Origin of the sequence: Mesorhizobium sp. B2-6-1 (assembly GCF_006440475.1) — a bacterium.
Taxonomy (GTDB): domain Bacteria; phylum Pseudomonadota; class Alphaproteobacteria; order Rhizobiales; family Rhizobiaceae; genus Mesorhizobium.
Window position 1 is genome coordinate 113,090 of sequence record NZ_VFUH01000006.1, and the last position, 55,850, is coordinate 168,939.

The 55,850-nt window shown below is 64.1% G+C and carries 55 protein-coding genes, 1 tRNA gene and 3 pseudogenes (2 of these 59 running past the window's edge); 25 read left to right on the forward strand and 34 right to left on the reverse strand.

From position 1 onward, the window contains the following. The 5 genes and pseudogenes from FJ443_RS14725 to FJ443_RS14745 form a co-directional block, all read left to right on the forward strand. Window positions 1-2,430, forward strand: the 3' portion of a protein-coding gene (locus FJ443_RS14725; RefSeq protein WP_140664630.1) for a cobaltochelatase subunit CobN. It extends 1,314 nt beyond the left edge of the window; only the last 2,430 of its 3,744 coding nucleotides appear in the window; the start codon falls outside the window, past its left edge; its stop codon occupies window positions 2,428-2,430. Beyond that, window positions 2,427-3,987, forward strand: a pseudogene (cobG, locus tag FJ443_RS14730) (precorrin-3B synthase). Before FJ443_RS14725 ends, cobG begins: the two are co-directional and overlap by 4 nt. Then, window positions 3,911-4,543, forward strand: coding sequence for a precorrin-8X methylmutase (locus FJ443_RS14735; protein ID WP_140495569.1), 633 nt, complete (start codon window positions 3,911-3,913; stop codon window positions 4,541-4,543). The pseudogene cobG and the gene FJ443_RS14735 overlap by 77 nt, the downstream one beginning before the upstream one ends. Further along, window positions 4,540-5,310: a precorrin-2 C(20)-methyltransferase gene (locus FJ443_RS14740; RefSeq protein ID WP_140521148.1), complete on the forward strand. Its 771-nt coding sequence runs from the start codon at window positions 4,540-4,542 to the stop codon at window positions 5,308-5,310. Before FJ443_RS14735 ends, FJ443_RS14740 begins: the two co-directional genes overlap by 4 nt. After that, a complete protein-coding gene (locus tag FJ443_RS14745) occupies window positions 5,307-6,071 on the forward strand; it encodes a precorrin-3B C(17)-methyltransferase (protein WP_140521149.1) in 765 nt (254 codons plus the stop codon). The genes FJ443_RS14740 and FJ443_RS14745 overlap by 4 nt, the downstream gene beginning before the upstream one ends. Here the strand turns inward: FJ443_RS14745 and FJ443_RS14750 are convergent. Further along, window positions 6,035-6,796, reverse strand: a complete 762-nt coding sequence (locus FJ443_RS14750) for a cobalt-precorrin-6A reductase (protein ID WP_140648767.1) — start codon at window positions 6,794-6,796, stop codon at window positions 6,035-6,037. The genes FJ443_RS14745 and FJ443_RS14750 overlap by 37 nt on opposite strands. A 1-nt stretch (window position 6,797) precedes the next feature. Here FJ443_RS14750 and cbiE point away from each other — a divergent pair, with 1 nt between their 5' ends. From cbiE to FJ443_RS14790, 8 genes are read left to right on the forward strand one after another with little or no spacing between them, the layout of a single operon-like run. Then, window positions 6,798-8,033 (forward strand): precorrin-6y C5,15-methyltransferase (decarboxylating) subunit CbiE, encoded by a 1,236-nt coding sequence (gene cbiE, locus FJ443_RS14755; RefSeq protein WP_140664635.1) that lies wholly within the window; start codon window positions 6,798-6,800, stop codon window positions 8,031-8,033. Further along, a complete protein-coding gene (locus tag FJ443_RS14760; protein WP_140623188.1) occupies window positions 8,030-8,416 on the forward strand; it encodes a cobalamin biosynthesis protein in 387 nt (128 codons plus the stop codon). Before cbiE ends, FJ443_RS14760 begins: the two co-directional genes overlap by 4 nt. After that, window positions 8,413-9,177: a precorrin-4 C(11)-methyltransferase gene (gene cobM, locus FJ443_RS14765; protein WP_140623186.1), complete on the forward strand. Its 765-nt coding sequence runs from the start codon at window positions 8,413-8,415 to the stop codon at window positions 9,175-9,177. Before FJ443_RS14760 ends, cobM begins: the two co-directional genes overlap by 4 nt. Next, window positions 9,174-9,992, forward strand: coding sequence for a uroporphyrinogen-III C-methyltransferase (cobA, locus tag FJ443_RS14770; RefSeq protein WP_140664638.1), 819 nt, complete (start codon window positions 9,174-9,176; stop codon window positions 9,990-9,992). Before cobM ends, cobA begins: the two co-directional genes overlap by 4 nt. Beyond that, complete coding sequence (locus FJ443_RS14775; protein WP_140664641.1) at window positions 9,989-11,302, forward strand: cobyrinate a,c-diamide synthase; 1,314 nt, start codon at window positions 9,989-9,991, stop codon at window positions 11,300-11,302. Before cobA ends, FJ443_RS14775 begins: the two co-directional genes overlap by 4 nt. A 3-nt stretch (window positions 11,303-11,305) precedes the next feature. Then, a complete protein-coding gene (gene cobS / locus FJ443_RS14780; protein ID WP_140664644.1) occupies window positions 11,306-12,082 on the forward strand; it encodes an adenosylcobinamide-GDP ribazoletransferase in 777 nt (258 codons plus the stop codon). Window positions 12,083-12,106: 24 nt separating this feature from the next. Next, a complete protein-coding gene (cobT, locus tag FJ443_RS14785) occupies window positions 12,107-13,117 on the forward strand; it encodes a nicotinate-nucleotide--dimethylbenzimidazole phosphoribosyltransferase (protein WP_140664646.1) in 1,011 nt (336 codons plus the stop codon). 39 nt (window positions 13,118-13,156) lie between these two features. Continuing rightward, window positions 13,157-13,420, forward strand: coding sequence for a hypothetical protein (locus tag FJ443_RS14790; RefSeq protein ID WP_140516441.1), 264 nt, complete (start codon window positions 13,157-13,159; stop codon window positions 13,418-13,420). A gap of 137 nt (window positions 13,421-13,557) precedes the next feature. Here FJ443_RS14790 and FJ443_RS14795 read toward each other — a convergent pair. Continuing rightward, a tRNA-Lys gene (locus FJ443_RS14795) sits at window positions 13,558-13,633 on the reverse strand. A 107-nt stretch (window positions 13,634-13,740) separates the two neighbouring features. Then, window positions 13,741-14,673 (reverse strand): PhzF family phenazine biosynthesis protein, encoded by a 933-nt coding sequence (locus FJ443_RS14800; RefSeq protein WP_140554991.1) that lies wholly within the window; start codon window positions 14,671-14,673, stop codon window positions 13,741-13,743. Window positions 14,674-14,803: 130 nt separating this feature from the next. Between FJ443_RS14800 and FJ443_RS14805 the strand changes: the two genes are divergently transcribed. The 3 genes from FJ443_RS14805 to FJ443_RS14815 are packed head-to-tail and all read left to right on the forward strand — an operon-like array spanning window position 14,804 to window position 18,027. Then, the gene (locus FJ443_RS14805; protein WP_140516443.1) at window positions 14,804-16,096 is read left to right on the forward strand and encodes an efflux RND transporter periplasmic adaptor subunit; all 1,293 of its coding nucleotides are present in this window, start codon (window positions 14,804-14,806) and stop codon (window positions 16,094-16,096) included. 4 nt (window positions 16,097-16,100) lie between these two features. Next, the gene (locus FJ443_RS14810; RefSeq protein ID WP_140516445.1) at window positions 16,101-16,808 is read left to right on the forward strand and encodes an ABC transporter ATP-binding protein; all 708 of its coding nucleotides are present in this window, start codon (window positions 16,101-16,103) and stop codon (window positions 16,806-16,808) included. Window position 16,809: 1 nt separating this feature from the next. Further along, window positions 16,810-18,027 (forward strand): ABC transporter permease, encoded by a 1,218-nt coding sequence (locus FJ443_RS14815; protein WP_140521160.1) that lies wholly within the window; start codon window positions 16,810-16,812, stop codon window positions 18,025-18,027. Between the two features lie 24 nt (window positions 18,028-18,051). Here the strand turns inward: FJ443_RS14815 and FJ443_RS14820 are convergent. The 3 genes and pseudogenes from FJ443_RS14820 to FJ443_RS14830 form a co-directional block, all read right to left on the reverse strand. Next, window positions 18,052-18,300, reverse strand: a pseudogene (locus FJ443_RS14820) (PIN domain-containing protein); the annotation flags it as partial. Window positions 18,301-18,385: 85 nt separating this feature from the next. Beyond that, window positions 18,386-19,102, reverse strand: coding sequence for a hypothetical protein (locus FJ443_RS14825; RefSeq protein WP_140495404.1), 717 nt, complete (start codon window positions 19,100-19,102; stop codon window positions 18,386-18,388). Window positions 19,103-19,105: 3 nt separating this feature from the next. After that, window positions 19,106-20,218, reverse strand: a complete 1,113-nt coding sequence (locus FJ443_RS14830) for an endonuclease/exonuclease/phosphatase family protein (RefSeq protein ID WP_140554989.1) — start codon at window positions 20,216-20,218, stop codon at window positions 19,106-19,108. Between the two features lie 188 nt (window positions 20,219-20,406). Here FJ443_RS14830 and FJ443_RS14835 point away from each other — a divergent pair, with 188 nt between their 5' ends. Continuing rightward, window positions 20,407-20,976 (forward strand): BA14K family protein, encoded by a 570-nt coding sequence (locus tag FJ443_RS14835; protein ID WP_140495400.1) that lies wholly within the window; start codon window positions 20,407-20,409, stop codon window positions 20,974-20,976. A 69-nt stretch (window positions 20,977-21,045) separates the two neighbouring features. Here the strand turns inward: FJ443_RS14835 and ilvC are convergent, their stop codons facing one another. From ilvC to FJ443_RS14850, 3 genes are all read right to left on the reverse strand, one after another. Then, on the reverse strand, window positions 21,046-22,065 hold the full coding sequence (gene ilvC / locus FJ443_RS14840; RefSeq protein WP_140495398.1) for a ketol-acid reductoisomerase: 1,020 nt from the start codon (window positions 22,063-22,065) through the stop codon (window positions 21,046-21,048). 25 nt (window positions 22,066-22,090) lie between these two features. Next, a complete protein-coding gene (locus FJ443_RS14845) occupies window positions 22,091-22,744 on the reverse strand; it encodes a TetR/AcrR family transcriptional regulator (RefSeq protein ID WP_140516455.1) in 654 nt (217 codons plus the stop codon). 150 nt (window positions 22,745-22,894) lie between these two features. Further along, complete coding sequence (locus FJ443_RS14850) at window positions 22,895-23,353, reverse strand: MarR family winged helix-turn-helix transcriptional regulator (RefSeq protein WP_140516702.1); 459 nt, start codon at window positions 23,351-23,353, stop codon at window positions 22,895-22,897. Window positions 23,354-23,453: 100 nt separating this feature from the next. Between FJ443_RS14850 and FJ443_RS14855 the strand changes: the two genes are divergently transcribed. Beyond that, window positions 23,454-24,191 (forward strand): glutathione S-transferase family protein, encoded by a 738-nt coding sequence (locus FJ443_RS14855; protein ID WP_140554986.1) that lies wholly within the window; start codon window positions 23,454-23,456, stop codon window positions 24,189-24,191. Window positions 24,192-24,270: 79 nt separating this feature from the next. Here the strand turns inward: FJ443_RS14855 and FJ443_RS14860 are convergent, their stop codons facing one another. Then, the gene (locus FJ443_RS14860) at window positions 24,271-24,681 is read right to left on the reverse strand and encodes a helix-turn-helix domain-containing protein (RefSeq protein WP_140495388.1); all 411 of its coding nucleotides are present in this window, start codon (window positions 24,679-24,681) and stop codon (window positions 24,271-24,273) included. A gap of 134 nt (window positions 24,682-24,815) precedes the next feature. Between FJ443_RS14860 and FJ443_RS14865 the strand changes: the two genes are divergently transcribed. Then, complete coding sequence (locus tag FJ443_RS14865; protein WP_140564197.1) at window positions 24,816-25,709, forward strand: SDR family oxidoreductase; 894 nt, start codon at window positions 24,816-24,818, stop codon at window positions 25,707-25,709. A 39-nt stretch (window positions 25,710-25,748) separates the two neighbouring features. On the opposite strand, the gene FJ443_RS14870 is transcribed toward FJ443_RS14865, so the two are convergent. The 3 genes from FJ443_RS14870 to FJ443_RS14880 form a co-directional block, all read right to left on the reverse strand. Beyond that, window positions 25,749-26,789 carry an aldehyde reductase gene (locus FJ443_RS14870; protein ID WP_140664649.1) on the reverse strand — a complete coding sequence of 347 codons (1,041 nt, stop codon included), beginning with the start codon at window positions 26,787-26,789 and terminating at the stop codon, window positions 25,749-25,751. 40 nt (window positions 26,790-26,829) lie between these two features. Further along, the gene (locus FJ443_RS14875) at window positions 26,830-28,749 is read right to left on the reverse strand and encodes a potassium transporter Kup (RefSeq protein WP_140495382.1); all 1,920 of its coding nucleotides are present in this window, start codon (window positions 28,747-28,749) and stop codon (window positions 26,830-26,832) included. Window positions 28,750-28,852: 103 nt separating this feature from the next. Then, window positions 28,853-29,593, reverse strand: coding sequence for a pyridoxine 5'-phosphate synthase (locus FJ443_RS14880; RefSeq protein WP_140564199.1), 741 nt, complete (start codon window positions 29,591-29,593; stop codon window positions 28,853-28,855). 112 nt (window positions 29,594-29,705) lie between these two features. Here FJ443_RS14880 and FJ443_RS14885 point away from each other — a divergent pair, with 112 nt between their 5' ends. Then, the gene (locus tag FJ443_RS14885; protein ID WP_140521265.1) at window positions 29,706-30,107 is read left to right on the forward strand and encodes an STAS/SEC14 domain-containing protein; all 402 of its coding nucleotides are present in this window, start codon (window positions 29,706-29,708) and stop codon (window positions 30,105-30,107) included. Here FJ443_RS14885 and FJ443_RS14890 read toward each other — a convergent pair. From FJ443_RS14890 to FJ443_RS14930, 9 genes are all read right to left on the reverse strand, one after another. Continuing rightward, window positions 30,100-31,227, reverse strand: coding sequence for an ATP-dependent RecD-like DNA helicase (locus FJ443_RS14890; protein ID WP_140516474.1), 1,128 nt, complete (start codon window positions 31,225-31,227; stop codon window positions 30,100-30,102). The genes FJ443_RS14885 and FJ443_RS14890 overlap by 8 nt on opposite strands. A gap of 139 nt (window positions 31,228-31,366) precedes the next feature. Beyond that, window positions 31,367-31,729, reverse strand: a complete 363-nt coding sequence (locus tag FJ443_RS14895) for a nitrile hydratase accessory protein (protein ID WP_181167329.1) — start codon at window positions 31,727-31,729, stop codon at window positions 31,367-31,369. Then, window positions 31,716-32,375, reverse strand: a complete 660-nt coding sequence (gene nthB, locus FJ443_RS14900; protein WP_140559565.1) for a nitrile hydratase subunit beta — start codon at window positions 32,373-32,375, stop codon at window positions 31,716-31,718. The genes FJ443_RS14895 and nthB overlap by 14 nt, the downstream gene beginning before the upstream one ends. After that, window positions 32,372-32,995 (reverse strand): nitrile hydratase subunit alpha, encoded by a 624-nt coding sequence (nthA, locus tag FJ443_RS14905; protein ID WP_140559564.1) that lies wholly within the window; start codon window positions 32,993-32,995, stop codon window positions 32,372-32,374. Before nthA ends, nthB begins: the two co-directional genes overlap by 4 nt. Before the next feature lie 73 nt (window positions 32,996-33,068). Further along, the gene (locus FJ443_RS14910; RefSeq protein WP_140664652.1) at window positions 33,069-36,230 is read right to left on the reverse strand and encodes an efflux RND transporter permease subunit; all 3,162 of its coding nucleotides are present in this window, start codon (window positions 36,228-36,230) and stop codon (window positions 33,069-33,071) included. After that, a complete protein-coding gene (locus FJ443_RS14915) occupies window positions 36,227-37,513 on the reverse strand; it encodes an efflux RND transporter periplasmic adaptor subunit (RefSeq protein WP_140648748.1) in 1,287 nt (428 codons plus the stop codon). Before FJ443_RS14915 ends, FJ443_RS14910 begins: the two co-directional genes overlap by 4 nt. A 216-nt stretch (window positions 37,514-37,729) precedes the next feature. Continuing rightward, window positions 37,730-38,326, reverse strand: a complete 597-nt coding sequence (locus tag FJ443_RS14920; protein ID WP_140516483.1) for a LysE family translocator — start codon at window positions 38,324-38,326, stop codon at window positions 37,730-37,732. Between the two features lie 109 nt (window positions 38,327-38,435). Then, a complete protein-coding gene (ilvN, locus tag FJ443_RS14925; protein WP_023676680.1) occupies window positions 38,436-39,008 on the reverse strand; it encodes an acetolactate synthase small subunit in 573 nt (190 codons plus the stop codon). 82 nt (window positions 39,009-39,090) lie between these two features. After that, a complete protein-coding gene (locus FJ443_RS14930; RefSeq protein ID WP_140664654.1) occupies window positions 39,091-40,872 on the reverse strand; it encodes an acetolactate synthase 3 large subunit in 1,782 nt (593 codons plus the stop codon). Window positions 40,873-41,317: 445 nt separating this feature from the next. Between FJ443_RS14930 and FJ443_RS14935 the strand changes: the two genes are divergently transcribed. Next, window positions 41,318-43,120: an NAD(P)/FAD-dependent oxidoreductase gene (locus FJ443_RS14935; RefSeq protein ID WP_140664657.1), complete on the forward strand. Its 1,803-nt coding sequence runs from the start codon at window positions 41,318-41,320 to the stop codon at window positions 43,118-43,120. A 73-nt stretch (window positions 43,121-43,193) separates the two neighbouring features. On the opposite strand, the gene FJ443_RS14940 is transcribed toward FJ443_RS14935, so the two are convergent. Both FJ443_RS14940 and FJ443_RS14945 read right to left on the reverse strand, forming a co-directional pair. Then, window positions 43,194-43,784 carry an HD domain-containing protein gene (locus tag FJ443_RS14940; protein ID WP_140495362.1) on the reverse strand — a complete coding sequence of 197 codons (591 nt, stop codon included), beginning with the start codon at window positions 43,782-43,784 and terminating at the stop codon, window positions 43,194-43,196. Further along, on the reverse strand, window positions 43,781-44,932 hold the full coding sequence (locus FJ443_RS14945) for a gamma-butyrobetaine dioxygenase (protein ID WP_140664660.1): 1,152 nt from the start codon (window positions 44,930-44,932) through the stop codon (window positions 43,781-43,783). Before FJ443_RS14945 ends, FJ443_RS14940 begins: the two co-directional genes overlap by 4 nt. Window positions 44,933-45,050: 118 nt before the next feature. Here FJ443_RS14945 and FJ443_RS14950 point away from each other — a divergent pair, with 118 nt between their 5' ends. Further along, window positions 45,051-45,938 carry a LysR family transcriptional regulator gene (locus FJ443_RS14950; RefSeq protein WP_140664663.1) on the forward strand — a complete coding sequence of 296 codons (888 nt, stop codon included), beginning with the start codon at window positions 45,051-45,053 and terminating at the stop codon, window positions 45,936-45,938. A gap of 3 nt (window positions 45,939-45,941) precedes the next feature. Here FJ443_RS14950 and FJ443_RS14955 read toward each other — a convergent pair. The 3 genes and pseudogenes from FJ443_RS14955 to FJ443_RS14965 form a co-directional block, all read right to left on the reverse strand. Continuing rightward, window positions 45,942-46,467, reverse strand: a pseudogene (locus tag FJ443_RS14955) (GNAT family N-acetyltransferase). Window positions 46,468-46,516: 49 nt separating this feature from the next. Further along, window positions 46,517-46,825 (reverse strand): hypothetical protein, encoded by a 309-nt coding sequence (locus FJ443_RS14960; RefSeq protein ID WP_140516495.1) that lies wholly within the window; start codon window positions 46,823-46,825, stop codon window positions 46,517-46,519. Between the two features lie 4 nt (window positions 46,826-46,829). Next, window positions 46,830-47,393 (reverse strand): XRE family transcriptional regulator, encoded by a 564-nt coding sequence (locus tag FJ443_RS14965; protein WP_140579979.1) that lies wholly within the window; start codon window positions 47,391-47,393, stop codon window positions 46,830-46,832. A gap of 153 nt (window positions 47,394-47,546) precedes the next feature. On the opposite strand from FJ443_RS14965, the gene FJ443_RS14970 reads away from it, so the two are divergent. After that, window positions 47,547-49,379, forward strand: coding sequence for an ATP-binding protein (locus FJ443_RS14970; RefSeq protein WP_140516706.1), 1,833 nt, complete (start codon window positions 47,547-47,549; stop codon window positions 49,377-49,379). A gap of 221 nt (window positions 49,380-49,600) precedes the next feature. On the opposite strand, the gene FJ443_RS14975 is transcribed toward FJ443_RS14970, so the two are convergent. Together FJ443_RS14975 and miaA are read right to left on the reverse strand one after the other, a co-directional pair. Then, window positions 49,601-50,392 (reverse strand): GGDEF domain-containing protein, encoded by a 792-nt coding sequence (locus FJ443_RS14975; protein WP_140495351.1) that lies wholly within the window; start codon window positions 50,390-50,392, stop codon window positions 49,601-49,603. A 106-nt stretch (window positions 50,393-50,498) separates the two neighbouring features. Continuing rightward, window positions 50,499-51,464, reverse strand: a complete 966-nt coding sequence (gene miaA / locus FJ443_RS14980; RefSeq protein WP_140516708.1) for a tRNA (adenosine(37)-N6)-dimethylallyltransferase MiaA — start codon at window positions 51,462-51,464, stop codon at window positions 50,499-50,501. On the opposite strand from miaA, the gene serB reads away from it, so the two are divergent. After that, window positions 51,454-52,341 (forward strand): phosphoserine phosphatase SerB, encoded by an 888-nt coding sequence (gene serB, locus FJ443_RS14985; RefSeq protein WP_140557584.1) that lies wholly within the window; start codon window positions 51,454-51,456, stop codon window positions 52,339-52,341. The genes miaA and serB overlap by 11 nt on opposite strands. Then, window positions 52,338-52,901, forward strand: coding sequence for a GNAT family N-acetyltransferase (locus FJ443_RS14990; protein WP_140664666.1), 564 nt, complete (start codon window positions 52,338-52,340; stop codon window positions 52,899-52,901). The genes serB and FJ443_RS14990 overlap by 4 nt, the downstream gene beginning before the upstream one ends. On the opposite strand, the gene FJ443_RS14995 is transcribed toward FJ443_RS14990, so the two are convergent. The 5 genes from FJ443_RS14995 to FJ443_RS15015 all read right to left on the reverse strand — a co-directional run. Then, window positions 52,902-53,162, reverse strand: coding sequence for a toxin-antitoxin system HicB family antitoxin (locus tag FJ443_RS14995; protein ID WP_140495345.1), 261 nt, complete (start codon window positions 53,160-53,162; stop codon window positions 52,902-52,904). It abuts the gene before it with no gap. Next, entirely contained in the window at window positions 53,159-53,584 is a 426-nt protein-coding gene (locus tag FJ443_RS15000) for a putative toxin-antitoxin system toxin component, PIN family (RefSeq protein ID WP_140664669.1), read from the reverse strand. The genes FJ443_RS14995 and FJ443_RS15000 overlap by 4 nt, the downstream gene beginning before the upstream one ends. 53 nt (window positions 53,585-53,637) lie before the next feature. Then, window positions 53,638-55,152: a DegQ family serine endoprotease gene (locus tag FJ443_RS15005; RefSeq protein ID WP_140664672.1), complete on the reverse strand. Its 1,515-nt coding sequence runs from the start codon at window positions 55,150-55,152 to the stop codon at window positions 53,638-53,640. Window positions 55,153-55,289: 137 nt separating this feature from the next. Next, window positions 55,290-55,478, reverse strand: coding sequence for a DUF2065 domain-containing protein (locus FJ443_RS15010; protein WP_140664674.1), 189 nt, complete (start codon window positions 55,476-55,478; stop codon window positions 55,290-55,292). Between the two features lie 6 nt (window positions 55,479-55,484). Further along, a protein-coding gene (locus tag FJ443_RS15015) for a protease modulator HflC (protein WP_140521174.1) crosses the window boundary here: on the reverse strand, window positions 55,485-55,850 show its final stretch. 603 nt of this gene lie beyond the right edge of the window; the window shows 366 of its 969 coding nt (coding positions 604-969); its start codon lies beyond the right edge, outside the window — the gene reads right to left on this strand; its stop codon occupies window positions 55,485-55,487.

Genomic DNA, 55,850 nt, shown 5'->3' on the forward strand with positions numbered 1-55,850 from the left:
ATCAGGCTTCGGGAGACGCCCCGCGCGGAGCGCAAGCTCGCTATCCTGATCCCTGATTACCCAAGCGCTCCCGGCCGCACCGGCTATGCGGTCGGGTTGGACGTGCCGTCCAGCGTGCTGGCGATGCTGCACGACCTCAAGGAACAGGGCTATGCGGTTGAAGGGATCCCGCAATCGCCGCGTGCGTTGCTGGATTTGCTGAAGTCCGGCAAGGCCGGGCTGGGGCTGGATGAGTACCTTGCCCTCTCAACGGAATTGCCGGGCGCAGCAATTGCTGCCGTAGAAGCAGCTTGGGGCAAAGCCGAAGGCGAGACAGGTTTGCGCGAGGCACCCCCCTCTGTCCTGCCGGACATCTTCCCCGCAAGGGGGGAGATTACGCCGTCATCTCTGTCTTCGCCAATCTCCAACGTTGCAAGAGTAGCTCCAGCGTCGAAACTGCCAATCTCCCCCCTTGCGGGGAAGATGTCCGGCAGGACAGAGGGGGGTGTTCAAGCGCTGCCCGCCGCCAAATTCCCCTTCCGCGCCGCGACCTTCGGCAATATCACCGTGGCGCTGGCTCCAGACCGCGGCCGCTCGGCCGACCGCCGCGCCGACTACCACGACCCGACGCTGCCGCCGCGCCATGCGTTGCTCGCCTTCGGCCTGTGGCTGCGCAAATTGCTCGGCGTCCATGCGCTCATCCATGTTGGCGCGCATGGCACGCTGGAATGGCTGCCGGGCAAGACGGTTGCGCTTTCGCAAAGCTGCTTCCCCGAGATCGTCACCGGTCCCCTGCCCGTCATCTATCCCTTTATCGTCTCCAATCCCGGCGAGGCGGCGCAGGCGAAGCGGCGGATCGCCGCCGTCACGCTCGGCCATCTGCCGCCGCCGCTCACCGGCGCCGGATTGGACAAGAACCAGCACAGGCTCGAACGGCTGGTCGACGAATACGCCCAGGCTGACGGTCTCGACCGCCGCCGCCGCGACCGTCTGGCCAGTCTGATCGTCGAAACCGCGCAGACGACGGGCCTCGCCGCGGAGGCCGGCGTTGCCCGCACCGACGCGCCGGACGAGGCCCTGCGCCGCATCGATGCCTGGCTCTGCGACCTGAAGGATTTCGCTATCAAGGATGGGCTGCATGTCTACGGCCGCGCGCCCGACGAAGAGCCCGACCTTATGCGCCGGCAAAGCGCCGAGGCCGAAAAGGCCGCCCTTCTTGCCGCGCTCGACGGTCGTCATGTCACCGCGGGCCCGGCCGGCGCGCCCGCGCGCGGGCGTTCCGACGTTCTGCCCACCGGCCGCAACCTGTTCACGTCGGACCCGCGCGCCATGCCGACGCCGACGGCTTACGACATCGGCAAGGCTGCCGCCGAGGAAGTGGTGCGCACCTATATGCAATCGCATGGCGACTGGCCGCGCTCGCTGATCATCGACCTTTGGGGTTCGGCGTCTTTGCGCACCGGCGGCGAGGAGATCGCGCAGGGGCTTTCGCTGATGGGCTGCCGCCCGCAATGGGATGCCGCCACAGGTCGCGTCACCGGCATCGAGGTGTTGGCACCGGCAGCGCTTGGCCGCCCGCGCGTCGACGTCACCTGGCGCATATCGGGCCTGTTCCGCGACATGTTCCCGACCCAGATCGCGCTGATCGATGCCGCTGCCAACGCCGTTGCCGCGCGCGACGAGGACGATTCGGAAAATCCGCTCGCCGCAAGGACCCGCGCCGAGGGCAAGATCAGCCCGCGCATCTTTGGCACCTCGCCTGGCACTTACGGCGCTGGCGTCGAGGAAATCCTGTCGAGCGGCGACTGGGCGGCGCGCGAGGAAATCGGCCGCGCCTATCTCGATGCCACATCGCATGCCTATGGCGGCGCCGGCGGTGAAGGGATCGCCGCGCCCGGCGCTTTCGAGAACCGCATCGCCGAGGCCGATCTTCTCGTCCACACCGGCGACGATCCCGGCCGCGACATCCTCGAAGGCTCCGCCGATGTCGCCTTTATCGGCGGCTTTTCGGCCGCCCTTGCAGCGCTTGGCAGGAATGCCGACGTTATCGTGCTGGACACGACGGACCCGCAGAGGCCGAAGCCGCGTTCACTTAGTGAGGCTGTGACGCGCGTCGTGCGCGCCCGCGCTGTCAACGCCCGCTTCATAGCGGGCCAGATGCGCCACGGCCCTCGCGGCGCCTCGGAATTCGCCGAAACCGTCGACCGGCTGGTTGGCTTCGCCGAAACCACGCAGGCCATACCGGGCGCGCTGATAGACGCCGTGCACGATGCCTATCTCGGCGATGCGGACGTCCGCGCCTTCATCCTGCGCGAAAACCCGGCCGCCGCGAAAGCCATTGCCGAACGCCTCCTGTCGGCGCGACGGCGGGGCCTCTGGCATCCCTTGCGCAATTCGATCGACGACGACCTCGCGGCACTGATTGCCGAGGCACGGGAGTTGGCGGCATGAACGCCTACTCCCGCCGCGGCGCCTGCCCGGCCCTTTCGGCGCCGATGCAGACCGGCGACGGCCTGCTGGTGCGGCTCAACCCGGTCGCCGGAGGCCCATCTTCTGGCGGATTGTCGCCGAAGCTTCTGATCGGGCTGGCAGAATCCGCCCTGCGGCACGGCAACGGCATCATGGAAGTGACAGCGCGCGGCAGCTTGCAAATACGCGGATTGACCACGCAAAGTGCAACCCTGCTGGCGAAGGAAGTCGATGCGCTGGGCATTGTGGTCCGCACTGGCGTACCAGTGGAGACCGGACCACTGGCCGGCATCGATCCGCAGGAGATCGCCGACCCCAGGCCGCTGGCTGATCGGATCAGGGAAGCGGTCGAGGACGCCGGGCTGACGCAGCGGCTCGGGCCGAAGGTTTCGGTCGTTGTCGACGGTGGCGGGCAACTCACGATGGATGCTGTGACGGCCGACGTGCGGCTGAAGGCGGCGAGCACCGAGGCGGGAATCCGCTGGCGGGTGTCGGTTGCCGGTGACGGGCGGAATGCGAAAGTGTTGGCAAAGGTCAACGCGCATGCCGCTAGAGACATAGCCGTCGCAGCGCTTAGGATGGTGGCTGAAAAAGGCCGCGAAGCGCACACACGGGATTTATCGGAGAGGCAAATAGCGTCTCTCGCAAGTTGGCATTCTACGGCGCCCCCCTCTGTCCTGCCGGACATCTCCCCCACAAGGGGGGAGATTGCTCATTCACGCTCGCCTTTGCCAATTTCCTGGGATGCAGAAGGAGAGCCGGCGCCCGAACCGCCAATCTCCCCCCTTGTGGGGGAGATGTCCGGCAGGACAGAGGGGGGCGCCGTAGAGCACCCTCGCTCGCCGATTGGCGTTTTCGACTTGAACACTGGCCACGCCCTCGGCATCGGTCTCCCCTACGGCAGCATGCCCACCGAAAGGCTCATCGCCCTCGCTCAAAGCGCCGTCACTCTCGGCACGTCAGAAATCCGCCTCGCCCCGGGCCGCGCCCTGCTCTTCCTCGGCCAGCCACCAGCCGCCAATCCTTCCCTCCAGCAAACAGCCGCCACCCTCGGCTTCGTCACCGCCCCCACCGACCCGCGCACGCGCATCGCTGCTTGTCCCGGCGCGCCGGCTTGCGCCTCGGGTCGCATCGCCACGCGCGACATTGCCGAGGCGATCGCCACCGAAAACGCCGATAGTCTTGACTTCACCTTGCATGTTTCTGGCTGCGCCAAGGGTTGCGCGCATCCCGGCCCAGCGGCGCTGACCGTGGTCGGCGGCGAAAATGGAGCCGGACTTGTCGTGAACGCGACGGCAAAGGCCCTTCCTGCCGGTTACAGGCCGGGCTATGACGCCGCGCGCGGCATCGGCCGCGTCGCGGCGGCAATCCGCAGCGCACGCTATCAGGGCGAGACCGCCGCCGCCTGCCTGACGAGGCTGGGGCCGGCCGGCATCGCAGAGGCTTATCGACAGGAATGACAATGGTCGCCTACGACTACATCCACGACGGCACGGCGATCTACGAACGCTCCTTTGCCATCATCCGCGCCGAGGCTGATCTCGCGCGCTTTTCCGAAGCAGAGGCCGATGTCGCGGTCCGCATGATCCATGCCTGCGGCCAAGTGGAAGCCGCCAAGAATTTTGTCTTCTCCAGCGATTTCGTTTCCGCCGCACGGGCCGCGCTTGCCGCCGGCGCGCCGATCTTCTGCGACGCCGAAATGGTCTCGCACGGCGTCACCCGCGCCCGTCTGCCTGCCGGCAACGAGGTGATCTGCACCTTGCGCGACCCGCGCACGCATGAAATCGCCAGGACGATCGGCAACACACGTTCTGCCGCCGCGATCGACCTGTGGGGCGAGCGCATCGCCGGTTCGGTGGTGGCCATCGGCAATGCGCCGACCGCACTCTTCTATCTTCTGGAGAAGCTGCGCGACGGTGCGCCGAAACCGGCCGCCATCATCGGCATGCCGGTGGGCTTCGTTGGTGCCGCCGAATCGAAGGACGCGCTGGCGCAGAATTCCTACGGCGTACCCTATGCAATCGTGCGCGGCAGGCTTGGCGGCAGCGCCATGACCGCGGCAGCCCTCAATTCTCTCGCGAGGCCCGGCCTGTGAACGCGCTCCCCAAAACCGGCTCGAGGGGCCGCCTGGTCGGCGTCGGTACCGGTCCCGGCGACCCGGAACTGTTGACGCTGAAGGCCGCGCGTGCGCTGGCCGAGGCCGATGTGGTGGCGTATTTCGCCAAGCGCGGCAACAACAGCAATGCGCGCGCCATCGTCGAAACGCGCTTCCGGCCCGACATGCTGGAACTGCCGTTGCTCTATCCCGTGACCACGGAGATCGACAAGGATCACGACGATTACCGCGCGCAGATATCGGCCTTCTACGAGGAGTCCGCCGAGACCGTTGCCGGTCATCTGGATGCCGGTAGGATGGTCGCCGTGCTGTCGGAAGGCGATCCGCTCTTCTATGGCTCCTACATGCATCTGCATGTGCGCCTCGCCCATCGTTTTCCGACCGAGGTCATTCCCGGCGTTACCGCCATGTCGGGCTGCTGGTCGGCGACCGGCCTGCCGATCGTCCAGGGCGACGACGTGCTGACCGTGCTGCCGGGCACGATGAGCGAGTTCGAACTGACCCGGCGCCTCGCCGACACCGATGCCGCCGTTATCATGAAGGTCGGCCGCAACCTGCCCAAAATCCGGCGGGCGCTGGAGGCCACCGGCAAGCTGACACGCGCCGTCTATGTCGAGCGCGGCACCATGCCGGGCAGCGTCTCGATGCGGCTCACCGACAAGCCGGACGACAAGGCGCCCTATTTCGCCATTGTGCTCGTTGCCGGCTGGTCCGGACGCCCTGTCGCGTCGGCGGGTGGCGCATGAGCGGCCGCCTCACTGTCATCGGGCTCGGACCTGGCAACGCCGATCAGGTGACGCCGCAGGCGAGCCACGCCGTCGCCGAGGCAAGCTTCTTCTACGGCTACAAGCCCTATCTCGACCGGCTGGAATTGCGCCCGGACCAGACCCGCATCGCCTCCGACAATCGCGAAGAGCTTGCCCGCTCCAACGAGGCGCTGGCGAAGGCGGCCGAAGGTCACAATGTCGCCGTCGTCTCCGGGGGCGATCCAGGCGTCTTCGCCATGGCGGCGGCCGTCTGCGAGGCGATCGAAGCCGGCCCCTCCGAATGGCGCGCCATCGACCTCGCAATCGTGCCTGGCGTCACCGCCATGCTCGCTGTCGCTGCCCGCATCGGGGCACCGCTCGGCCATGATTTCTGCGCCATCTCGCTGTCCGACAATCTGAAGCCATGGGACCTGATCGAACTGCGCCTGCTGGCGGCCGCCGGCGCCGGCTTCGTCATCGCGCTTTACAATCCCATCAGCAAGGCGCGCCCCTGGCAGCTTGGCCGCGCCTTCGAATGTCTGAAAGCCATTCTGCCGGGCACCACGCCCGTCATCTTCGGCCGCGCCGCAGGCCGGCCTGACGAGCGCATCGAGGTGTTCCTGCTGGCGGATGCCGATGCCGACAAGGCGGACATGGCAACCTGCATCATCATCGGTTCGCCGGAAACCCGGATCATTAGGCGCGGTAACAGGCCGGCGCTGGTCTACACGCCGCGCTCCGCGGCAGGCTCGACAAGATGATCGACCATGTCGGCAAGCTGATCAACGGTCGCAGCCGAAGGAACCTCCGGCAGCACAGGCCTGCGCACCATGACGACGTCGAGGCCAAGCGCCCGCGCCGCGGCGATCTTGCCATAAGTCGCCGCGCCGCCGCTGTTCTTGGATACGACGATGTCGATGCCGTGCCGCTGGAGCAGCGTGTGTTCCTCCGCCTCGCGAAACGGCCCGCGCGCCAGGAGATAGGTGGCATCGGGCACTGCCAGCTTCGGCTCGACCGGATCGACGCTGCGGATGAGATAGTGGTGCTGGGGCGCGGCTTCGAAAGCCGCGACCTCCTGCCGGCCGAGAGCCAGGAATACACGGCGCGGCGCCGGTCCAAGCGCCTGCACGGCATCGCCTGTCGTATAGACCTGCGTCCAGCGATCGCCCTCGACAGGCTCCCAGCCGGGACGGCGCAGAGCGACGATCGGCACCCCAGCCATGCGCGCGGCCTGCGCCGCATTGGCGGAAATTCGCGCCGCGTAGGGATGCGTGGCGTCGATCAGCAGCTCGATGCTTGTCTCCTTGAGATAGGCGGCCAGACCATCGGCGCCGCCAAACCCTCCACTGCGTACCGGCACGCCCTGCGTCACCGGGCTTTCGGTGCGGCCCGCCAGCGACAGCATCACCGAGTAACCGGCTGCCAGTTTTCCAGCCAGTTGCCGGGCTTCGGTGGTTCCGCCGAGGATCAGAATGCGGTGGGTCATCATGCCTGCTAAGAGTCTACGCGGCGCCAACCAAAAATGGCTCACCATCGTTGGCATAGGCGAGGACGGTGTAGCCGGTCTCGGCGACGAGGCCAAGCAGCGGATCGCCGACGCTGAAATCATCTTTGGCGGCAAGCGGCATCTGGCGCTCGTCTCATCATTCGCCAAGGGCGATCCGCGCCCATGGCCGGTTCCCTTCGATGCCAAGATGCACGACGTGCTGTCGCTCGCCGGCAAGCGCGTTTGCGTTCTTGCCTCCGGCGATCCCTTTTTCCACGGCGTCGGCGTCACCCTCGCCCGCAAGGTTAAGCCGCGGGAGATGCATGTCATTCCCGCGCCCTCGGCCATTTCGCTGGCGGCCGCTCGCCTCGGCTGGGCGCTGCAGGACATCGAAACCGTCTCGCTGCATGGCCGCCCCATCGACCTGATCCGGCCATTGCTGCAGCCCAACGCGCGTATCTTGGCGTTGACATCCGACGGCGATGCACCGGCGGCAATCGCCCGCCTGCTCACCGAGCTTGATTTCGGCGCCTCGCGGTTGACGATCCTGGAGGCATTGGGCGGGCCGAACGAGAACCTGCGCACGGCCCGGGCCGATGCCTTCAACCTCGAAACCATCAATCCGCTCAATGTGCTGGCGCTCGAAATTCAATCTGGTCCGGATGCGCGTATCCTGCCTTTGACATCAGGCCTCGCCGATCATCTGTTCGACCATGACGGCCAGATCACCAAGCATGACATCCGCGCCATCACGCTGTCGGCGCTGGCGCCGAGGCGCGGCGAATTGCTGTGGGATGTTGGCGCCGGCTCCGGTTCCATCGGCATCGAATGGATGCTCGCCCATTCCTCGATGCGCGCTGTTGCCATCGAAGCCGACCCGATCCGCGCCGCCCGCATCGGCCACAACGCTGCTGCCTGCGGCGTTCCCGGACTCATCGTAGTCGAAGGCAGCGCACCCAAGGCGCTTGCAAGGCTCGATACGCCAGACGCGATTTTCATTGGCGGCGGCGGCAGCGACGCCGGCGTGCTGGCCGCCGCCATCAAGGCGCTGCGCACCGGCGGCCGCCTCGTTGCCAATGCGGTGACGCTGGAAATGGAGACGCTGCTTCTTGCCCGTCATACCGAGCTCGGGGGCGATCTGACCCGCATCGCCATATCCCGCGCCGTGCCTGTCGGTTCGATGCAGGCCTGGCGGCCGGCGATGCCGGTTACCCAATGGAGTTGGATCAAGCCATGATGGTCGCGGGCATCGGCAGCCGAAAGGGTGTAAGCGTCGAGGACGTGCTTGCCGCGATAGAAACCGCGCTCGAAGCGCACGGGCTGGCGATGACGGCGCTCTCGTCGCTCGCCACCGCCATGCTCAAGAAAGATGAACAGGCGATCGCTGCCGCAGGTCGCACACTCAACCTTCCCGTCATCGTTGTCGATGAGGCAGCGCTTAAAGCAGCGTCGACGAAGGCGCTCAGCAACTCCAGCCTCTCGCAGGATCTGGCCGGCACAGCATCGGTGTCCGAAGCATCGGCGCTGGCCGTCGCCGGCGAAGGCGCCAGGCTGCTGGGACCACGCATCGTACTCGGCCCGGTCACCTGCGCCATCGCCATCAGCGGAGACGCGGCATGACCGTGCATTTCATCGGCGCCGGTCCGGGCGCCGCCGACCTCATTACCCTGCGCGGCGCGCGGCTGCTGGCAAGCTGCCCGGTCTGCCTCCATGCCGGCTCGATCGTGGCGCCCGAATTGCTGCAGCATTGCGCCCCGGGAACGACGCTGATCGACACCGCGCCGATGTCGCTCGACGAGATCGAGGCCGAATATCTGGCCGCCCACAAGGCCGGCCATGATGTCGCGCGGCTGCATTCCGGTGACCTGTCGGTATGGAGCGCGGTTGCCGAACAGATCCGCCGGCTGGAAAGGCACGGCATTCCCTACACGCTGACGCCGGGCGTTCCCTCTTTCGCTGCCGCGGCGGCTGCTCTGCGGCGCGAACTGACCATCCCTGAAGTTGCGCAGAGCCTGGTGCTGACCCGCGTCTCCGGCCGCGCTTCAAAAATGCCGCCTGGCGAAACGCTGGCCGGCTTCGGCCGCACCGGCGCCACGCTTGCCATTCATCTTGCCATCCACGCCATCGATCGCATCGTCGCCGAGCTGACGCCGCTCTATGGCCGCGATTGCCCGGTGGCGGTCGTCTTCCGTGCCTCCTGGCCGGACGAGCGCGTGCTGACCGGCACGCTGGAAACCATCGAGGCACAACTGGCCGCCGACCCGATGGAGCGTACGGCCATCATCTTCGTCGGCCGCTCGCTGGCGGCGGAAGGCTTTGGCGAGAGTTCATTGTACGACGCGCATTACCAGCGGCGTTTTCGCGGACGGGACGGATTGTGAGCGACAGCACCAAAAATAAGAGCGAGAACGCCGCGCTCCAACAGGCGCTTGCCCGGCTGAACTTCAAGCCGCGGACGCTTGAGCCCGGCCATGTCTGGCTCGCCGGCGCCGGCCCCGGCGATCCCGGCTGCCTGACGCTGGAAGTGCTGGCGGCGCTGAGTGAGGCGGATGCGCTGGTCTACGATGCGCTGGTCTCCCCGGACGTCGTCGCGGTTGCCGAAAACGCCGAGCTTTTCTTTGCCGGCAAGCGCGGCGGAAAACCCTCGATGAAACAGGACGACATAACCGCCCTGCTGGTCCGGCTGGCGCGCCAGGGCCGCCGCGTCGTCAGGCTGAAGGGCGGCGACCCCTATATTTTCGGCCGTGGCGGCGAAGAGGCGCTGGCGCTGGCGCGGGAAAACATCCCGTTCCGCGTCCTGCCCGGCCTCACCTCGGGCCTCAGCGCGCTGGCCGCCACCGGCATCCCCGCGACCATGCGCGGCATCAACAAGGCGGTAATCCTGGCGACCGGCCATGCCGCCGGCACCGATGACGATCTCGACTGGGCCGCGATCGCGCGCACCGGCCAGCCTGTTGTGGTCTACATGGGCATGGCCAATCTGCCTGTGATATCGGCCGCATTGCTCGACGGCGGGCTGGCGCCATCGACGCCGGCGGCGGTGATCGTCGCCGCGACGACGCCGCAGGAGCGCATCGTCGTCGCCACGCTGGCCACCATCGCCGAGGAAGCCGCCGCCGCCGGCCTGTCCGCACCGGCGCTGATCGTCGTCGGCGGCATCGTCGCCATGCGCGCGGCGCTGGCGGGTGCATCGTGAGCGCCCGCGCGATCATCGTCGGCGCGCCGCGCTCCGGCTCGGGCAAGACCAGCGTCACCATCGGCATTTTACGCGCACTCACTCGGCGCGGCCTGAAAGTACGCGGCGCCAAGTCCGGCCCCGATTACATCGACCCCGGCTTCCACACCGCCGCCACCGGCCTGTCCGGCGTCAATCTTGACAGCTGGGCGATGTCGCCGTCGCTGCTCAACGCACTGGCCGTAAATGCCGCCGACGACGCCGATTTTGTCATCCTCGAAAGCGCCATGGGCCTGTTCGACGGCATTCCGGCCGCGCCGGGCCGCAGCGGTTCGGCGGCCGATCTCGCGCGGCTCTACGGCCTGCCGGTGCTGCTGGTGCTGGACGTTTCCGGCCAGTCGACCACGGCAGCGGCCGTCGCCAAGGGGTTCGCCATCTATGATCCGGAGGTTCGCATGGCGGGCGTCGTGCTCAACCGGCTGGGCAGCGAGCGCCACCGCCGGCTGTCCGGCGACGCCATCGAGGCGATCGGCCTGCCGGTCGTCGGCGCCATCCTGCGCGATCCCACGCTCAACTTGCCCGAGCGCCATCTCGGCCTCGTCCAGGCCGGTGAATATGATGACCTGATGGCGCATCTCGACCGGTTGGCCGACATGGCGGAAAAGTCGCTCGACCTCGACGCCGTCATGGCGCTGGCAACACCTCTCGCCCCGGAGCCCGGCAGCTTCGACGATGCGCTGCAGCCGCCCGGCCAGCGCATCGCACTTGCCGAGGATGCCGCCTTCACCTTTCTCTATCCGCACGTCGCGGCCTACTGGCGCAAGGCCGGCGCGGAGATCGTTCCGTTCTCGCCGCTCGCGGACGAGGCGCCTGACGACAGCTGCGACGTCTGCTGGCTGCCCGGCGGCTATCCCGAGCTTCACGCCGGCCGTCTCGCCGCCGCTGCGAATTTTCGGAAAGGAACGGCAAGGTTCGCCGGGACGAAGCCCATCCATGGTGAGTGCGGTGGCTTCATGGTGCTTGGCGAAGCCCTGGAAGATGCATCTGGCGAAACGCACAAAATGCTCGGCCTGCTCGGCCATTCAACCAGCTTCGCCAAGCGCAAGATGAACCTCGGCTATCGCGAAGCGCGGCTGCGCGCCGACTGTCCGCTCGGCCCGCGGGGCGCGTTGATCCGCGGGCACGAATTCCATTATGCGCAGATGACGGCTACCGGCGATGACGAGCCCCTGGCCGACCTCGCTGACGGGCAAGGCAATCCGATCGGCGCCTCGGGCTACCGGCGCGGCCAGGTCAGCGGCACCTTCTTCCATGCCATCGCAAGGGGCTGAGGCATGAAGTTCCCGAAGGTCACCCTTTCGCTCCGGCAAATCCCCAGCGATGTTGCCCTCTGCCTGGTCTTCTTCACCAGGCTGCCCTTGCCCGTCATCGACTTTCGCGGCCGCAGCCTTGCCGCCGCGATCTGGGCCGCCCCGGTCGCCGGCCTCGTCGTCGGCCTGATCGGCGCCATCGTCTTTGCCACGGCGGAACGGTTTGGCCTTGCCATCGGGTCGGCGGCAGCCCTTGCCCTGGTTGCAACCGCGGTTACCACCGGCTGCCTGCACGAGGACGGGCTGTCCGATGTCGCCGACGGTTTTGGCGGCGGCAACACGCGCGGTCGAAAGCTGGAGATCATGCGCGACAGCCGAATCGGCGCCTACGGCGCCATGGCGCTGGCGCTGTCGCTGCTCATCCGCTGGAGCGCGCTGTCGGAATTCGTCGATCCCACACAAGCTCTCTTCGCGCTCCTGGCCGCCCATGCGGCCTCGCGCGGCGTATTCGGCGCCTTCATGCATCTCTTGCCCCCGGCGCGCGACGATGGCCTCTCGGCCGGCGCCGGCACCGTCTCGCGGGAAATTGCCCTCGCCGGCGCCGTGCTCGGCGCCATCCCGCTCCTCCTGCTCGGGCTTGGCGGCGCCATCGCGGCGCTTATCCTGCTCGGACTGCTGTTTGCCGCCTTCCACGCGCTTTGCCTCAACCAGATCGGTGGCCAGACCGGCGACACGATCGGCGCTATGCAACAGGTGAGCGAAATCGCGGTGCTGCTCGTCGCTTCCGTAGCCCTTTCCTGACTCTGTTTCGGAGAATTTCCTTCCATGCCTTTCAAATCCCTAGATGAATTGCGCGCTGCTTGCCTCGACCTGCCTGATGGCGATGACGCCGCCGCGAGCGCGGTCGCTCGCCGCCAGGACATGTTGACCAAGCCGCAGGGCAGCCTCGGCCGGCTTGAGTCCATCGCCGCGTGGCTGGCGCGCTGGCAGGGCCGCGACATGCCTAGGCTCGAGCGGGTGAAAGTTTTCGTCTTCGCCGGCAACCACGGCGTTACCGCGCAAGGCGTGTCGGCTTATCCTTCGGAAGTCACGGTGCAGATGGTGGCGAATTTCGCCGGCGGCGGTGCGGCCATCAACCAGCTCGCCCGCATCGCAGGCGCCGAACTCGATGTCATTCCGCTCGATCTTGACCATCCGACCGGCGATTTCACGCAAACGCCGGCGATGGACGACAAGACGTTTCTTGCCGCGGTCTCGGCCGGCTACGATGCGGTGACTGATGATCTCGATCTCGTCTGCTTCGGCGAGATGGGCATCGGCAACACCACGCCAGCCGCCGCGATCTCGGCGGCGCTGTTCGGCGGCGGTGCGGAAAAATGGACCGGACGCGGCACCGGCGTCGACGATGCCGGCCTCGAGCGCAAGGTGGTTGCCATCGAATCCGGCCTGAAACGCCACGCCGCCATTCTTGCCGATCCGCTGGGGATTGCCGCGGCGCTCGGCGGCCGCGAACTCGCCGCCATCTTCGGCGCCACGCTTGCCGCCCGTCACATGGGCATACCGGTGCTGCTTGACGGCTTCGTCTGCACCGCAGCCGCAGCACCTTTGGCAAAGCTGCACTCCACAGGCCTTGCTCATACGATCGCCGCCCACGTCTCTGCCGAGTCAGGTCATCGCGGCCTGCTGGAAGCGCTCAATCTGCCGCCGCTGCTCGACCTCGGCATGCGGCTCGGCGAAGGCTCCGGCGCTTGCCTCGCCGTCAACATCGTCCGCTCGGCGCTGGAGTGCCATGCGAGGATGGCAAGCTTTGCCGAGGCCGGCGTGTCGGAGAAGTAACATCTTCCGGTTGTAGCGATTCTCGAATAGATCTGGTGGATGAAAAAGCTTCACCCGGCTGCCGCTGCTATGACTATCGCCGTGCTGCTTGCTGGTGTGCTTCGGCACAGTGGATATTCAACTTACGGCCCGATCGACACCGCAATTCTCGTTGTTTTTCTGGTTTTCTTCTGGTGGCTCATCAGCGATTTCTCAGGCGGAAAGGCCGCCATTGATGCCGACGACGGTCGGAGCGCGGACAACGGCATGGCTTTTCGGTTCGGCAGGTTTCTGAGCCGCGTTTTTCGGCGCGGCCAATCGTAGTCTTTGACCAAGCTGCAAAGTCCCGCGTCTCACCTGGCCAACGGCGGCCGGGTTGCGAAGGCAGCCAAACACTGATGAACGAGCGCGGCAATTGAACCGGCCTATTCAGGGTCTTTCCACCAAGTCTTTGAAGAATTTGGTGGGTGCGCACAGGATTGAACTGTGGACCCGCTGATTAAGAGTCAGCTGCTCTACCAACTGAGCTACGCACCCACTCGGCCGGCAAAAACCGGCGTTGGCGGGCATATAGCCGCCGATGCCGGTCCTGTCCAGCCCTGCCGGAATCATTTCCCGACAAATCGCCGAAGTGACGCAGATGGTCAGACGAACAGCTTGCCTTCCGCCACCTTGACCGCGTTGCCACCGATGCGCGCCGAGACCAGTTTTCCGCCCTGTACACTTAGTTCCAGGCGGATGCGCGAGGGCCGCCCCATCTCCAGCCCCTGTTCGATCCACAGCTGCGAAACGCCATCCGTCGGAGCGTCGAAATGCATGACGGCGCCGGCGAAAGCCGCCGCCGCCGAGCCGGTCGCCGGGTCCTCGTAGGAAGGCGTGCCGGGCACGATCATGCGCACATGGAAGGCGCTCTCGTGGTTCACCGTCTCTCGGCAATAGACATAGGGACTGGCAAAGGCCCATTCGCTCTTGCGCGGCGCCAGTTCCGACCAGGCCTGGTTGTCGAGCCGGATCCGGCTCGCCGCCTCCAGATTGGCCACCGGTATGGTCACATAGGGCACGCCGGCTGACCAGAACGCGACGCGGTGATTCTCGAAACCGATCTCGTGCGGCGCCAGGCCAAGGGCGGCGCCGATCGCCACCGGGTCGGCTTCGAGCTTCAGCGGCTCCGGCAACTTCGCCAAGTCGAATTCGGCGAATGTCGCGCCATCATGCTTGCTGACGGCACAGCGCACCGGGCCGATGTTTTCCTCCAGCACGAAAATGCTCGCAGCGCCGTCATTGTCGGCCATTTCAGCGAGCGCGATATCGGCCAGTTCGGCCAGCGCGATCGCCGAGCCCACGGTCGGGTGGCCGGCGAAAGGCATTTCATAATCGGGCGTGAAGATGCGGATACGGGCGCGGTGCTTGGGATTATCCGGCGGCAGCACGAACACCGATTCCGACAGGTTGAACTCGCGCGCGATAGCCTGCATCGCAGCCGTGTCCAGTCCGCCGCTGTCCAACACCACCGCCAGCGGGTTGCCGGCCAGCCGATCGGTCGTAAACACATCGTAAAGCAAGTAATCGCGTCTCATGGAGGAAACCTTCCGCTTTGATCCGAATTTCTGCCTCAATCCCAACATGAGCGAAATTTAATTTGATATTCGAACCATTAGCACTGATCTGTGCACTCATAGGGACATATTGCGCTTCAGGGGGTCCGGCGTGGACCAGATTGTCAATCTGCCAAAGACGGAATCGGATTCCGCCATCGAGACCGCGCTCGGGCTCGACCAGACGGGGCGGCGCAAGAATCGCCGCCGCGGCTGGCTCTATGCGCTGCTGGCGCTGATCGTCCTTGTCGCGGCTTTTGCCGGCTACCAGTGGTATGCCGGCTCGCCGGTCAAGATCGACTATACGACGGCGCCCGCCGCCAAGGCCGACCTCACTGTCGAGGTTTCGGCGACCGGCACCTTGCAGCCCCTCACCCAGGTCGACATTTCCAGCCAGCTCTCGGGCATCATTCGTTCAGTCTCGGTCAACGAGAACCAGCAGGTCAAGAAGGGCGATGTGCTGGCCGCGCTCGACACCGCCAAGCTGCAGGTGCAGATCGAACGCGCCGAGGCATCCGCCAAGGCGGCCGCCGCCAATGTCGCGGACGCCACCGTGACGCTGGCCGAGAATGAAAGCGCGCTCGTGCGCGCCGCCGCCCTCACCAAGCGCGGCATGGCCACCGACCAGTCGCTCGAAGCGGCGACCGCGACCCGCGACCGTTCGAAGGCAGCGCTCGATAGCGCCGAGGCCAATCTCGCCATCGCCAACGCCGACCTGAAATCGCAGCAAACCGACCTTGCCAACAGCACCATCTATGCGCCGATCGACGGCATCGTGCTGACGCGCTCTGTCGACCCCGGCCAGACGGTCGCCTCCTCCTTGCAGGCGCCGGTGCTGTTCATCATCGCCGCCGATCTCAGGAACATGGAACTGGTGGCGGCGGTCGACGAAGCCGATATCGGCGCGGTGAAGCCGGGCCAGCATGCCCGCTTCACCGTGGACGCCTTCCCGGAGCGGCCGTTCGACGCCGAGATCCGCGACATCTCCTACGCCTCGGTCACCACCGACGGCGTCGTCACCTACAATGCGCGGCTCGAGGTCGACAACGACGAGCTGTTGCTGCGCCCCGGCATGACCGCCACTGTTTCGGTCGTCACCCGGCAGGCTAAGGACGTGCTGACCGTCCCCTCCTCCGCCTTCCGCTATCGTCCTGCGCAGCAGGCCGCCCGCGGCTGGAGCCTGAGCGACCTGTTCACCGGCCGCATGGGACGTCCCGGCGGCAATCGCCAGCGCCAGGCGGCAGCGCCGCCGACCGACGGCTCACGCATGCTCTACGTGCTGGAGAAAGGCCGTCCGCATCCGGTCAACGTCAGGATCGGCTCGACCGACGGCGAGCTGACCGAGATCACCTCGGGCCTGTCAGAGGGGGCGCAGGTCATCACGGCCTCGCAGCAGCGGAGCTGACTTCGTGGCGATGGGCGCCCCCCTCATCACCTTCGACAAGGTCTGGAAGAGCTACGGCCATGGCGAAGCCAAGGTGCACGCGCTGGCCGGCGTCGACCTGGCGATCCGGCGCGGCGAATTCGTCGCCATCATGGGCCCGTCCGGCTCCGGCAAATCGACGGCGATGAACATCATCGGCTGCCTCGACACGCCGACCGCCGGCACCTATTCCTTCATGGGCGTCGATGCTGGCCGGCTCGACCGCAACCGCCGCGCCATGCTGCGCAACCTCTATGTCGGCTTCGTCTTCCAGGGCTATAATCTGCTGGCGCGCACCACGGCGGCGGAAAATGTCGAACTGCCGCTGATCTATCGCGGCGTGGCCAGCCGCGAGCGCCGCGATCTTGCCATGCAGGCGCTGGCGCAAGTCGGCCTTGTCGGTCGCGAGCATCACACGCCGGCCGAGCTTTCCGGCGGCCAGCAACAGCGCGTGGCGATCGCGCGCGCCATCGTCACGAGGCCGACGCTGCTCGTCGCCGACGAACCGACCGGCAATCTCGACACTGCCCGCACGCACGAGATCATGGAGTTGCTGACGCAACTGAACAAGGAGCTTGGCCTGACCATCACCATGGTCACCCACGAGGCCGACGTCGCCGAATATGCCGAGCGCACGGTGCGCTTCCTCGACGGCCATGTCGCCTCCGACACCATGACCGTCGAGGTGGCCTGACATGCTCTGGGAAACCGTCCGCCTCTCCTTGCGCTCGATCCGCCGCAACATGCTGCGCTCGTTCCTGACCTTGCTCGGCATCGTCATCGGCGTCGCCGCGGTCATCGCCATGCTCACCATCGGCGCCGGCACCACCGCCAAGGTCAAGGACGACATCGCCAAGCTCGGCAGCAATCTTCTGGTTGTGCGCTCCGGCCGCCCGGCCGGCCCCGGCGGCCCGGGCGGGCTCGACCAGGTCGTCCGTCCGCTCACCGAAAAGGATCTTGCCGCGCTCATTGCCCATCTGACAGGCGCACGCGCCATTTCGCCGGCCTCGCAGAAGCAGGTCCGCGTCATCTTCGGTACCGAGAGCCTGACCTCCGGCGTTACCGGCACCGACAGCGCCTATCTCGATGCCCGCGACTGGAAACTGGTCTCAGGCCGTTCGTTCAGCGAGTCCGAGACCCGCTCGGGCACCGGCGTATGCCTGATCGGCGAGACGGTGCGCCAGCAGTTCTTCGGTGCCGGCGACCCGGAGGGCGAAATCATCCGCGTCAACCGCACCTCCTGCAAGATCATCGGCCTGCTCGAGCCGAAGGGCTATACCGGCTTCGGCCAGGACCAGGACAATGTCGTGTTGATGCCGCTGCATGCCTATCAGCGGCGCATTGCGGGCAACCGCAACATCGACAACATCTACGTCGCCGCCGACGACCGCACCCCGACCAGCGAGCTGCAGCCGCGCGTCGAGGATATTCTGCGCGACGCCAGACGCCTCACGCCCGACCGCGAAAGCGATTTCGCGATCCGCGACATGACCCAGATCGCCGATGCCATGGCCAGCGCCACCACCACCATGACCGGCATGCTGGGCGCGGTCGCCGGCGTCAGCCTGCTGGTCGGCGGCATCGGCATCATGAACATCATGCTGGTGTCGGTCACCGAGCGCACCCGCGAGATCGGCATCAGGCTCGCCATCGGCGCGCATGAAAAGCACATCCTCATCCAGTTCCTGGTCGAGGCGACGGTGCTGTCGCTGCTCGGCGGCATCATCGGCATCCTGATCGGGCTCTCGCTGGCCGGTCTCGCCTCGGCGACGCTGGCCATTCCCTTTGCGCCGAGCCCGGCAGTCATCCTGCTCGCCGTCGGCTTTTCCGCGCTGATCGGCATGGTCTTCGGCTTCTTCCCGGCGCTGCGCGGCGCCAGGCTCGACCCGATCGACGCGCTGCGGCATGAATAAGGCGATTGGAAAGCAAAGGCGCGGCTACGACGCTGTTTCCCAGGGATTGATCGTATTCAATCCGGCGGCCGCGAATGGGCCGGTGTCGCGGGTGGCGACCGTAAGACCGTTTGCTGCGGCCGTGGCCGCGATGTAGGCATCCGCATTGCCGATCGCCTTGCCTGAGGCTCTCGCCTTTACCATGAGGTCGGCATAGGCGCGCGACGCGTCGAGGTCGAAAGGCAGAATGCGGCCTGCAAACAGTGGCAACACATCCTGATCGAGACGATTGTCCGCGCACGCACCCGATGTTTGGGGTTGCAGGCAGCCACTCAGACCTTCGTATGCCGGCATTGGCGATCAGCACGGAAGGTAAGGTTTAGTCCGCGTTCGCAAAATGCCACTCGATCAGCGGCTTCATGTGCGGCATCAGCCCGTGCGGCAGGTCGGCGGCGTGGCGGATGATGACCGGACCGACGATCTCCGGTTCGGCCTCGGTTGCGACGAAGGCCGAGATGCGCCGCGCGATCTCCTCGGCGGGCTCGGGAACCCGGTATCGGCGGAAGATCACCGTGCCGCTTTCCGTCGACAGGGCATGGTAATGCAGGCCGCGTGCGGCGCCTGAAATGTCGAGGCCGGTTTCTTCCCGCACCTCGCGGATCATATTGAAATCGACATCGACGAGGCCATCGCGAAAATCGGCCGGTTCGAAGGAACCGGCGGCGAAATAGACGCGGCCGGCAGTAACGGTGTGGGCGGCCATGCGAATCGCCACCAGCGCATTGTCGCCGGCCACGAGCATGGCATGGGCATAGGCGTGCTCGGCGCCCGAATTTTCGCGCCGCTTCCGCCAGAGCATGAAGGTGGAGTAGTTGACCGCGTGGCACCGGCCGACGAGGCGATTGTCGCGCCAGGCAAGTCGCGAGAGCAGCACCACGGGACCGTCGAACAGCGCGGGGTTGGCCGCGATCTCGTGCTGCCAGTTCGCGGCGATCGCCTCGGCATTGTCCAGCGCGAAAGGATGCGGGCCGGGGTCGAGCCTGACATCGACGGCGTCGACCGGCAAAATGACATTGCGCGGCAGGTCGAAGCTCACGGTTCAGGCCATGTCCAGCGTGATCGCCACCGGACAATGGTCCGATGCCTTCGGCCGGTCCCAGCCGGCGCGCGGAAAGCGCTCCACTTCCTGGCCGGCAGGAAAGATCGTGCGCCAGGGCTGGCCGTTGCGGATGATGTCCGGGACGGCGGTGGCGTTCTTAGCCGCCAATCCCCTGGACAGCAGGATATAATCGAGCTGGCACAAATGCCGCTCTTGCGGCCCACGCGTGTGGTAGAAGGTCCAGCGGTTCATTTCCGGCCGCCTCTCGACCACGTTTTCGCAAAAACCGCCGGCCGTCAGCACGTTGATGCAGGACAGGTTCTCGTCGACCACCTCGAAACGATAGCCGTCGAATTCGTCGCCGGCGATCTTCACGCGCTGGCGGTAATCGTTCATGTCGCCGCAGATCGCCCAGCGCTTGTCGGCTGCATGATCCGCCCCGAAGCGCTCCTCGATGATCCGGCGCACCGCCTGCGCCTCCGCGATGCGGATCGGCATCGTCGCTTCACGCCCGTCGAGCCCGTTGCGGGGCGAGCCCATCGACTTGAAGTGCACGAGATAGAGCGTCAGCGGCGAGCCGCCCACGGTAATGTCCACTTCCAGGCAGTCGCGCCGGAAGATACGTTCATTGGGCTGGTTGCCGAGCGCCGCCAGCTCCGGCGTGTGCAGCCCGAACTGTTCATAGGTCACATAGGCGTGGCTGGTCATGCGCACGAATTCGATGGGCTGGCCCTGCGCGGTCTCGCTGCGCATCATCACGGCGACGTCGATGCCGCGCGAATCATTGCCGGCAGCGGTGTACTTCTGGCGGTAGCCCTGCCCCACCATCTTGAAAAGATAGCCATATTCGAACGCCTTGAGGGCTTCGATATTGTCGACCTCCTGCATGCAGATGATATCCGCGCGCGTGGCCGCTATGGCCAGCGCCGTCAGCTGCCGCATGTCGTCCGACTGCGCGATGGCGCGGGCCTGCTCCAGCATCTTGTACTCGGCCTCGCTCTGGATATCGAAGAGAGCCAGCGTCCGGTCCTCGTTGAGCTGGTTGCGGTATCCGGAGAAATCGAACCTGTTCATCAGGTTCTCGACATTGAAGGTTGCAAGACGCAGCGACATATCATGACCTTTGCCCGCAAGCGCGGCAGAAAACAAGGCCGGGCAACCACCAGCTGGAATCGATTGATCCTGGCGCGCCTCGCGCCATGGTTGAGGGAACCTTTCCGTTCATCCGCCGTTCAGACGCAAAGACCCACAGTGGGCCCATCCCAGGGTCGGCGTGGGGCCTGTTCTCTTGGAGAAGTGCAATGAACGCGCTCTTTTCTTCCACAGTCAAATCCGGGCTGATAGCGCTCGGTATCTTCTCCGGCATCACGGCACCATCCGCTGCCGGACCAATCCTTCAGCCGGAGCTGTCGATCCCAGCCAGCACCGCGGCGCCGACGGTCACGCCTGTGCGTGACAGCTGGGCCGGCGGCAACAACCGGAGCTTCAACAACGACTGGAGATGGCGCCGGTCGGGCGGGTGGAACCACGGCAATTGGAACCGCGGCGATTGGGGCGGCCGTCACTGGAGCGGTCGTCACTGGAACGGCGGCGATGATTGGCGTTGGCGCCGCCACCATTATCGCGGCCGCTACTATGATGACAGCGCCGGCGCCGCGATCCTGGGGCTTGGCTTGGGGCTCGGCCTCGGCAGCATGTACAACAACTACAATTACTACGATGCACCGCCGCGCCGCTACTATCGCGCCGGCCGGCTGTCGAGCGCCCATGTCCGGTGGTGCTACAACAGATACCGCTCGTATCGCGCTTACGACAACACCTTCCAGCCCTATAACGGCCCACGCCAGCAGTGCTACTCGCCCTATCGCTGAGCCAGGCCGCACAATCCTGCAATAAAAAACGGCGCCGCGCGGCGCCGTTTCTTTTGGAGCGTGGATCGCTCAGTTCTTCGCCTTGTCGACCAGCTTGTTCTTGGAGATCCACGGCATCATCGCGCGCAGCTTGGCGCCGACTTCCTCGATCTGATGGCTGTCGTTGTTGCGGCGGATGCCCTTGAAACGCGACAGGCCGGCACGGTATTCCTGCATCCACTCCGAGGTGAACTTGCCGGTCTGGATATCCTTCAGCACCCGCTTCATCTCGGCCTTTGTCTCTGCGGTGATGATGCGCGGCCCCGAGACATATTCGCCCCATTCGGCGGTGTTCGAGATCGAGTAATTCATGTTGGCGATGCCGCCTTCATAGATCAGGTCGACGATCAGCTTGACCTCGTGCAGGCACTCGAAATAGGCCATTTCGGGCGCATAGCCGGCTTCCACCAGCGTCTCGAACCCGGCGCGGATCAACTCCACCAGGCCGCCGCACAGCACGACCTGCTCGCCGAACAGATCGGTCTCGCATTCCTCGCGGAAATTGGTCTCGATGATACCCGAACGGCCGCCGCCGACGCCGCAGGCGTAGGAGAGCGCGAGGTCGAGTGCGTTGCCCGAAGCATCCTGGTTGACGGCGACCAGGCACGGCACGCCGCCGCCCTTCTGGTATTCGCCGCGCACCGTATGGCCGGGCCCCTTCGGCGCGATCATGACGACGTCGACCGTCGACTTCGGCTCGATCAGGCCGAAATGCACGTTGAGGCCATGCGCGAAGGCGATTGCCGCGCCGTCGCGGATGTTCGGCGCGATCTCGTTTTTGTAGATGTCGGCCTGCAATTCGTCGGGCGTCGCCATCATCATCAGGTCGGCCCATTTGGCGGCGTCGGCCACGCTCATCACCTTGAGCCCGTCGGCCTCGACCTTCTTGGCGGTCGCCGATCCGGCCTTGAGGCCGATGGCGATCTCCTTGGCGCCGGAATCCTTGAGGTTGAGCGCATGCGCCCGGCCCTGGCTGCCATAGCCGATGATGGCGACCTTCTTGCCCTTGATCAGGTTGAGATCGGCATCACGATCGTAATAGACGCGCATTTTTGTCTTCCTTCCCGTTTGAAGATCAGAGGCCTTGCGGCCCGGTTTTTGCTCCGAAAAGAGCGAGAAACTGCTGCGTCGCGCGGACGGCATCACCGCCGATCGCCGCCTCAGTCAATTCCAGCCGGTCGCCAAGCAAGAGACGGATCTGCACGTCGCGGGCGACCAGCCCGAAAAACGTACGGAACGCCGTCTCGGCGTCCGAGAAATCGAGCAGCCCGGCCTGGCGGCCGGCCTCCAGCACCGGCTTCAGGCGCTTGGCGAGGGCAAACCGCCCGTTCTCCAGCACCACCGCGCCAAGATCATCCTTGCCCGAACCGGCATGGCCGACCGCCACCCGGTTGAGTGCGATCGAAGTGTCGCTGGAAATGACCTTCAGCCAGTCGGAAGCAAATCGCTCCAGGCTCGCGGCCAACGACGCAAGGTCGAGCCCCCTGCCGTCGACCGCCGTCACCCGCACCTTCGAGGCCTGCCATTGCACCGTCGCCGTCAGCAGTCCGTCGCGGTCGCCGAACCATTTGTAGAGCGTTTCCTTGGAGCAGCTCGCCCGCCGCGCCACTGCGGTCATGGTCAGATTGTCGCCCTCTTCGACCAGCAGGCGGAGCGCTGCATCCAGAACCGCCTTCTGACGCTCCGTCAGCGCTTCGCCGTTGTCGATATCGGCATTTGCCTGCAACACGCTCTGTTCCCGTTTGATGGTAGAGCCGTAGATCGCCCGAGCTCAGTACCGTACGTTACGGTTCGGCATATTGCGCAATCCGAAGATCGGCGCAAGGCCAAAATGACGAAATGTCTTTCCCGTGTCCCCGCAGCCGCGCAACGCGTATGTTCAGTCGCCGGCTGGCGGATCGCGCAACCGCCCGAGCAAGGCCGATACCGTGTTCAGTTCTTGCGGCGAAAGCTTGTCGCCAACCAGCTCCGCGATCGACCTGCCATAGACGGCCCACATACGGCGGCGCGTCTCTCGTCCCTTGGCCGTGATGCGGACGGTTTGGCCGCGGCCGTCATCAGCCACCGGCAGCTTCTCGACAAACCCATCGGCTTCAAGTCGGGCCAGCAGCCGCGAAATATTATACTGCGCGAACAGGGTTCGTTCGATCAGCTGGAACGGCCGCAAGCCGCCCTCGCCCGCCTCAGCGAGTTCGTGCAGCACGTCATACCAGGCAAGCGGCGGCAGGCCGCCTTCCTTCAGCGCGTCTTCGGCACGTTCCACCAGCTGGCGTGATACCCGCATCAGGCGTGCCCAGGTCTTGATGGCCTCCGGCGATGGCATGGCTGTCTCGATCATGACGGCATCATAAGAGATAGATGCAATTGCATCAAGCTTGACGACCAATGCATTTGCATCTAGATAGATGCGAATGCATCGATATTGAGAGGCAAATCCGATGAAGCATGCCAACACCCTCATTCTCGTCAGCCATCCCCTTTGCCCCTATGTCCAGCGTGCGGCGATCTCGCTGACCGAGAAAGGCGTGCCGTTCGAGCGCGTCGACATCGACCTCGCCAACAAGCCTGACTGGTTCAAGGCGGTCTCGCCGCTCGGCAAGGTGCCGCTGCTGCGCGTGCAGCGGGGGAACGATGAAACGGTGATCTTCGAATCCGCCGTCATCCTCGAATTCCTCGAAGAAACTGAGGCCAATCCCCTCCACCCGGCCGACCCCTATGCCCGTGCCCGGCATCGTGCCTGGATCGAGTATGGCTCAGCCATCCTCAACGCCGTCGGCCGGTTCTATTCGGCGTCGACCGAGGCAGGATTCCTTGCCGAGTCTCGGACGCTGTCGGAAATGTTCGATCGTGTGGAGACCGAATTGGCGGGCGAAGCCGGCCGGACTGGACCATGGTTCGAAGGCGGGCGCTTTTCGCTCGTCGACGCAGTCTACGGCCCTGTCTTCCGCTACATCGATACCTTCGACCGGATCGGCGATTTCGGCATTCTGGACGGCAAACCGCTCGTCCAGGCCTGGCGCCAGGCATTGAGTGGACGCCCGTCCGTCAAGCATGCCGTGGCGCAGGACTATCCACTGCGCCTGCATGCCTTCCTGCGGGCGAAGGGATCGTATCTTTCGACGGTCATTCGCAAGAACGATCCGGCCAGCGCGCTTCCGCCAGCCCAGTTCGCCTGAACGGATGGACCACCGTGCCGGCCACCATTGAGGCGAGGAACTGCGGCGAATGCGCGGCGTCGCGGCGCCACCCCGCGGCTTATGCCTGGGCGGCATCAAAATCCGCACGCGCTTCGCGCACCGCATCATGGTTGAGTTCGGCCCATAGGATCAGTTGATGAAAGGCGCCGAACATCGAGCGCCCGAGATCGGTCAGGCTGTATTCAACGCTCGGTGGTTTGGTCGGGAACACTTCACGATGCACATAGCCGTCGCGCTGCAAATCATGCAGTGTCTGGGTCAGCATGCGCTGCGAAATGTCGGGCACCAGCCGCCGCAACTCACCGAAGCGATACGGCCTTTCAGCCAGCGCCATCACCAGCAGCGATCTCCATTTGCCGCTGACGCCCTGGATGACATTGCGAACCGGACAGTCGGCAAAATTACCGCCCCCGCTCATCGCTTTGTAGGTCTCCAGCTTCGATTTCAGATTGGTGACCTTGCCGTCCATCGCTGGTTCCCTGGATGTGCCTACCTCCCGAAAAACTGCCTCCTTTACGGTGACAGGTCAATTCCTATTTTAGTGCTAGTCTCTTTCTGAGACCACTAGAGCACCCACCGCTTCGGCACAAATCAGGATCTCCGATGACCGAAACCCTTCTCGTCACCGGCGCCTCCGGCCAGCTTGGCCGCGGCGTCATCCGCTATCTCCTGGACGCGCATAAAACTCCGCCTGCAAAGATCATCGCCACCACGCGCAATCCCGAAAGCCTGGCAGATTTGGCGGTGCGCGGCGTCGTTGTCAGGGCCGCAGACTTCAACGACTCCGCTTCGCTGGAAACCGCGTTCAAGGGTGCCGACAAGGCGCTGATCATTTCGACCGGCGATCTCGATCTCAAAAGCGGCAAGCGCCTGAAGCAGCACGAGAATGCAGTCGCGGCGGCCAAAAACGCCGGCGTTTCGCACTTGCTCTACACCTCGATGCCCAACCCGGAACCGGTGTCGCCGGTCCTGTTTGCCGGTGACCACTACAGCACCGAGCAGGCAATCAAGGCGAGCGGCATCCCCTACACGATCTTCCGCAACGGCTGGTACCAGGAGAACCTGTTCATGGCGCTGCCGCACGCGATCGCCTCGGGGCACTGGTACACGTCCGCCGGCGAAGGCCGCATCGCCCATGGCGCACGCGACGACATGGCAGCGGCGATCGCCGCCGGTGTCGCTTCCGGCTCGACCGACAGCAAAACGTACACGCTGACTGGCCCGCAAGCGTACACGACGGCCGAGATCGCCGCCCTCGTCAGCGAAGTCACCGGCAAGCCGCTCGATGTCATGCAGGTTTCGGATGATGTCCTGACGGAAGGGGTAAAGGCATCAGGCGTTCCCGAGGATTTTGCCGGCGTCATCGTTTCCTTCGACGTCAACACGCGTGCCGGCCGCATCGCCATGGTGACGGACGCGATCGAGATGCTTTCCGGCAGGACGCCAAGGACGTTGAGACAATTCCTCGAGGCGAACAAGGCTGCCCTGGCAGGTTGAAATCCACGCGGCGGGAAGTCTGTTCTCGACTTTCCGCCCCTACTTCGATGTTTTGATCAGGCCGTGCCGAATAAGGCTCTCTCCGGTCGCAGCCAGCGCGTCTTCGCGCGAACGCGGCTTCCAGCCGAGCATGCGAACCGCCTTGGCATTGGTGGCATTCTTGACCTTGCCCAGCTCAGGCACGAGCTGCGCGACTTCCGGATTGAACAGTCCCACCATGCGCACCAGCCAATCGGGAAGCTCTCTGGTCGAAACGCGCTTCGCCGCGTTGCCGAGCCGCTTTCTCAAGGTTTGCGCGATTTCCCGCACGGTCATGAAATCGCCGGCCACCGCCAGGAAGCGCTCGCCATTGGCAGCTGGATCGGTCATGGCGCGGACATGCAGGTCCGCCACGTCGCGTGCATCGACGGCGCCGAAGGACAGGCGCGGCAGCCCCGGCATGGCTCCATTCATCATGCGTTGGACAAATTCGGTGGAGGTCGAATGGTCGGAGCCAAGCACAGGCCCGAAGATGCCGACGGGGTTGACGGCAGCAAGCTCCAACCCGCCACCCTCGGCGGCGATAAAATCCCAGGCCGCGCGCTCGGCGAGCGTCTTCGACTTCACATAGGCGCTGACCCTTCCCATCGGATCGGTCCAGTTCTCCTCGGTGAACGGACGGCCGTCGGGCGGCATCTTGCCGTAGCCGACAGCCGCGAAGGAGGACGTCAGCACGACGCGTCTGACGCCGGCATCTCGTGCCGCCCGCAGCACCCGCAACGCGCCTTCACGGGCCGGAATGATCAGCTCGTCATCATGCTTGGGCACGCCGGGCGGGAACGGCGAGGCGACATGCAGGACATAGTCGCAGCCTGCAGCGGCTAGCGGCCAGCCGGCATCGCTCATGAGATCGGCGATTGCAAAGGAGAGCCTGTCATCCGGCTCGACGCCACCTGCCTTGAGCATGGCCAGGACATCGGCTTGCCGCCCGGCCGAGCGCACGGTGGTGCGCACGCGGTAGCCCGCCTTCAGCAGTTCAAGGATACAGTGGGCGCCGAGAAAGCCAGATCCGCCGGTGACAAGCACCAATTCGCCGCTCATGCCCGTCCCCCGAAGCGTCAGCCCAAGGCGATCGAGACAGTCAGATCGCCACCTGCGTGCCGATCTCTACCACACGGCCGGTCGGTATCTGGAAATATTCGGTGGCGTCGGCCGCCGTGCGCGCCAGCCCGATGAACAGCCGGTCCTGCCACACCGGCATGCCGGAATTGGGCGAGGCTTTCAGCGAGCGCCGGGACAGGAAGAAGGACGTCGTCATGATGTCGAACTTCCAGCCTTGCTTGCGGCAGATCGCCAGCGCGCGCGGGATGTTGGGCTGCTCCATATAGCCGAAGGTCAGCGTCACCCGCATGAACAGCTCGTTGACCGTCTCCATCTTGACCCGGTCGCTGTCAGGCACCACCGGCTGCGGCGCGGTTACCACCGAGAGGATCACATTCTGCTCGTGCAGGACCTTGTAGTGCTTCAGGCTGTGCATCAGCGCGGTCGGCGCGCTGAGCGGATCGCTGGTCAGGAACACCGCGGTGCCGGATACCAGCTGCGGCTTCTTCTTCAACAGATTGCCGGCCAGGAAATCGAGCGGGATCTCGTTGCGGCGGGTCTTGTCGAAGAGATAACGGCTGCCGCGCACCCAGGTCCACATCGCCAGAACGATGGTGAAGGCCACCGCCAGCGAGGCCCAGCCGCCTTCGAACACCTTGACGATGTTGGAAGCAAAGAAACCGACATCGATGAAACCGAACAAGGCTGTCATCGCGACCGCCACCCACAGCCGCCATTTCCAGATGCGGGTCATGACGACAAACAGCAGCACCGTGGTCACCAGCATGTTGCCGGTCACCGAGATGCCGTATGCCGAAGCCAGCCTGCTGGATTCGCCGAAGCCCACCACCAGCATCATCACCACCAGCGCCAACAACAGGTTGACGCGCGGCATGTAGATCTGGCCGGACTGTTTTTCCGACGTGTGCAGGATTTCCAGCCGTGGCAGCATATTGAGCTGAACCGCCTGCCTGGTCAGCGAGAATGCGCCTGAAATCACCGCCTGGCTGGCGATGACCGTCGCGGCGGTCGCCAGCACCACCATCGGGATCAGCGTCCAGCCTTCGTTCATTTCGAAGAAGGGATGCCCGACCACGCCGTTCTTGGCCAGCACGAAGGCGCCCTGGCCGGCATAGTTGAGCAGCAGGCAAGGGAACACGATCGCCAGCCAGGCGAGCACGATCGGCTTGCGGCCGAAATGGCCGAGATCGGCATAGAGCGCTTCGGCGCCGGTGACCGCAAGGAAGATGGCGCCGATGGTGACGAAGGCGACATCGGGCGAATTGATCAGGAAGGCGACGATATAGTGCGGGCTGATCGCCCACAGGATTTCCGGATCGGCGATGATATGGTTGAGGCCGGACAGGCCGATAGCCAGGAACCAGACCGCGGTGATCGGGCCGAAGATCAGCGCCACGCCGCCGGTGCCGAAGCGCTGCACCGAAAACAGAACCGCCAGGATGACCAGTGTCAGCGGCACGACATAAGGCTGGAAGGTCGGCGTGACGACATTCATGCCCTCGACCGCCGAGAGCACCGAAATTGCCGGGGTTATGACGGCGTCGCCGAAGAACAGCGAGGCGCCGACGATACCGATGCCCAGGATGATCGCCGAGCGCTTCGGGAAACTGCCGCGCGCCAATGCCATCAACGACAGCACGCCGCCTTCGCCGCGGTTGTTGGCGCGCAGCACGAACATGATGTATTTGATGGTGACGATGATCGTCAGTGACCAGATGATCAGCGAGAGAACGCCAAGAATGTCGCCACGGTCGGCCACTTCGCCGCCCGACGACGCCACCAGCGCCTCGCGGAACGCGTAGATCGGGCTGGTGCCGATATCGCCGTAAACAACGCCGAGCGCGCCGAGCATCAACACCTTGGTGCTGTGCTGCTCGATTTCAGGATGGCTCGATTGTTCGACGGTTTCTGCCTCACTACCAGTGTTGGCAAGGGCCATGAACGACACTCCGATAAGCGGGCGGTGCTCTACGCTTGCTGCGATGCAATATCAAGTACCGTCGCGTTATGGCTGCCATGCTTTGCACGCGAGGCTGCCACCATTACCACCCGCAAGCCCTGAGAAAGCGGCCCACCGTGCCGGCCATGCCATACTCCAACGCGTCGGCTGTCAACCCATGTCCGATCGACACTTCGGCCAATGCCGGAACGCGTCGCGCCAAGGCCGGCAGGTTGCTCACCGTCAGATCGTGCCCGGCATTGACCTCAAGGCCCGCAACAAAGGCCGCATCGGCCGTTTTTCCCAGTCTTTCCAGCTCCTTGGCCGCCTTGGCGGAATCGGCATGGCAACTGCCATAAGGTCCCGTGTAAAGCTCGATGCGGTCGGCGCCGGTATCGCGCGCGGCGTTTATGCCGGCAGGATCCGCATCGGAGAACAACGAGACCCGGAAACCGCCCTTCTTCAGGCGTCTCACGATCGGTGTCAGGAACGCTGCATCGGCGATGAAGTTCCAGCCATGGTCCGACGTTGCCTGGGAGGGATCGTCGGGCACCAGGGTCACCTGTTCCGGCTGGTGCTTTTCCACGAGCGCCAGGAAATGCTCGGTCGGATGGCCCTCGATGTTGAATTCGGCCCGCGGGAACTCATCGTCGATCAAGGCCCTGATCTCAGGCAGGTCTGAAAGGCGGGTATGGCGCTCGTCCGGGCGAGGATGCACCGTCAGCCCATGCGCTCCCGCCGCAAGCGCGATGCGGCCAAGCCTGATCACATCAGGCCACGGCAGGTCGCGCCGGTTGCGCAGCATGGCGATGGCGTTGAGATTGACGGAAAGCTTTGCGGGCATGGCTTCGGATCCTGCTCGATTTCGGCGCATCTATACCGCCTTTGACGGGAACAGATAGGGGGTTTCCGGTGTTCCAGAAGATCGGATGACGTTTGTGAAAGGATACGATCCCTTGAATTTCCTCGAAGCCGTGCCGGCAATCCGGCGCATCGATACGGACCGTGAGGATCTCTTCGCCATCGATATCGTCGGCCATGTCTCGGCGGCCGACGCGGAAAACCTGTTCGGCCTGCTCGAAGCGGCTTACGCGCTTCACCCGCGAATCGATGTGCTGGTGCGCGTGATCGATCATGACGGCGTCGACTGGAGCGACATATCGGACGAGACGCTGCGACAGGGCGCGGTCCAGGCCGCAGAGCATATCGGCCGTTGTGCCGCGATCGGCGAGCCGGACTGGACGGCGCAGGCGCGAGACTTCCTCCCTACCCCGCCGCCGGTCGAACTCAGGCATTTCAAAGACGAGGCCGATGCCTGGCAATGGCTCGGCGCCAGGCAACTGGGCTCCGCTACCTGACGATCGTCAACCGTTCGGCCGCCCGGGTGATCGCGGTGTAAAGCCAGCGCTGGCGCGTTTCCTTGAACGCCCAGCTTTCGTCGAACAGCACGATCTCGTTCCACTGCGACCCCTGCGCCTTGTGCACGGTCAGGGCATAGCCATAGTCGAAATCATCGAACCGCTTCTTCTGCTGCCACGGGATATCGGCGTCGGGATCCTCGAACGCCGCCTTGAGCAGCTTGATCTTGGCGACACCGCGGTCCGGATCATCCTCTTCGGGCGACACCAGAAGGTTGATGCCAGGTTTCACCGTCTCGCGCGACGAGGTCATCACCTTCCACAGCGAGCCGTTGAGCAGGCCCTTGGCCGGGTCGTTGCGCAGGCACACCAGCTTGTCGCCGGCCTGCGGATAGTCGGCATTGAACCCCTTGAGCTCGCGCAGGCGCTGGTTGTAGCGGCGGCGCGTGCGGTTGGTGCCGACCAGCACCTGGTCCGCCCTCAGCACTAGGTCCTGGTTGACGTCTTCCTTGCCGATCACCTGCGCCGTGCCGTAGTCGCCGCGCATGAATTCGCGCCCCTCGCGCACGTCGAGCGCCAGCCGCAGGATCGGATTGTCGCGCGCCTGCCGGTGGATTTCGGTGAGCAGGAAATCCGGCTCGTGGTCGGTGAAGAAGCCACCGCCCGAGATCGGCGGCAACTGGCCGGGATCGCCCAGCACCAGGATCGGCGTGCCAAAGCTCAAGAGGTCACGGCCAAGCTGCTCGTCGACCATCGAGCATTCGTCGATGATGACCAGTTTCGCACGCGAGATCGGGCTCTGCCGGTTGAGCGAAAAAGTCGGCGACATCGACGTCTTGCCAGTCACCTCGTCTTCGACCGATTCCTCCCCCTTCGGCCTGTAGATCAGCGAATGGATGGTGCGGGCATTGACCGCGCCCTTGGAGCGCAGCACCTGCGCCGCCTTGCCGGTGAAGGCGGCGAACTGCACCTGGCCGTCGACATGTTCGGCGAAATAGCGCGCCAGCGTCGTCTTGCCGGTGCCGGCATAGCCGAACAGCCGGAACAATTGCGGCTTGCCGGCCTTGAGCCAGCGCGCGACCGCCTGCAGCGCCTCGTCCTGTTGGGGTGAAAATTCCATCTGATCGTGTGACCGGATTCGCGAGAGAAAGACAAGATAGCGCCACCGCCATCGACGCGGCCTGGTGGCGAACTCCCTGCGCTTCAGCCTATCAGGCGAGGACGGGAACGTAAAGGGAACGGGCGCCATGTCCGCGCGATCACCCGACGGCGTGCGGATCGTTCTCCAGCAGGATCGGCTTGCCGTGCGGCGTGGCATGCGCGGCGCGCTCCCAGGCCCGTGCCATTGCATCGACATCGGGCTTGGCGGCCAATCCTTTCGACGCCAGCAGCGCTTCCAGCGCCGCCAACCAATGTTCGTAATAGTCATGGCCGTCAGCCCCGGCGCCGGGTTTCTTCACTTCGGCCGACAGTGCCTGCGCCCACTCGCTCCACGAAAACAGGCCCTTGTCGTGCAGCGCCACCGTCATCGCGAAGGCTTCGGCCTGCCAGGGCTCGGCGAAGACGGGCGCATCGAGGCCGGCGGGCAGACCGGCAGGCCCGTTCGCCTCAGGCCGGTTCAAGATAGTTCTCCCAGGCATCGATGGACACGGTCAGCGTCGGATCGGCCCCGTCGCCCCAGATCTCGGCTCCGTCGAAAACCACCGTATAGACCCATTGCGGGTTCTCGCCCTGCCCATGCGCGTTGGTGTCCGGGAATACAAAGCCGTCGCGCACCGCTTCGATCCTCCCATGCTTGCCACGCGCGTAGCGCGGCAGCCTGGTGTGGCCGGTCGGATTGAAATTCCTGGTCCGCACGCGGTCGCCGGCCCTGAACCGCGGCGCCGTTTCGACCGGCCGGTTGCACGGAGCGCCCTTGGCCAGCACGGCCGGAACGTCATCGGTCTTCAGCACTCTTTTGGGCGTCGCCGCCGCATCGATCGCCTCGCCTGCCTTGAGATCACGCTCGCTGACGAAACCATGGCGCTTGAGCAGGGTTTCCAGCGCCTTGATCCAGATCTGGTAGTAGCTGGAGGCATAATAGTCGGCCGGATGCAGCGATTCCCGCGCATGCCGGCTCTCATCGATATTCCAGGCGCCCATGGCGCCGGCGGTGAGCGTCACGCCGAGCGCCCGCCGCTCCCAGTCGGTATGGAAATACGGCTCGTCCCGTTCCGGCGCCACCGGCCCGAATCCCATCTGTCCGCCGACATCCTGCGGGCCGTTCATGCCGGATCCCCCGTTTTTTCCGGTTTTTGGGCTAGCACAGTGCCGATCATCGCATCGCGGCTTACCAATTCGGACAAGCGCTCCTCACTCCAGCCTTCGGTTCCTTGAGGCCGCATCGGGACGACGAGATAGCGTAACTCCGCGGTCGAATCCCAGACGCGTATCTTTGTCGAGGCCGGCAGCGTCAGCCCGAATTCCTCAAGCACGCCGCGCGGATCGATGACCGCGCGCGAGCGATAGGGCGGCGCCTTGTACCAGACCGGCGGCAGGCCGAGCACCGACCACGGATAGCAGGAGCACAGCGTGCAGACGACGAGATTGTGAGTCTCTTCGGTGTTGAACACCGCCTGCATGTGCTCGCCTTGCCGGCCGGTATAGCCCAGCGATCCGATCGCCGCCGTAGCATCGCGCTTCAGCCAGTCGGCAAAAGCGGGATCGCTCCAGGCCTTGGCCACCACCCTCGCGCCGTTGCGGGGACCGATCTTAGTCTCGTAGGTATCGACGATGACATCGATCGCGGCCGGATCGATCAATCCCTTGCGGGTGAGAATGGTTTCCAGCGCGCGCACGCGAGCGGCAAACGGATCGAGTTCGTTGTCGTGGTCATGATCGTGGGACATGGCCACAAACTACGGCTGCGATCCGCCGGCCGCAAGCATGACGACTTGGGCCAGTGGGCGCGACGCGGATACACTACTCCGCGGCCGTCTTTTGCGGCTCGCCTCGGATTTCGTCATCATCGTCGAACAGCGAAGGCTGATCCCCCGCTTCGACCAGATGCAATTCGGGCTTGCGCTTCGGCATCAGCCCGACCAGCCAGCCCGAGAAATTTTCCATGTAGACATAGATTACCGGTGTGACGAACAGCGTCAGCGCCTGCGAGGCGAGCAGACCGCCGACAACGGCGACGCCCAGCGGCTGGCGCAGCTCCGCGCTGGCGCCCGTGCCGAGCGCGATCGGGAACGTGCCCATCAAGGCGGCCAGCGTCGTCATCATGATCGGCCGGAACCGCATCAGGCAGGCCTTGTGGATGGACTCGGTGGCCGACATTCCTTCTCGTCGCAATTCGAGCGCGACGTCGACCATCATGATGCCGTTCTTCTTGACGATGCCGATCAGCATCAGGATGCCGATCACCGCGATGACGGACAGGTCCATGCCGGCGAAGCGCAAGGCGACAACCGCTCCCAGCACAGCCGATGGCAAGCCTGTGAGGATCGTGAGCGGATGGATGAAGCTCTCATAGAGAATGCCAAGCACGATATAGATGGTCAGGATCGCGCCGCCGATCAGCAGGCCCTGGTTGGCGAGCGAATCCTGGAAGGTCTTGGCTGTGCCGGCAAAGCTGGTCGAGATCGTCTCCGGCATGCCGATCTGCTCCTTGAGCGCGTCGATGCGGCTCACGCTGTCGCCGAGCGCCACGCCTTGCGGCAGATTATAGGAGATCGTCACGGCCGGAAGCTGGCCGAGCTGGTTGACCGTCAAGGCGCCCGCCGTGCGATCGACCCGGGCGAAGGCGCCAAGCGGAACCAGGGAGCCGCTCGCCGTCCTCATCTGGATGGCCAGCATCCGCTCCGGCGACCACTCGATCTTGGGATCGAGCTCGGTGATGACTTCGTAGCTGTCGGCGGAGCCGAAGATCGTCGAAACCTGGTCGGTGCCGAACCCGCCATAAAGCGCCGAGCGCAGTGTGTCGGTGTCGATGCCGAGCTGGGCCGCCTTGTCGCGATCCACCACCAGCGTCGCCTGCAGCGCATTGTTCTGCAAATCGCTGGTAACGTCGGTGAAAGTCGCATGATCGGCCGCCATCGCATCATTCAGTTTCTGCGCCCAGACGTCGGTCTGGCCGGTGTCGAGGCCTTGAACCACGAGCTGGTAGGCGCTGGCAGACGAGCGCGAACCCAGCCTCAGATTCTGCACAGGCTGCATGTAGGTCTCGATGCCCGCGACGCCGGCCAATTGCTTGCGCAGATCGGCAAGCACCTTCTCGATATTGGGCCGCTGGTCCTTGCCCTTGAGCTGGACGAAAAGCTGCCCCTGGTTGAGCGCATTGTTGCCGCTGCCCGCCGACCACGCAACATGGTCGACATAGGGCGAATGCGAGAACACGCTGGCCACCTGCCCCTGCAGCTTTGCCATGGCGTCGAACGAGATGTCCTGGCGCGCAATGGTCGTCACCGATATCTGGCCGATATCCTCCTGCGGGAAAAAGCCCTTCGGCGAGACCTCGATCAGCCACACCGACGCCGCCGCGGTGCCTATGAAGACCAGGAACACCAGGAAAGTGTGCCGCAGGCAGAAGCTCAGGATCCGGTCGTAGCCGCGGGTGATGAAATCGCGCTTGTGGCCATCGCCATGCGCCTCCCGGTCGGCCTTGGTCACCGACAGCAGCCGCGAGCACAGCATCGGCGTCAGCGTCAGCGACACGAACATTGACGCCAGGATGGCGACCGTCACCACGACGGCGAACTCGTTGAAGATGCGCCCGATCACGCCGCCCATCAGAAGCACCGGGATGAACACGGCCACGAGCGAGATCGAAATCGAGATGATGGTGAAGCCGATTTCGCGCGCGCCCTTCAGCGACGCATCGAACGCCGACAACCCATCCTCCTCCATATGGCGGAAGATGTTTTCCAGCATCACGATGGCATCGTCGACGACGAGGCCGACCGCGAGCGTCAGGCCCATCAGTGAGATGTTGTCGATGGAAAAGCCGAACAGGAACATCGCGCCGAGCGTGGCGATCAACGAGATCGGCACCGCCACGGCCGGGATGATGGTCGCCGTAACGCGGCGCAGGAACACGAAGATCACCATGACCACCAGTGCGATGGTCAACAGCAGCGTGAACTGCACGTCGTCCACGGCCAGGCGGATCGAGGTCGAACGATCGTTGAGCAGCTTGATCTGGGCGGCGGCCGGCATCTGGTCTTGGAAGGACGGCAGCATCGCCTTGACCTTGTCGACGACGTCGACAGTGTTGGCGTCGGGCTGGCGCTGCACCGCCATGATGATCGCGCGCGTGCCGTCATACCAGCTCGCAGTCGTCGTGGTCTGCACCGAATCAACGACGCGCGTCACCTCGCCCAGCCGCACCGGATGACCGTTCTTGGTGGCGATGATGAGGTTGGAGAATCCGGCGGCGTCAGTCAGCTGCGTATTGGCCGTGATCGTCAACTGCTGTTTGTTGTTCTTCAGAACGCCCAGCGGGGTGTTGGAGTTGGCGGATGCGATCGCCGCCTGCAGCTGGTCGATCGAAATGCCGCGCGCGGCAAGCGCGGTCGGGTCGATCTGGATGCGGACTGCATATTTCTGCTGGCCGAAGATGGAGACCTGCGCCACGCCGTCGATGGTCGACAGCGACGGCGAGATGACGTTTTCGGCGAAAGCATCGAGATCGGTCAGCGGAACCGTATCGCTGACCAGCGACATCAAAAGGATCGGCGCGTCGGCCGGATTGACCTTGCGATAGCTCGGCGGCGAGGTCATCTGCGGCGGCAGCGATCTTTGCGTGCGCGCGATCGCTGCCTGCACGTCCGCGGCCGCGGCATCGATGTCGCGGTTGAGCACGAACTGGATGGCGATCGAGGTCTGGCCGAGCGAGTTGGTGGTCGAGATCGAATCGATTCCGGCAATGGTGGCGAATTGCTTGATCAGCGGCGTCGCCACCGACGTTGCCATCGTTTCCGGCGAGGCTCCGGGTAGCTGAGCCGAGACGTTGACGACAGGGAATTCGGCACTGGGCAGCGCGGCCACCGGGAGGAACTTGTAGGCGAAAAGCCCGCCCAGAACGAGGGCGAACGACATCAGGAGGGTGGCGACAGGCCTGCGAATGCAGAACTCGGAGATCATTGGGCCGCCTCGCCGGCCTTGTCCGCTTGCGCGATCTTGGGTGCTGCCTGGTCGCCGGATCCGGCGGATGCGTTGCCTTCGTGCACGGCAGCCCCGTTCTTCAGTCGCGTCTGGCCTTCGATAACAACCTTCTCGCCGCTTTTCAGGCCATCGCTGATGGCGGCGCTCTGACCCACGGTCAGCGCCACTTGCACCGGCCGCATTTCGACTGTGTTGTCAGGCTTGACCACATAGACGAACGGCCCCTTCTGGCTGGGCTGCACCGCGACCGTGGGGACGGACGTCATCTGCGGCATGATGCCGGCGTCGAGCACGACATTCACATATTGGCCCGGCCACAGCGACAGATCGGCGTTGGGTATGCTGGCTCGCGTTGCGATGGTGCCGGAAGCGGTATCGACGCTGGAATCGACGAAATCGAGCGTGCCCTTGCCAATGGGTGTCGGGTCGCCGTCCTGGGTCAGGGTCACTGCCCCTTGCTGTGGCTTTGCCAGTGCCTTGTGCAGCAGCGCAAGGTTGCTTTCGGGCAGGTTGAAGTTCACCTGCAGCGGATCCATCTGGGTGATGGTGACGAGCGGGGTCGAGGTGCTGCTGCTGCCATTGCTCGTGGTCACGAGATCGCCCACGGCAACGTTGACCGCGCCAAGCCTGCCGGAAATCGGCGCGGTGATCCTGGCAAAGCCAAGCTGGACATTGTCTGCATCGATTGTCGCCTTGTCGGCATCGACAGTCGCTGCCGCCGCCTTCTGCGCGGCAACGGCCTGGTCGTAGGTCTGCTGCGTACCGGCCTGCTTGGCGACAAGATCCTTGGCGCGCTGAAGATCGGAATTCGAACTGGCAAGCAGCGCCTGATCCTTGGCGAGCGTCGCCTGATCCTTGGCGAGCTGCGCCTTCAAGGCACGGTCATCCAGCGAAAACAGGAGATCGCCGGTTTTCACCATCTGCCCGTCCTTGACGTCGATCGACACGATCTGGCTGGACACGCGCGCGTTGATGCTGACCACGGCGGGAGAGGAGACGAAGCCGATGGCGTAGCGCCGGACCGGGAAATCGGCCGTCGTTGCCGTGGCCGAGATGATCGAGGCCGAACGGGCGCCAGTGCCGCCAGCCGCCTGCTTCCCCCCTGCCTGCGGATCCTGGCTATCCGGCGCCGGCTTGTCCGACGCGACCTGATTTACACCGATGATCTGCCGGGCCCTGCTCAGCGCATCGGGAGACAGATAGAGCCAGGCCGCGCCTGCGCAGGCGACCGCAAGCAATGAAAGAATGACTTTTCCACGCATCGACAAAAGACCCTCTCCGTCCGACACGCCATAGCCAGGTGGTCGTATTCTAGCTCAAATCACGACGCCCTGCCGCGATTTCGCTGAATAGAATAGGACAGGGCTTTGGCGGAAAAGGGCCAAAACACGGCATTACGAAGATTTAATGTGCACTGCACAATGGATGGGCTGGCCACCATGATCGCGTGCAAAAGGCGGATCGCGAACCTGGACAACTCACCGCAGCATCGGCCAAAGCGTCGCGGCCAGCAACACGCCCATGGCGATGTTGAACCATTTCAGCCGCACTGGATCGGACAGGAAACCGCGCAGCGCCGTGCCGAATCCCGCCCACACTGAAACGCTCGGCAGGTTGACGATGGTGAAGGCCACCGAGATCAGCGCCACCGACAGGAACGGATGCTCCGGATTGGAGTAGACGGCCATGGCGGTGATCGCCATCACCCAGGCCTTGGCATTGACCCACTGGAACGCCGCCGCCTCGATGAAACGCATCGGCCGCGCCTTCGTCTCGCCTTTGCCGCTGAGCGAGCGTGACATGGCGATTTTCCAGGCAAGGTAGAGCAGATAGGCGGCGCCGGCGATCTTGAGCGCGGTGTGCAGCGCCGGGAACGCCGTCAGCACGGCGCCAAGACCAAGGCCGACCGCCAGCAGCAAGACAAGAAACCCGATGCTGATGCCGAACATATGCGGCACGCTCCTCACCAGGCCGAAATTCACACCTGAGGCGAGCAGCATCAGATTGTTAGGCCCGGGCGTGATCGAGGTCACGAAGGCGTAGACAAGCAAGGCGAGGAATGCGTCGAGCGACATGATATCCTCCCAGATAAGCCAGTATTATTGTCTCTTCCAACGACCGCACAAATGCCACCCTCGGCCGGTGGCCGATCCCGTCGTCACGCTGTGGAGAAACTTACCGGTGCTACATCCCCTGCGGGCCACGGTTCATCGCCGCCACGCCGGTGCGGCAGATCTCTACCAGGCCGAGCGGCTTCATGATGGCGATGAACTGGTCGAGCTTGGAGCCCTTGCCGGTGATCTCGAAGATGAAATGCTCGGTGTTGGCGTCGATGACGCTGGCGCGGAAGGCGTCAGCCAGCCGCAGCGCCTCGACGCGGGCTTCGCCGGTGCCGGCGACCTTGACCAGCGCCAGTTCCCGCTCCAGCGGCCGCTCCTGGCCGAACTCCTGCGAGCGCACGGTGAGGTCGACGACGCGGTGGACCGGCACGATGCGCTCGAGCTGGTGCTTGATCTGCTCCAGCACATGCGGCGTGCCGCGCGTCACGATGGTGATGCGCGACAGATGTTTCTCATGCTCGGTTTCCGAGACTGTCAGGCTCTCGATGTTGTAGCCGCGCCCGGAAAACAGGCCGATGACCCGGGCAAGCACGCCCGGCTCGTTGTCGACCAGCACTGAAAGCGTGTGGTTCTCGGGCTTTTCCGTTTCCTTGGCGATGAAATAGGCGGAGCCGGTCGGTTGTAGCTGTGCGTTCATGATGTGAATCTCGACTTCAAACTCTTGGATCTAATCTCTGTTTACGCACGGCTTCTCGCGACAGCCCTGCCTCTGTCCGCTGCTAAACCAGTTCCCTGCCCTTGGCGTCGATGGCGTTGGCCACCGCTTCGTCCGTCGCCTCGTCCGGCAAGAGCATCTCATTGTGCGCCTTGCCCGACGGGATCATCGGGAAGCAGTTGGCGAGCGTCGCCACGCGGCAGTCGAACAGCACCGGCTTCCTGACCGAGATCATCTCCTTGATGGCATCGTCCAGCTCGTCCGGCTTGTCGCAGCGAATACCGTGGCCGCCATAGGCTTCGGCCAGCTTGACGAAATCAGGCATGGCTTCGGTGTAGGAATGCGACAGCCGGTTGCCGTGCAGCAGCTGCTGCCACTGCCGCACCATGCCCATATACTGGTTGTTGAGAATGAAGATTTTGATCGGCGCGTCGAACTGCACCGCGGCACTCATCTCTTGCATCGTCATCTGCACCGAAGCGTCGCCGGCGATATCGACGACCAGCGCGTTCGGATGCGCGATCTGCACGCCGAGTGCCGCCGGCAGGCCGTAACCCATCGTGCCGAGCCCCCCGGACGTCATCCAGCGGTTCGGCTTCTCGAAATGGTAGTGCTGCGCCGCCCACATCTGGTGCTGGCCGACCTCCGTCGTGATGTAGGTGTCCATGTCCTTGGTCAGGGCATAGAGCCGCTGGATGGCATATTGCGGCATGATCACGTCGTTGTTCATCTTGTAGGCGAGCGAATCGCGCGCACGCCATTTGGCGATCTGCTCCCACCAGGGATAGAGCGCCTTCTTGTCGGCCTTGGCGGTTGCCCGCCACAGCCGCACGAGATCCTCCAGAACCCGGCCGACATCGCCGATAATGGGCACGTCGGTGTGGACGTTTTTGTTGATCGAGGACGGATCGATGTCGATATGGATCTTCTTCGAGTTCGGCGAGAACGCGTTGAGCCGGCCGGTGATGCGGTCGTCGAAGCGCGCACCGATGCAGATCATCACGTCGCAATCATGCATGGCCATGTTGGCTTCGTAGGTGCCGTGCATGCCGAGCATGCCGAGCCAGTTCTTGCCCGATGCCGGATAGGCGCCGAGCCCCATCAACGTCGAGGTGATCGGGAAACCGGTGAGGTCGACCAGTTCGCGCAGCAGATGGCTCGCTTCCGGACCGGAGTTGATGACGCCGCCGCCGCTGTAGATGATCGGCTTCCTGGCACCGGCCAGCAGTTCGACCGCCGCCTTGACCTTCTCCAGGTCGCCCTGCACCTTCGGCTGATAGCTGGTGCGCGGCGCGGTTTGCGGAGAAACATAAAAACCCTTGGCGAACTGCACGTCCTTCGGGATGTCGACCACGACAGGACCGGGACGGCCGGTGGTGGCGACATGGAAGGCCTCATGAATGGTTGCGGCAAGCTCGTTGACGTCCTTCACCAGCCAATTGTGCTTGGTGCAGGGGCGCGTGATGCCGACCGTGTCGCACTCCTGGAAAGCGTCCGAACCGATCAGCGAGGTCGGCACCTGCCCGGTCAGGCACACCAGCGGGATCGAATCCATCAGCGCGTCCTGCAAAGGCGTCACCGCGTTGGTCGCGCCCGGACCCGATGTCACCAGCATGACGCCTGCCTTGCCGGTCGAGCGCGCATAGCCCTCGGCCGCGTGGCCGGCGCCCTGCTCGTGCCTCACCAGGATGTGCTCGACGTCGTCCTGCTGGAAGATCTCGTCATAGATCGGGAGAACCGCGCCGCCCGGATAACCGAAGACATGCTTGACGCCATTATCCTTCAGCGCCTGCACCACCATTTCGGCGCCAGTCATTTCGCGCCGCTCGCTCTGTCCGTTGCTCATCGGTTTGGTCCCGTACTGTCCGCCATCTGGCGATTTGCTGGTCGTTTAGTCGTGTTTCAGGCAATAAAAAAGGCCCCCGAGGGAGCCTGTGTGTTGCGCATGGGAGGTTTTCGCCCGGCGGTTACACCGCCTTGCCCACGCGCCTTCCTACGAGAATGAGTGCCTTTTTCATGGTGGCGAACCATAAGGGTGAAAGCAGCCGTTCGTCAATGGGGTCGATTCCGCTTTCATGCCGGCTTGCCCGGTGCATGGCACGAAGCACGCGCACGCCGTCATTTAGACCCGGCTCGACGTCGGGTCGCTGGTCAAACCCTTGAAAACAAGCCGAACTATTTGGCGACGTGACGCGGCCCATGGTTTGCCGCGATACTGCCCGAGGCCGGACCCCAAGCTCGGCAAAGGCAGCTCGCAACGAGGCCGATCAACAAAAACGCGGAGGAAACTGATGCTCGACAAGGCCCCGAACAGGAAGCTTTCCGACCTTCTCGAACGATTTGGCGCGGCCCTTGCCGCCGGCGACGTCGACAAGGCGGTCGAATGCTTCCAGGAAGATTGTTATTGGCGCGACCTCGTCACCTTCACCTGGAATATCAAGACCATGGAAGGCCGCGATCAGGTGCGTGACATGCTGGAAAGCCAGCTATCGAAGACGAAGCCATCACATTTCGCCATCGCCAGGGGCGAGGACGCGACCGAGGCGAACGGGGTGATCGACGGCTGGATCAGCTTCGAGACGAATGTGGCGCGCGGCTTCGGCCATATCAGGTTGAAGGACGGCAAGATCTGGACGCTGCTGACCACAATGGTCGAGCTGAAAGGCTATGAAGAGCCGGCCGGCTTCGCCCGGCCCATGGGCGCCAAGCACGGCTCCGGCAGGAACCGCCCGACCTGGAAGGAAGAGCGCGAGAAGGAAGCGGCCGAGCTTGGCTTCAAGACGCAGCCCTATACGGTCATCATCGGCGGCGGCCAGGGCGGCATCGCGCTTGGCGCACGGCTCCGGCAGCTCGGCGTGCCGACGATCATCATCGAGAAGAATGAACGTGCCGGCGACAGCTGGCGCAAGCGCTACAAGTCGCTCTGCCTGCACGATCCGGTCTGGTATGACCATTTGCCCTACATCGATTTTCCCCGGAACTGGCCGGTTTTCTCGCCCAAGGACAAGATCGGCGACTGGCTGGAAATGTACACCAAGGTGATGGAGCTGAATTACTGGTCCTCAACCGAGGCCAAGAGCGCTTCCTACGACGAGGAGAAGAAGGAATGGACGGTTGTCGTCCACCGCGACGGCAAGGACATCACGCTGAAGCCGAAGCAGCTGGTGCTGGCCACCGGCATGTCCGGCCGTCCCAATCTGCCGAAGTTCAAGGGCATGGAGAATTTCAAGGGCGATCAGCACCACTCCTCCAAGCACCCCGGCCCTGACCAATATGCCGGCAAGAAGGTTGTCGTCATCGGCTCCAACAATTCCGCGCACGACATTTGCGCGGCGCTGTGGGAAGCCGGCGTCGACGTCACCATGGTGCAGCGATCGACCACCCACATCGTCAGATCCGACACGCTGATGGATATCGGGCTTGGCGCGCTCTACTCGGAGCAGGCGGTGCAGAACGGTATGACCACCGCCAAGGCCGACCTCATCTTCGCCTCCCTGCCCTACAAGATCCTGCACGAGTTCCAGATTCCGCTTTATGAGAAGATGAAGGAGCGCGACGCGGCGTTCTACAAGGGCCTGGAAAAGGCCGGCTTCATGCTCGACTGGGGCGACGACGGCTCCGGCCTGTTCATGAAATATCTCAGGCGTGGCTCCGGCTACTACATCGATATCGGCGCTTCGCAGCTGATCATCGATGGCGCCATCAAACTCAAGAGCGGCGTCGATGTGGCCGAGATCAAAGAACATTCCGTCCTGCTCAGCGATGGCACCGAACTGCCGGCGGACGTCATCGTCTATGCCACCGGATACGGCTCGATGAATGGCTGGGCGGCGGAGCTGATCTCAAAGGAGGTTGCAGACAAGGTCGGCAAATGCTGGGGACTCGGCTCGAACACCACCAAGGATCCCGGCCCATGGGAAGGTGAGCAGCGCAACATGTGGAAGCCGACGCAGCAGGAGGCGCTCTGGTTCCATGGCGGTAACCTGCACCAGTCGCGCCATTATTCGCAGTTCCTGTCGCTGCAGTTGAAGGCCAGGCAGGAAGGCATTGCGACGCCCGTCTATGGGCTGCAGCAGGTTCACCACAAGGGATAAGCCAGATCGTGGCGAAAAACCGAGGGAGGCGCGGTTTTGGACCGCGCCTCCCTTTCCTGATCGGTGCGATCGGCTACGCCGCCTGGTCGGCCGCGAACCGCGCCACCACGCGTTCTAGCAACGGCACATAGTCGCGAAACGTGCGCGTCCTCATGTCGGCGACCTTGCCGCCCTCGTCCCAGATGCGGACGCGCACCGCCTCTTCGTGAAACGGGTTCTTGCGGAACCCGGCCACCTCGTCCGGGCTCATCGGCCCGCCCTGCAACGACAGCGTATGAACCGAAGCCGGCGACAGCTTGTCGAAATAGGTCGGGTCGGTGGCGCAGAGATAGCGCTTGGCCGAGACATGCAGCCTGACGCATTCGACGATGACCGGCGGGAAGAACGGCGCCAGCACCTCGCCGCCGGCCTCGTCATGGTGCTTGTCCTCGACGTCATCGGGCGAATAGGTACCGAACTCGCTGGTGTAGTGGCCGATATCGTGCAGCAGGGCTGCTGCCACCAGTTCTTCCGGCGCACCATCCTGCTCTGCGAGCCAGGCGCCCTGCAGCATATGCTCGGACATCGTCACCGGCTCGCCGAGATAGGATTCGGCTCCCCGGCGCTCGAAGATATCGGCGATGAATTCGACGATGTTGCCGGCGTTCAGATCATGTGCGTTCATTCCGCCGCCTCCTTGAAACCGTGCTCGATCGCCGCCAACGTCGACAGCAGGCCGTCCTTGTCGGCATAACAGCCCTGCAGCCAGCGTTTGCCGGTTCCCGAAAACGCCTTGCGCGCATGCATGACGCGGGTGTTGTCGACGATGAAGGCCTGCCCCGGCTCAAGCTTGAACGTTACTTCGAAAGCCGGATCCTCGATCAACTCCGCAAAGCGGCGATAGGCGGCGTAGTAGGCATCCATCTCGGCGAAAGGCACGTCGATGGTCGGCGCCAGCGAGCGGTTGTTGAAGCGGATGCAGATCAGTTCGCCGTCCGGCCCGAGTTCGATCATAGGCCGCTTCGCCTGCAGCCGCACGCCGGACGATCCGGCATATTCGAAACGGGCAGGATGCGAACTCAGGAGTCGGAAGCCTTCGGGATTCTCGGCCTGCAAGGCGGCCGCCACGGCGAACCCGTCGACCACGCTGGACTCACCACCCTCCACCGTGTTCTCGATACAGGACAGGATCTGCAGCGTCGGCACCGGGTCGCGATAAGGATTGTCGGTGTGCGCCTGGAGGCCGAGATTGGTGTAGGCCAGATTGTTCGGATTGACCTCGGCGCGCACTTCGAACCAGCGCCCGTAATTGGTCTCCCTAATGTAGCCGAACAGGTCGGAGACCTTGCACAGAGCGCCGGATTCGGCCGGCAGTCCGTCCATCACTGCAAAACCGTAGGCCCTCACCGCCAAGAGCCATTCCCGCAGCACACTGCGGCTGCGGCTTGCCTTCGGATAACCGGCGCGCGGCACCGAATTCTGCATCGTCGCCCTTGTCCAGCGCTGCACCGCGTCGGCGGTCCATCCGGACTGACGGGCCTCGGCGCGATCATAGGCATTGGCTCGAAGCCACGCCTCGGGAAAGCTGACCGTCTTCTTCTCGGGCACGAAGCTGATCTCCACGGCATCGCCCTTGATCGAAGCAGCACCGATCCGCGTCTCGGCTGGAATATCGAGGATGGTGATCAGTCGCTGACCGTTGCCGGCGCTGCGCGTCTTGTCGTCGAGTGCGTTGTCGCGAAGCCACATGGCGTGGAATCGGCAGCGTGTCCCGTCCTTCCAGCCCAGCTCGATCATTCTTCCTGCGTCGCCTATCAGCGCATCGGTCAACATGGAGATGTTCCTGTCCGTTGCGCCCCGCAGTCCGCTCAGCGGGGCCTCGATTGCATGTTGACCGAGCGAAAGGTATAATTGAAATTATCATTTTTCGGTCAATGGCTGCAAAACCATAATGCCTGCGAGAACCATCCCCACCTTGCCCCCACTCGACTGGCTGCGCAGCTTCGAGGCAGCGGCGCGGCTTTCGAATTTTACGGCGGCGGCCGCCGAGCTCGGCCTGACCCAGGCGGCCGTCAGTCAGCATATCCGGTTGCTTGAGGAGCGGCTGAAGACGCGTCTGTTCTCACGGCTGGCGCGGGGCGTCGCACTGTTGCCGGAGGGTGCCGCCTACTTGCCCCACATCCAATCAGCCTTCGCCACCATCGGCAGCAGCACGGCGGAACTGTTCGAGCCCCGCGCCGTCGAGACCGTTACCTTGCGGGCGCCGATCTCCTTCTCTTTGCTGGTGCTCGTTCCGAAGCTGCCCGACCTTGCCAAGGCGCTGCCGCGCATCCACCTCCACCTGGTGACGATCCATCGCCCGACCGACTATGACCTGCCGGGTTCAGCGCTGGACATCCGTTTCGGCAACGGATCCTTTCCCGGACGCATAGCCGACAGGCTGACCGCCGAGCGGCTTGTGCCGGTGGCCGCCCCGGCCTTGGCCGGTGCCGCCGACTGGATATCCCTGCCGCTGCTCCTGGTCGCTGGTGCGCGCGAGATGTGGGCGGAATGGTTCGCCGCGGCGGGATTGGCCGGTCACCCCAGGCGCTCGCATCGCTTCGACAGCTTCGTGGCTGCGATGGAGGCTGCGCGAGCTGGCGCGGGCGTGCTTCTGGGCTCGCGGCCGCTGATTGACGAGGCACTCGAAAGCAAGGCCCTGGCCAGGCTTTCCGATTTCGAGCTCCCGAGCACATCGGGGCATTTTCTGACCAAGGCACCGATCGCGCGACTGACCGGTGCCGAGCAGGATTTCCGCCAATGGCTGCTGTCGCGCCTCGGCGAGCCATCTCCGACATGACGTTCACCGGCCGATGCGCTTCCAGTAGATGAGCGTGCCGGTCAGCCGCCATGGGGCTTCAATGCATAGTCCGGTATTTCCCCGGTCAGCGTGAAGCCCAGCCTCTCATAGAGCCCGGACGCCCCCTCTTCGGTCGCCGTATCCAGAACCAGAAGCGTGCGGCCCCTCTCCACCGCACCGCAAGGGCCTCGGCTGCTAGCATCAGGCGGGTCGCCACGCCTTTGCCTCGACGATCGAGGCGCGTCATCAGCTTGGCGATCTCGGCACGGTGCGGCTGGTTGGGCGGACAGTCGAGCAGCAGCGTGACCGTGCCGACCAGCGTGTCCGCCTCCCACGCGCCAAGCACCACCCGCTTACCTCTTGTGGCCGCCGTCAGCGACGTGTCCCAGAACCTGCGGGCGGTTTCCGGCGCCAGCGGATGCATGAAGCTCACCGACCCGCCCGCGGCAACGGTTTCGACCAGAAGATCGCCAAGCAACGCCTGTGTTCGCGCGTCCTGCGTCAATGTTCTGATCTCGATGGAATGCATGCTCGTTCTGCCTGGCTGTGATGGAAGGATCGATGCGGTCGAACTGGCGTCAATCGAAAGCGCTGAATCGCTTTCCCTTGCGCGCCGCCTTGATCGCGGCGATGCGTTCGGTGTCCTCTTCCTGAAGGTGGCGTCCGCGTTCGAGGAGTTCGAGCGTGTATTCCTCATAGGTAAGTCCCAGCCGTTCCGCCTTGTCCACGCGCATCAGCATGACGTCGCGGCTCGGTGCTTTCCACGCCTTGGCATGCGCGGCCTGCCAGGCCAGGAAAATATAAGGATCGCCCTTGCCCCATGGCGGCCCCTTGTAGTCGTCGAGCGGCGGTCCCCCATTGTGGGAGCGCTTTGGACGTCTCGGCATGATGTCAGGCCCTGACCAGCGCGACGAGATAGTCGGCGCCCGCCTCGAGCGCATGGAAGGTGCAGTCCGACGGCGCGCCGAGCGCCAGACAGTCGCCGGGCTCGAGCCTGTGCACCAGATCGCCTTCGATGAATTCGAGTCGTCCGGAGATCAGCCATATCTGCTGTTTGATGAAGGCGTAGGATGCCGCGGGCAGGCTGACCTTGGCGCCCGCCGGCAGATGAACCCTGATCAGTTCGAGCGGCATGTCGCCGGCCGGCGAAAGATGCCGCCTGACATAGCCGGTGTCGGGATCCCGCCAAACGGGCTGGTCGCTCGCCCGCAGCAAGCCCCCACCCTGCAATTCTGCGCGTGCGATAAGGGTCGACAGCGTCATGCCGAAGGCGGCGGCGATCCGCACCAGGAGCGCTGCCGTCGGGCTGGTCATGCCGCGCTCGATCGTGCTCAGCATGGCTTTGGAGACGCCGGAGCGCTCGGCGAGTTCGGCCAGGGACCATTCCCGTATCGTCCTCTCGGCGTGTATCCGTCTGCCGATTGTGGAGGAGATATCGTTCGCTATATCATTCATTCGTTTATTATAGCGAAAATCCGACAGCTGGAAAGAGCCTTGTCGCGACAATTTTCACCAGCTTCTTAATCCTCCCTACACCATCCGGCCACACTCGACCTTAACCCAGTTCCTGTAGGCTCGACGTGAGGGAAAATGGGGATTGGCCTGTCCATGTATGTCGAACGCGAAGCCTCGGTCGGAGAACCGACATCGCAGGAGCGCCGCAACGCCGAACAGAACGACAGGCGCATCCTGGGCAATGTCGTGCAATGCGACGGTGCGCGCGCCACCATCAGCGCCTTTGCGGACGACGTCGACGGCGCGGTGACCGGCCTGTGGACGGTCGGCAAGATGATCTCGGTCAATCTCGGCAGCACGCGCACCGTCGGCCTGGTCTATGCGATCGGCAAGTCGGATCGCGCCTGGAACAGCGAGGGCCAGAACGCCATCGAGGTCAGCATCGAGCTGATCGGCGAAGTGCGCGACGGCGCCGAGCCCGGCTCCAAGCCGATCTTCGACCGCGGCATCACCACCTATCCCCATATCGGCGCCATCGCGCACCGCATCCGCAGCCGTGACCTGCAGGCCGTCTACGATCTGGCCGGGCGTCATTCGATCACCATCGGCTCGCTGTCGCAGGACGAGGCGATCGCCGCCAACATCGCCATCGACGACACGCTGGCGCGCCACTTTGCCATTGTCGGCACCACCGGTGTCGGCAAGTCCACCGCCGTCTCGCTGCTGCTGCGCAAATCGATCGCGGCGCGGCCGGATCTGCGCATCCTGATCCTCGATCCGCACAATGAATTCGCCGCGTCGCTGCCCGAATATTGCGTCAAGGTCGATTCCAAGACGCTCGACCTTCCGTTCTGGATGTTCCGGCTCGAGGAATTCGCCGAGGTTCTATTTCGCGGCCGCGAGACCGTGCCCGACGAGATCGATGCGCTGCGCGACCTCATTCCGCTCGCCAAAAACCTCTATCGCAACCCCAATTCCGGTGCCTATCTCAGGCGCGGCAGCGATGCGCTGACCGCCGATACGCCAGTGCCCTACCGCATTGCCGATCTGCTCAAGCAGATTGACGAGCGCATGGGCATGCTTGAAAGCAAGAACGAGCGCCCGACGCTCAAATCGCTGAAGACGCGCATCGAATCGGCGGCAGCCGATCCGCGCTACCGTTTCATGTTCAACTCGCGCCTGATCGAGGACACCATCCACGAGACGATCGGCAACATCTTCCGCGTGCCGCATAACGGCCGCCCGGTGACCTGTTTCGAAATGGCCGGCATGCCGTCCGAAGTGGTCAATTCCGTCTGTTCGGTGCTGGCGCGCCTGGCGTTCGACCTTGCGCTGTGGAGCGAGGGCAAGCTGCAGCTCCTATTGCTGTGCGAAGAAGCGCATCGCTACATGCCGGCCGATGCGCGCCTCGGCTTCGCGCCGACAAGGCACGCGCTGTCGCGCATTGCCAAGGAAGGCCGCAAATATGGCTGCTATCTCGGCGTCGTCACCCAGCGCCCGGGCGAACTCGACCCGACCATCCTGTCGCAGTGCTCGACCTTTTTCGCCATGCGGCTCGCCAATGAGCAGGACCAGGCGATCATCCGCTCGGCCATCGCCGACTCGTCCGCCTCCACGCTTGCTTTCCTGTCGTCCATGGGCCAGCGCGAAGCGATCGCCTTCGGCGAAGGCGTGGCGACGACGATGCGGCTGAAGTTCGAGAGACTGCCGGCTGAACTGATCCCCGGCACGGCAAAGCGCGAACAAGCCATGTCGTCGAAAACCGGAGACGATGTCGATTTGGTGACGATCGTGGAACGGCTTCGCAACGTTCCAAAGCCGCAACAGCAGGCGATGGCCTTTGCCGAAGTGGTCGATTCTGGCCGCCAGGCCGGCGATCCCGACTACCGCAAGCCGCCGGCCGCACGCGTGCAATCGGACGATGATTTCGACATGCGCTACGGCCTAAAGCCCGCCACCTTCGGCATGCGCCCCCAGAACGATTGAGCCTGCAAGCTCTCTGACGACCGGCCGGGAAGCCGCACACAAGCTTCCAAAGGCTTCACATCATCGAACCAGCTTGGTCAAATCCCGAAAGGGAATTCATCAGGCCGGATTGAATGGCGTGGTTTCGAGAAGCCGGAGCGGAGCGGACATTCAGTCCGTGAGCACCGGAAGTCGAAAAAGCCGCGTCAGGCAACCGGCCTCGTGAATTCTTCTTCGGGATTTCAGGCGCAGACGCGGTTGCGGCCTTGCCTCTTGGCCTCGTAGAGCTGGCGGTCGGCGCGGCGATAGAATTCTTCCGCCGTCTCCTTGCGGTCCCAGACGGCAAGGCCGACGCTGGTGGTGATCTTGAGCCGGACATTGCCCGAAAGAACCGACATGTTGGCGATCGCCTTGCGGATACGCTCGGCGAATTTCGACAACAATTCCGCCTCCATGTTGGGCGTGACCACGGCGAATTCCTCGCCACCCAATCGCGCCACCACGTCATGGTAGCGCGTCATGTCCTTGAGACAGCTGGCGACGGCCTTGAGTACCTCGTCGCCAACGTCGTGGCCATGTGTATCGTTGACCTGCTTGAAATGATCAAGGTCGAGGATCATCAGCCCGACGGGTTTCTCGATGCGCTTGAACTCCTCGAGATATTCCTTCAGCGCGTCGTCGAAATAGCGCCGGTTCTGCATGCCGGTCAGGCTATCTGTCAGCGCCGCATGTTCGAACGTCTCGGAGCGGGCGCTCAGTGACACGGTCATGGCCCGCAGCTTGCCTTCCTCCGTCGCCTGCCTGCGGATCAGCGGGTAGATGAAGAAGATGCCGAAGAACAGCGCGGTCGCGAGCAGCACGCCCGTCGCGAAAAGCAGCTTGTTGAGGTAGATGACCTTGTCCAGGCCGGAGGCCGTGTGCAGTTCGGTGGCAAAGGATTGTAGCAGTCCATAGGCATGCAGCGTCACCAGGCCGGCGGCCAGGATCACGAAGATAAAGACGAAAAACGCCGATTCCGCCTTGTGGAAACGCATCTGCTCCCCGATGGAAAAATGCCCATCGACCTTATGGCATGGCGGGCCTTACGGAGGGTTAATTTGGACAACCACAACGAGAACCTTTCCGTGAAGGAAAGGCTTTCTAGGTTGCATTAGCAACAAGCGTTTGGATCGTGGTTTCGATATCGTCACCAGGATGCAATCTTTGCCATTCCGGTCCTAGCTGGTGCCGAAACCAGGTCGTCTGCCGCTTGGCATATTGCCTGGTTGCGATCTTGGCGCGCTCAATCGCCTCGGGAAAACCCGATTGTCCGGCCATCGCCGCTTGCAGTTCGCGAACGCCGATCGCCTTCATCGCCGGCAATTGCGGATCGAGACGAAGCGATGCGAGTTGCCTGACTTCGTCCAGTGCGCCCTTGGCCAGCATCTGGTCGAAACGCCTTTCGATGCGTCCGACCAGCGCGGCCCGGTCCGGCTCGATGACAAAGAAGCGGGCCGTCTGTCTGTCGATGAGCGGCCGGCCCCGCGCGGCCTGCCAGTCCAGGATCGAGCGGCCGGATGCGTCGAGCACTTCGAGCGCCCGCACGATGCGCTGGCTGTCCGTGGGCTTCAACTGCATGGCTGCCCTGGAATCCTCGCGCAGCAGGATGCCATGCAGTTTGACGGCGCCTTGCTCCTTCAACTCGTAGCGCCAACGGTCGCGTACCTGCCGCGGAATGTCGGGCATTTCCGAAATGCCCTCGGCCAAGGCGCGAAAGTAAAGGCCGGTGCCGCCGACGAAGATCGGTCGCCGCGAGAGCGCGCCGTCTTCGATCAGCCTCGTCACGTCGCGCAGCCACGCCCCGGTCGAGTAGGCGGTGCCGGGATGGACATGCCCATAGAGATAATGCGGTGCCCGAGCGAGGTCCGCCGCCTCCGGCCGGGCAGTCAACACGTCGAGAACCGAATAGGCTTGCATGGAATCGGTGTTGACGATCACGCCGCCTATACGTTCGGCCAGGTCGAGCGCCAGCGCCGACTTGCCGCTGGCGGTCGGCCCGGCTATCAGGATCGCATTCTTCACGCGGCCTTCGCCCGCATCCGCACCGGAATTATCGATGCCGCTTATCGCCACGCTTGTTTCCCATCCCGCCGATCGTGCCTTGTCACCATCGCTTGCGAATATGGCCTCACGGTCGGTGGGCGCAAGCACTGTTCGCTGGATGGCCGGAGACATTGCCTGCGATCTCGCACTGCCGGCGAATGCACAAGCCGACGAGGCGACCGCCAATCTGCGCGCGGCGCTGGCCGCCGAGCCGATCGACGTGATCGTCCAGCAGTCGGCAACGCGCCGCAAGAAGATCCTCATCGCCGACATGGATTCGACCATGATCGACCAGGAATGCATCGACGAGTTGGCCGACGAGATCGGCGTCAAGGAGCACGTCGCGGCGATCACCGCACGATCGATGAATGGCGAGGTCGCCTTCGAGCCCGCCCTGCGCGAGCGCGTGGCGTTGCTCAAGGGGCTCGATGCGGCCGTGGTCGATCTGATCGTTGCCAACCGGTTGACATTGGCCTCCGGCGGCCGCGCGCTGGTGCGGACGATGCGGGCCAACGGCGCCTGGACCGCACTAGTCTCGGGCGGCTTCGAGGTCTTCACCTCACGCATCGCCGCCATGCTCGGCTTCCATGAAAATCGCGCCAACCGCCTGCTCGAACAGGATGGCCTGTTTGCCGGGTTGGTCGGCGAGCCGATCCTAGGCCGCGCCGCCAAGGCCGAGGCGCTGATCGAGATCACTGCGCGTCTCGGCCTCACCCCGGCCGATGCCATTGCTGTCGGCGACGGGGCCAACGATCTCGACATGATCCGCCTTGCCGGCACCGGTGTTGCGCTGCATGCCAAACCGATGGTGGCCGCGCAGGCAAAGGTTCGCATCGACCATGGCGACCTGACCGCATTGCTCTATCTGCAAGGCTACAGGCAGGAAGAGTTCGTCCAATGAAACCAATGCGCACCGAGCGCCTGATCCTGCGCAACTGGGAGGATTGTGACCGCGAGTTGTTCCATCGCATCAATTCCGACGAACGCGTGATGGAGTTCTTCCCCTTCCGTCGCGACCGTGCCGCAGCAGACGCCAAGATGGACGAACTGCGCGCCATCATCGATCGGGACGGCTATGGCTTTGCCGCCGCCGAGGTCGCTGCATCAGGTCAATGCATCGGCTTTGTCGGTATCACCGGGACCGACCATCTGCCGTTCCTTCCCGCCGGCACCGTTGAGGTCGGCTGGCGGCTGGCGCCCGAATTCTGGGGCAAGGGTTATGTCACGGAAGCTGCCGAGGCATGGCTGGCCTACGGCTTCGAAAAACTCGGCCTTGGCGAGATCGTCTCCTTCGCGGTCGAGAACAACCGCCGCTCCACTGCCGTCATGAAGCGCCTCGGCATGACCGCCGATCTCTCGGCCAACTTCGACCACCCCGGCATTCCCGACAGCCACCCGGAGCTGAAAAGGCATGTGTTCTACAGGCTGACGAGCGCGGATTGGCGGAAGAATCGTCGCTGATCAATGCCTGTCAGGTGGAAATTCGTCGCCGGACTGTGGCGATCTGTCTGCGACCCGCCCCAGCATTTTCGCGAAATCGCCCGGTGACGCGTCGCCGGCACGACGACGCAGGAAGTCAGCTGCCGCTTCCATTGCCCCGACCTTTTGCGCCACAGCCGACGCAATCCATTGATTGAGCGACACGCCATCGGCCTTCGCGAGGCGCGCGGCTGCTTCCTTAACCGACTGTGGCAGTTTCAGCGGATAAGTCGCTTTGCTCATGTACGAAGTCCTTCCAAGAACTCGGCCGGGCTCACAAGCAGTACATCAAAACGGCCTGCCGCAGCTAGGAAGTCCCGGCGATTGTGAGTCACCAACGCATCGGCCCGGCCGTTGATCGCTGCTTCAAGCACCATCTCATCCTTCGGATCGTTCAATTGCGGCCGCCAGAGAAAGTACAGCTCGACCGGCTCAGCCAGCAATGCAAAGCCGGCCAGCAAACGGCCCAGATCCGGCGCGGACAACCCGTGAGCCGCCACCTGCTCGGGTCTGGCCAGCACGGTTTCATATTCAAGAAACAGCGCTGTCGTCACTAATGGGCGAATTTGCCGATCCGCAATCAGCTGCAGGATGGCGAAAGACGCGCCATTCCTGCTTCGCAAACCTGCCGTCAAAACGTTTGTGTCCAGTACGATCCGCCTCACAGGTCAAATAGTACATCCCATGGGATGTTACAATATGACCATCGTTAGCGATCTCAGTCCATCCGGATCGTCACAAACCTCAGCTCACCGGTCTTGGACGCCAGCATCAGCAGCGCGTTCTTGCGTCCCTGCTCCTTCAGCGCTCCGATCCGGTCCATCACATCCTTGGGCGTGGCAACCGATTCCTGCGCGATTTCGGTGATCACCTCGCCCGGCTGGATGCCGCGTTCAGCCGCGGCCGAGTCCTTGGCGACATCAGTGATGACGACGCCCGAGACATCGGCGGCGATGCTGAACTTCTTGCGCGTCTCGTCGTTGAGTTCGCCGACGGTCATGCCAAGCACCGAGGCCGTCGAAACCGCCGGCGCCTTGTCGCCTTTGTCCTGGTCGGTGTTGCCGTTTTCGCCGCTGGCGAGCTTCTCGCTGTCCTCGAGCCGGCCAAGTGTTACCTTCACCGTTTGCTCGACACCCTTGCGCACGATCAGCACGTCGACCGCCTTGCCGACCGGGCTCTCCGCGACCACACGCGGCAGGTCGCGCATTTCGTGGATGTCCTTGCCGTCGAACTTGATGATCACGTCGCCGGCCTGGATGGTGCCGTTGTCGACCGGTCCACCCTTGATGACGCCGGCTACCAGCGCGCCCTTGGCGGTCGCCATGCCGAGGCTCTCGGCAATGTCGTCGGTCACCGGCTGGATGCGCACGCCAAGCCAGCCGCGCCGCGTTTCGCCATATTGGCGCAGTTGCTCGACAACGCCCGATGCGAGCTGCGAGGGGATGGAGAAGCCGATGCCGATCGAGCCGCCGGAGGGCGAAATGATCGCCGTGTTGATGCCGATGACCTCGCCGGCGCTGTTGAACAGCGGCCCGCCCGAATTGCCGCGGTTGATCGCGGCATCGGTCTGGATGAAGTCGTCATAGGGGCCTGAATTGATGTCGCGGTTACGCGCCGAGACGATGCCGACCGTGACCGTGCCGCCGAGGCCGAACGGATTGCCGATCGCCATCACCCAGTCGCCGACGCGCATCTTGGTGGAATCGCCGAACTTCACCGCCGTCAGCTTGTGGCCCTTCGGATCGACCTTGAGCACCGCGACATCGGTCTTGGTGTCGGTGCCGACCAGCGTCGCCTTCAGCGTGACTCCATCGGAGAAATTGACCTCGATATCGTCGGCATCGGCGATGACATGGTTGTTGGTGACGACGATGCCCTGCTCGGCGTCGATGACGAAACCGGAGCCGAGCGACTGCACTTTCTGCGAGCCATTGTCCTTGTCGCCGCCGCGGTTCTTGAAGAAATCGTCGAAGAAATCCTGGAACGGCGAGCCTTCGGGAAGCTGCGGCATCGGCACCGCGCCCGGACCTTCCGTGCCCTTCACCGTCTGCGACGTCGAGATGTTGACCACCGCGCCGAGCAGGCCTTGCGCCAGGTCGGCCACCGAAGCAGGCCCGTCGGCGGCCATTGTCGGCGTCACGAAGGCCGGAACGGCCACGGTGCCCAGAAGAAGCGCTGCCGCGCCAGCGACGAACGTGCGTCGAGCCGCGCGCAAAAGGGTGTTGGATGTCATCGAGAAGCCTCCCGGCACTTCTGAAAGAGAAAAGCGCTTCGACGGAAACGCCGTGTCGCGCCATGATGGCAAGAAATAGGGCACGTTTGCGGCTATGGCTATTGGCAGAGTGTAAATCCCGCGTTTTTGCACACCCCCTAGCCGCCGCGGATCAGCCAGACGATACCGACGCCGGCGGCAATCGCCACCAGCCCGGCGATCCGCAATGCGTTCTCCGGCAACGACAGCACCTCAGCCGCCAGTTTCCTGGCGAAACCGGGAAAGCCGCCATAGACCAAGCCCTCAATGACGAGGACCAGGCCTATTGCCGCGAAGAAATCCGGCACCGGCCGCTACTGGCCGGTGCCGGGCGAAGTTGCGGGTGCGGTCGCCGGTGCGGCAGGAGGTGCCGGTTGCGGAGCCGCCGGCCTTGCCGGCGCCTCCTTTCCGTCAGGGTCGCGGAAGAAACGGAAGAACTCCGAATTCGGCGACAGCACCATTGTCGTGCCGGTGTTGTCCAGCGCCGTGCCATAGGCGTTCATCGACCGGTAGAAATCGAAGAACGCCGGATCGCGCTGATAAGCCTCGGCAAAGGTGGCGCTGCGCTGCGCCTCGCCCTCGCCGCGCAGGATTTCGGACTCCTTCTGCGCTTCCGCGATGATCTCGACCACCTCACGGTCGGCGCGGGCCTTGATGCGCTGCGCCGCCTCATTGCCGCG

Bases quoted from the DNA above. Each gene is read 5' to 3' on its own strand.
- FJ443_RS14815 (WP_140521160.1), top strand. From the start codon at position 16,810: ATGCTCTGGGAAACCGTCCGCCTCTCCTTGCGCTCGATCCGCCGCAAC.
- FJ443_RS14935 (WP_140664657.1), top strand. From the start codon at position 41,318: ATGCTCGACAAGGCCCCGAACAGGAAGCTTTCCGACCTTCTCGAACGA.
- FJ443_RS14855 (WP_140554986.1), top strand. From the start codon at position 23,454: ATGAAGCATGCCAACACCCTCATTCTCGTCAGCCATCCCCTTTGCCCC.
- FJ443_RS14890 (WP_140516474.1), bottom strand. From the start codon at position 31,227: ATGGAATTTTCACCCCAACAGGACGAGGCGCTGCAGGCGGTCGCGCGC.
- FJ443_RS14945 (WP_140664660.1), bottom strand. From the start codon at position 44,932: ATGTTGACCGATGCGCTGATAGGCGACGCAGGAAGAATGATCGAGCTG.
- cobT (WP_140664646.1), top strand. From the start codon at position 12,107: ATGCCTTTCAAATCCCTAGATGAATTGCGCGCTGCTTGCCTCGACCTG.
- cbiE (WP_140664635.1), top strand. From the start codon at position 6,798: ATGCCTGCTAAGAGTCTACGCGGCGCCAACCAAAAATGGCTCACCATC.
- FJ443_RS14965 (WP_140579979.1), bottom strand. From the start codon at position 47,393: ATGAATGATATAGCGAACGATATCTCCTCCACAATCGGCAGACGGATA.
- FJ443_RS14760 (WP_140623188.1), top strand. From the start codon at position 8,030: ATGATGGTCGCGGGCATCGGCAGCCGAAAGGGTGTAAGCGTCGAGGAC.
- FJ443_RS14960 (WP_140516495.1), bottom strand. From the start codon at position 46,825: ATGCCGAGACGTCCAAAGCGCTCCCACAATGGGGGACCGCCGCTCGAC.
- FJ443_RS14870 (WP_140664649.1), bottom strand. From the start codon at position 26,789: ATGAGCGGCGAATTGGTGCTTGTCACCGGCGGATCTGGCTTTCTCGGC.
- serB (WP_140557584.1), top strand. From the start codon at position 51,454: ATGCCGCTTATCGCCACGCTTGTTTCCCATCCCGCCGATCGTGCCTTG.
- FJ443_RS14970 (WP_140516706.1), top strand. From the start codon at position 47,547: ATGTATGTCGAACGCGAAGCCTCGGTCGGAGAACCGACATCGCAGGAG.
- FJ443_RS14880 (WP_140564199.1), bottom strand. From the start codon at position 29,593: ATGCCCGCAAAGCTTTCCGTCAATCTCAACGCCATCGCCATGCTGCGC.
- FJ443_RS14850 (WP_140516702.1), bottom strand. From the start codon at position 23,353: ATGATCGAGACAGCCATGCCATCGCCGGAGGCCATCAAGACCTGGGCA.
- cobS (WP_140664644.1), top strand. From the start codon at position 11,306: ATGAAGTTCCCGAAGGTCACCCTTTCGCTCCGGCAAATCCCCAGCGAT.
- FJ443_RS15005 (WP_140664672.1), bottom strand. From the start codon at position 55,152: ATGACATCCAACACCCTTTTGCGCGCGGCTCGACGCACGTTCGTCGCT.
- cobM (WP_140623186.1), top strand. From the start codon at position 8,413: ATGACCGTGCATTTCATCGGCGCCGGTCCGGGCGCCGCCGACCTCATT.
- nthA (WP_140559564.1), bottom strand. From the start codon at position 32,995: ATGTCCCACGATCATGACCACGACAACGAACTCGATCCGTTTGCCGCT.
- nthB (WP_140559565.1), bottom strand. From the start codon at position 32,375: ATGAACGGCCCGCAGGATGTCGGCGGACAGATGGGATTCGGGCCGGTG.
- FJ443_RS14745 (WP_140521149.1), top strand. From the start codon at position 5,307: ATGAGCGGCCGCCTCACTGTCATCGGGCTCGGACCTGGCAACGCCGAT.
- FJ443_RS14920 (WP_140516483.1), bottom strand. From the start codon at position 38,326: ATGTCGCTCGACGCATTCCTCGCCTTGCTTGTCTACGCCTTCGTGACC.
- FJ443_RS14735 (WP_140495569.1), top strand. From the start codon at position 3,911: ATGGTCGCCTACGACTACATCCACGACGGCACGGCGATCTACGAACGC.
- FJ443_RS14875 (WP_140495382.1), bottom strand. From the start codon at position 28,749: ATGGCCCTTGCCAACACTGGTAGTGAGGCAGAAACCGTCGAACAATCG.
- FJ443_RS14750 (WP_140648767.1), bottom strand. From the start codon at position 6,796: ATGACCCACCGCATTCTGATCCTCGGCGGAACCACCGAAGCCCGGCAA.
- FJ443_RS14800 (WP_140554991.1), bottom strand. From the start codon at position 14,673: ATGAGACGCGATTACTTGCTTTACGATGTGTTTACGACCGATCGGCTG.
- FJ443_RS14910 (WP_140664652.1), bottom strand. From the start codon at position 36,230: ATGATCTCCGAGTTCTGCATTCGCAGGCCTGTCGCCACCCTCCTGATG.
- ilvC (WP_140495398.1), bottom strand. From the start codon at position 22,065: ATGCGCGTCTATTACGATCGTGATGCCGATCTCAACCTGATCAAGGGC.
- FJ443_RS14835 (WP_140495400.1), top strand. From the start codon at position 20,407: ATGAACGCGCTCTTTTCTTCCACAGTCAAATCCGGGCTGATAGCGCTC.
- FJ443_RS14950 (WP_140664663.1), top strand. From the start codon at position 45,051: ATGCCTGCGAGAACCATCCCCACCTTGCCCCCACTCGACTGGCTGCGC.
- FJ443_RS14790 (WP_140516441.1), top strand. From the start codon at position 13,157: ATGAAAAAGCTTCACCCGGCTGCCGCTGCTATGACTATCGCCGTGCTG.
- FJ443_RS14995 (WP_140495345.1), bottom strand. From the start codon at position 53,162: ATGAGCAAAGCGACTTATCCGCTGAAACTGCCACAGTCGGTTAAGGAA.
- FJ443_RS14915 (WP_140648748.1), bottom strand. From the start codon at position 37,513: ATGCGTGGAAAAGTCATTCTTTCATTGCTTGCGGTCGCCTGCGCAGGC.
- FJ443_RS14830 (WP_140554989.1), bottom strand. From the start codon at position 20,218: ATGTCGCTGCGTCTTGCAACCTTCAATGTCGAGAACCTGATGAACAGG.
- FJ443_RS14940 (WP_140495362.1), bottom strand. From the start codon at position 43,784: ATGAACGCACATGATCTGAACGCCGGCAACATCGTCGAATTCATCGCC.
- ilvN (WP_023676680.1), bottom strand. From the start codon at position 39,008: ATGAACGCACAGCTACAACCGACCGGCTCCGCCTATTTCATCGCCAAG.
- FJ443_RS14865 (WP_140564197.1), top strand. From the start codon at position 24,816: ATGACCGAAACCCTTCTCGTCACCGGCGCCTCCGGCCAGCTTGGCCGC.
- FJ443_RS14990 (WP_140664666.1), top strand. From the start codon at position 52,338: ATGAAACCAATGCGCACCGAGCGCCTGATCCTGCGCAACTGGGAGGAT.
- FJ443_RS14930 (WP_140664654.1), bottom strand. From the start codon at position 40,872: ATGAGCAACGGACAGAGCGAGCGGCGCGAAATGACTGGCGCCGAAATG.
- FJ443_RS14860 (WP_140495388.1), bottom strand. From the start codon at position 24,681: ATGGACGGCAAGGTCACCAATCTGAAATCGAAGCTGGAGACCTACAAA.
- FJ443_RS14975 (WP_140495351.1), bottom strand. From the start codon at position 50,392: ATGCGTTTCCACAAGGCGGAATCGGCGTTTTTCGTCTTTATCTTCGTG.